Genomic DNA, 57532 nt, shown 5'->3' on the forward strand with positions numbered 1-57532 from the left:
CTGCCGCTGTTATCGGCCATAATGCGTCCCTGGCCGCGATAGCCGCGGGACTTCAGCCCCTTCTGCACGCTTTCCACCAGGCGTAAATCTTCCGGGCGGAACACGTCGCGATACCACTCAATCAGCGCTTTCTGATCGTCGGTCAGCTCTTCGTTGGTGAAATAGATGTCGTAATTCTGCAGAGTGGTCTCTTCATCCACCGGGAATTCATAGATCACGGTCATCATGCCCTTGATCGGCGTGACGTTGAACATGGTGCACGGCCATAGCCAGAAACCGTGGAACGCGGCTTCGGTACCTTCTTCGAATTTAAACGACTGCTCGGACGGCTTGGCGAAGCCATACTGCAGCGTCCATTTGCCGTGCATGGTGTGCCAGTAACGGTCAACCTGTACGGAATCCGAGAAGCCCGGGTGCGCCGGGCCGCAGTGGTAACATTCCAGATAGTTATCGACGATATTTTTCCAGTTCGCCGGGGTGAGAGTGGTAAAGCGCGCCGCCAGTTTCAGATCATGCACGTCCGGGCAGGCTTCCAGCACTTTGTCCTGCAGACCCGGCAGCTGTGATTCCACACTCTCGGCTTCCGGGTTCAAATTGATAAACACAAAGCCGGCATACTCTTCCAGGCGAACCGGCACCAGCTGCGCCTTTTCGCTATCGAAATTCGCCACGTTTTCGCAGTTGCGGGCATGGGCGAGATTGCCGTCAAGCTTGAAGGCCCAGGCGTGATAGGGGCAGGTAATCACGTTTTTGGCTTTACCTTCACCGCTCAGCAACTGGTGGCCGCGGTGCGGGCAAACGTTATAGAAAGCGCGCAGAATGTTGTCGCGACCGCGGACGATAACGATATTTTCGCCAATGATCTCCCGGGTGATGTAGTCGTTCGGCCGGGCGACCTCGCTGCCGTGGGCGACGCAAATCCAGCTATTGGCGAAGATGCGCTCTTTCTCGTGCTCAAACGCCTGGCTGTCGGTATAAAAACGGGCCGGAATGGTCCAGGCATCCTGCGGATTGGCGCAAAAATTAATCGGCAGCGTAAAGTCAGGGCTCAAATTGCTCATGTAAGGTCACCTTGTGATTATTGTCAGTAAGAGGTTTTACAGCGACTGGCCGTCGCCTTTGAGTACCGTGCCAACCGGTAGCGTCTCGGCTTTAATCATTGGCTCGGGCGTATGGGTTTCTATCTGATTGACCGGCACGTGGGCGTAGTCCTGTTTTAACCAGCGCACGAAGCCGCCAGTCTTAATCAGCAAAATGGCAAGGAACGGTAGGGCGGTCAGTACCACGGTGGTTTTCATGGTCTCAAGCGAAGCCCCGGTAAACAGAATCGATAGCGGGATGAGGGTGATCACCACGCACCAGAACAGGCGCATGCCGCGATCCGGATCTTCGCCTTCGCGCAGGTTGCGGGTGCTGGTTGCCGCCATGGTGTAGGCCACCGCATCCATGTGCGAGGCGAGGAAAACAATCATCACGAACAGATAGGCGGCGAGGAACAGTTTACCTGCCGGCAGCGACATCAGCACCTGCTGGACGGCGGTTTCGCCGCCGAGAGTCTGCATCACCTGCGGTACGTTAATCACGCCGTTAACGAACTGGTGCATGGCGTAGCTTTCCATCACCCCGAAGAAGAACCAGCAGCCGGCGGTGCTACCGAGGAGCAGTCCCCAAATGACCTCTTTGATTTTGCGCCCGCGGGAGACGCGAGTGACGAACATCGCCACGCCTGGGGTATAGGAGATCCACCACAGCCAGTAGAAGACGGTCCAGTTGCGGGTAAAGGCGCCGTCGCCGAGGGGGTCGGTAAACAGGCTCATCTGCAGGAAGTTTTGGGTGGTGAGGCCAATGGCGTTGATAACGTTATTGGTGATGAATTCGGTCGGGCCAACCAGTAATACCACCAACGGCAGCAGGAACGCGCCCCAGCCAACCATTTTGCTCAGGCGCTGCAGGCCGTTGTTGATGCCAATCCACGAACTCATGCAGAAAATGCCGCCGGAGAGCAGGATCACAAACGCCTGCACGGTGAAGTTATCCGGCAGTCCGGTCAGCGCTGACAGGCCGCGGGTGAAGGTGGCGGCAGTGACCACCAGCGAAATGGTTAACGCGCCGACGGTGGCGATCAGGAACATCAGATCAACCAGACGGCCCCAGAAGCCTTGCGGACTCACTCCGGTGATCGCTGAAATGATCCCGGAGAGGCTGAGGCCTTTATTTTTCCGCACGTGGAAGTGATAGGCCATGATCAGCGAGGCGAGAGTGTAGGTCGCCCAGGCGCTAACCCCCCAGTGGAAGAAAGAATAAGGGATGCTGTATTCCAGCGCTTTCGGCGATTGCGGCGCAATGTTCAGGCCCGGGGTCTGGTAGTAATAAGCCCATTCGGCAACGCCCCAGTACAGCGTGGAGGAGCCGAGCCCGGCGCAGATAAACATAAACAGCCATGAGAGGGTACTGTATTCGACTTTGCCTTCGCCGAGACGGATATTGCCGTATTTGCTGGTTGCCAGATAGAGCACCAGTCCCAGTGCCAGCAGCACCAGTACCTGTACCGTGGAACCCAGCAGCCGGGTCACGCCGTTAAAAATCGAATCAGCCGCCTGCGCGGTTTGGTGGGGGAAGAGACTTAATGTAGCGGCGATGAAAACAATGGCCGCCAGGCTGATGGCAATCAGCGGCACATCTTTTTTCTTTACGTTGCTCAACATGGGTGATCTCCTGGGCATGATTGCCCGTCGGTGGCTTTAGCCTGTCGTTGTTATCACGCTGTAGGGTCAGGGTTCGTAGCAAAAAGCTATTAACAATCGGATTATTTCTTCGTTACATGAATTAAACAATTGGCCGATTCGTGAAGCAATAAAACACGGAACGGAAATAATAAAAGGTGAATTGGCGCAGGTTCTTTCCTTTCAGGAATGAATAAAGTTCACCGCTGTGATGCGGTTCACTTGTCAATCGTGGGGGATTCTGCATAGCGAAAAGAGAGGGAAGTTGGCGGGCCAGGCGCGCGGGTTTTCCCGGGTAGCGGCTACGCCTTACCCGGGCTACGGTCCGTGCGGCCTGCCTTTAATTTATTCTCCATGGTTGCTGAAACTGCCGGTGCTGGCGGCCTCAACATCGCTGAGACGTTCCCGGCAGGCCGGGGCAGCCCGCATGGATGCGGGCTGAGGGCCGTGTTTTGCAAGGACGCTGCCTCGGCCCGACCCGAAGCCTGCAGGGATAAGTCGAAGGCACCACGCAGTGGCGATGTTGCTGGCCGGAGCCCGGGGGTACAGGGGGCGGCGGCGACTGGCCGCCCCCTGTGCGCTCCCTGCGCCAGAAGAGACATAACGCAGAAGACTAACCGGGAGCGCAATGTGCGCTGAAGCCACAGATAACATAAAAGCCCGGCCGGGCAATACCCTAAGATGGCACATTGCCAGCCATCTGATTCCTTGTCATGAATGTTGGTCCAGCCACGCCAGCGCCTGCTCGCCCGCCTCGTCCATCGGCAGATAGACCAGCAGGCGCGAACCGTTGCGCGGCGCCGAATACCAGTACATCTGCTGCAGACTGAATCGCCCGAGCTGCGGGTGGTTAAAATGTTTAATCTGGTTTTCCACACCGCGCACCTCGTAACGCTGATGCCACAGCGCTTCAAACTCCGACGAGGCGGCAAAAAAGCGCGCCAGCTTGTTTTCCCACGCCGGATCGCCACGGTGCTCGGCCATCGCGGCGCGGAAATAGGAGACGAAGGTCGGCAGCACATCGCGATTTTCGATCCGGCTGCGCCAGGTCTCATGGGTCAGATAGAGATAAATGCAGTTGCGATCTTCTTCCGGGAGGGTGGCGAAATCGATGCCCATCAGGCGGCAGAAGCTGTCGTTCCAGGCCACAATATCAAAGTTCGGTTTCTGAATGCTGGCCGGCTGCGGCATCAGGCTGTCCAGCATCCGGCGGGTGCCGGGGCTGATGCCTTCGCACACTGTCACCTGGGTGGCTTCCGGCGGGGTCAGCCCGGCCAGTACGAACAGGTGCCGGGTCTCCAGCGGACTGCACTGTAAAGCATTCGCCACCCCCACCAGCACCGCCTCCGACGGATTCACCTCCCGCCCCTGCTCCAGCCAGGTGTACCAGGTGACGCCGACGTCGGCGAGCATCGCCACCTCTTCCCGACGCAGGCCCGGCGTGCGCCGGCGGCCCACGCGGGGCAACCCCAGGCGCTGCGGATCGAGGCTTTCACGGCGGGCGCGCAAAAATGCCCCCAACTGTTTGCGTCGATCGTCCGGCACGGCGATCGTCAACTCCCGTTGCGGCATCGTGGTCATCACCCCTCCAGCATAGTAGTGCCAGTACCAGTATAGACAGGAACTGGTACCCGTTTAATTTATCGGTAATGCTACGTCGGTCTGCTGAATGACGCAATGGAGAATCCCATGAATACGTCTGCTGTTTCACCCGGCCGCGCCGGTCTGTTGCTGCTGCTGGGCGGCCAGATGCTGCCGCTTATTGATACCTCGATCACCAATGTGGCGCTGGACGCCATCACCCACACCCTGGCGGCCAGCGCCACGCAGCTGGAGCTTATCGTCGCGCTCTACGGCGTCGCCTTTGCCGTCTGCCTGGCGATGGGCAGTAAGCTTGGCGATAACTACGGCCGCCGGCGTCTGTTTATGTGGGGCGTCGCCCTCTTTGGCATCGCTTCCCTGCTGTGCGGGATGGCGAACAGCATCGGCGCCCTGCTGGCGGCCCGCACCCTGCAGGGCGCCGGGGCGGCGCTAATTGTGCCGCAGATCCTCGCCACTCTGCACGTGACCCTCAAAGGCCCCGCCCACGCCCGGGCCATCAGCCTGTATGGCGGCATCGGCGGCATCGCCTTTATCGTCGGTCAGATGGGCGGCGGCTGGCTGGTGTCGGCGGATATCGCCGGACTGGGCTGGCGCAACGCCTTTTTTATCAATGTGCCGATCTGCCTGCTGGTGTTGGCTCTGAGCCGCCGCTATGTGCCGGAAACCCGTCGCGAGACGCCGTCGCGTATTGACTGGCTGGGCACGCTGTACCTCGCGCTGATCCTCTGCTGCCTGCTGTTCCCGATGGCCCTCGGTCCGGAGCTGCACTGGCCGCTGTGGCTGCAGCTGATGCTGGTGGCGGTCCTGCCGCTCATGGTCGCCATGCGTCAGAGCGCCCTGCGCCAGCAGCAGCGCGGCGACCATCCCCTGCTGCCGCCGCGTCTGCTGCAGTTGACCAGCATCCGCTTCGGCATGGCCATCGCCCTGCTGTTTTTCAGCGCCTGGTCCGGCTTTATGTTCTGCATGGCGCTGACCATGCAGGAGGGGCTGGGGATGGCGCCGTGGCAGTCCGGCAATAGCTTTATCGCCCTCGGCGTGGCCTATTTTATTTCGGCGCTGTATGCCCCGCGGCTTATCGCCCGCCACAGCATGGGGCGGATCCTGTTGACCGGTCTGGCGGTGCAGATTGCCGGACTCCTGCTGCTGTGCGCCACCTTCTCCCGCTTCGGCATCGCCACCACCGCCCTGACGCTGGTCCCCGCCACGGCGCTGATCGGCTACGGCCAGGCGCTGATCGTCAACAGTTTTTACCGGATTGGCATGCGCGATATCAGCGCCAGCGACGCCGGGGCCGGGAGCGCCATCCTCAGCACCCTGCAGCAGGCGACCCTCGGTCTCGGACCGGCTATCCTTGGTTCGCTGTTCCTCACGCTGGCCCGTCGCGGCGGCGGAAACTATCCGCAGGCGCTGATTGATTTTCTGCTGGTCGAGGTGGCGATGATGCTGTTGCTGGGGGCCATCGCGCTGTGGCTGCGCCATCATCTCAACCGACAGCCGGCGACGGTAGCGTCGTAATACCGGCGGCGGTGATTTGCATAATCACTATCCAGCGGTCATCATACCCGCTGGATATTCAGGAGACGTTATGCAGGAATTAATATCGCAAATTGCCGCCTTAGGTATCGAAATAACCCCCACCCGCTCGCTGATGATTATCTTCGGCATTATCTTATTCACCGCCGTCGTCGTGCATCTGATATTGCACAAAGTGGTCCTGCGCGCGTTCGAAAAACGGGCATTGGCCAGCAGCCACCTGTGGCTGCAAATCATCACGCAGAATAAACTCTTTCACCGACTGGCATTTACCCTGCAGGGGATCATCGTCAACGTGCAGGCGGTGCTGTGGCTGCAAAAAGGCAGCGAGGCGGCGGAAATATTAACCACCGTGGCTCAGCTATGGGTGATGATATATGCCATGCTGTCCTTCTTCTCGCTGCTGGATGTGATTTTAAAGCTGGCGCAGAAATTTCCCGCCGCCTCACAGCTGCCGCTGAAGGGTATATTCCAGGGGATTAAGCTGGTGACGGCGATTATTATCGGCATCCTGATTATTTCGCTGCTGATAGGCCAGTCACCGGCAATCCTGATTAGCGGGCTCGGCGCGATGGCCGCGGTGCTGATGCTGGTGTTTAAAGATCCGATCCTCGGTCTGGTGGCCGGTATCCAGCTCTCTGCCAACGATATGCTCAAGCTTGGCGACTGGCTGGAGATGCCGAAGTACGGCGCCGACGGCGCGGTGATCGATATCGGCCTCACCACGGTCAAGGTGCGCAACTGGGACAATACCATCACCACCATTCCGACCTGGTCGCTGGTCTCCGACTCGTTTAAAAACTGGAGCGGCATGTCGGCCTCCGGCGGCCGCCGCATCAAACGCAGCCTTAACATCGACACCACCAGCATTCATTTTCTTGATGAACAGGAGCAGCAGCGCCTGATCCGGGCGAAATTACTCAAACCCTATATGGATTCGCGCCACGAGGAGATTAGCGCCTGGAACCAGCAGTATGCCGGGGAACAGTCGGTTCTCAATGAGCGGCGAATGACCAATGTCGGCACCTTCCGCGCCTATCTGCAGGAGTATTTACGCCATCATCCACGCATCCGCCAGGATATGACCCTGATGGTGCGCCAGCTGGCGCCGGATGCCAACGGGTTGCCCATCGAGATCTACTGCTTCACCAACACCGTGGTGTGGGCGGAATATGAGGGGATCCAGGCGGATATTTTCGACCATGTCTTCGCCGTGGTGGAAGAGTTTGGCTTACGCATTCATCAAACGCCCACCGGCAACGACATTCGCGCGCTGGCGGGCGCCTTCTCCCGCTGATCCTCAGGCACTGGCGCGGTCAATCACGCGCCAGTCCATCATCACCCGCTCGACGGCGGCGTCAGGATCGTCGATGCGTTTCATCAGCAAGGCCACCGCCGTGCGGCCGATCGCCCGGGAGGGCTGTTCGACGGTGGTCAGCTGCGGGGAGACCACTTCCGCCAGCTCGGTGCCGTCGAAGCCGATCACCGCGATATCCTCCGGCACCCGCAGTCCGGCCTGGGCGATCGCCCGCAACGCCCCGGCGGCGAGGGAGTCCGAAACGGCAAACACCGCATCGGGCTGCTCGTTTTGCGACAGCAGCTGCTCCATCGCCCGTTTACCAGCCGCCGCGCTAAGATCCTGCGCGTAGGTCACCTGCTGATACGCCAGACCATGCACGTGCAGCACGCTTTTATAGCCACGCTCGCGCAGGCGGGCATAGCGATAGCTCAGGTCGTGATTAATGAGCGCAATGCGGCGGCGGCCGCTGTCGGCCAGCCGGGACACCGCCCCCTGAGCCGCCTCGACGTCGTTAATCCCGACGCAGGAGATGCTGCCGGTGTCGGCATACTCCGCGCACTGCACCCAGGGCGCATCGCCAATCATGGTGGTCAGCTCCGGCAGGCTGGAGAGCGCGTTCATGGTAATAATGCCGTCGACCATTTTGCCGGAGAGCAGCTGCAGGCCCGAGGTCGAGCGAGCCAGGTCCGACCCGGAATTACACAGCAGAATGCGGTAGCCATTCTTCTCCGCCTCTTCTTCTATCCCTTTCACCACCTCGGCGCAAAAGGGGTTGGCAATATTGGAGACCATCACCAGGATCATATTGCTGCGGGCGGTTCGCAGCTGACGCGCCAGCAGGTTCGGCTGATAGTTGCTCTCTTTGATCGCCTGCAGCACGCGCTCACGGTTTTTGGCTTTTACCGTATCGCTGTTGTTCAGCACCCGCGACACCGTGGCCACCGAGACGCCGGCCAGACGAGCAATTTTCTGAATAGACATAAACCCTGCACTTCCTGCGGTAGAGGTGGATCCTGCAGGCTATCATAAATGACCTCTGGTCAGCCTGCCAGCCTGGCGCGAAAGCGCGGGAACGCGCGAGAAAACTATTAAAAATCAGGGCTTCTCTCCCACGCCGTTAACGCGCATCCTTTTGCCGTTCCACCCGGTTCGCGCTCTGGCGACAGCCCCCCTGGCGCCCTATTTCTTCGTTTATGATTAAGGATGATATCTCCATGAGGCTCTCCACCGCGGTTCTCGCCCTCAGCTGTGCCCTGGCAACAATCACCGGCTGCACCTCGTCAAAATCGTCACCGGAACGCCACGCTTACGCGTTTGTCGCCCACCGCTCCGATTTTGTCGGCGGTAATTTCACCGTCAACCGCCAGGAAAATTACCGTTTAAACCTGCCGACCTTCACGGCAATGTACGCCCGCGGCCAGCAGGATAAAGCCGCTGGCATGAGCGAAAGCGACGCCCGCCGCACCGCCGAGGCCATCAAACAGCAGGCGGCGCAGGGCACCCGCACCGAACACGCCTTTACCGGCAATGCCAGCGACAAATGGGATAATGCGATGGAAAATAAAGATGCCGTCCTGTTCGGCAACGAGCTCTCCGGTGCCTATCTCGACGGCTATCTTGGGGTGAAATAATCCTGCGCCCCGCCTGCGCTCAGCGTTCGACGCTGACCCAGCGCTGTTCCTGATGGCTTTTGACGATCGCCTCGATGATGTACATCACATCGGCGCCGTCGTCGAACGCGGCGAAGCGCCGGGCCCCGGCCTCCGGCATCCTTCCGGCACGTACCGCCTGATAAAATTGCCCCATCATATTCTTGAAGGCATCCGGCCAGCCCTCAATATGGCCGCCGGGGTAATGGGCGCTGGCGGCGGCCTCCGGCCGCAGCAGGCTCGGGTCGTCGCTGAGCAGGCGATCCGGCTGCTCGCGGTGGCCGATCCACAGCCGCTGGGGCACTTCCTGATCCCAGGCCAGAGAACAGAGGCTGCCATTAATCTCCACCGCCAGACGGTTTTTCCGCCCGGCGCTCACCTGGGAGACCATAAAGCTGCCCTTGCTGCCATCGTCAAAACGCAACAGCACCGAGCCAAAGTCCTCAGTATCGACAGGCCGGGTTTCATATGCCTGCGCCTCGTGAACGGCGCTGAAGGTCGCTTTGCCATCGACTGGCGCTTTACGCGTCGGCCAGACGATAGACAGATCCGCCATCACCTCGACAATCCGCCGACCGGTCATAAACTGCACGGTATCGCACCAGTGGGAGCCGATGTCGGCCACCGTCCGCGACGCGCCGCCCTGCGCCGAATCGACCCGCCAGTTGTAGTCGGTCTCCAGCAGCATCCAGTCCTGTAAATAGCTGCCGTGCGCGGCGAAGATTCTGCCAACATCGCCATGGCGGATCATCGCCGCCGCCTGCTGGACCATGGCGAACTGGCGATAGACGAAGCTGACGCCATGCACCACGCCGGCCCGGGCGGCAAGCGCCACCAGCTCCCGCGCCTCCTCCGCCGTCATACACAGCGGCTTTTCGGAGAAGACGTGCAGCCCGGCGGCGAGGATCTGCCGGTTAATCTGGGCATGCAGATGGTTCGGGGTACAGTTATGCACCACCTGCAGCCCCGGATGGGCCAGCAGCGCCTCCACGCTGTCGTAGGCATGGGCAATGTTCAGCGCCCGCGCCTTGCGCTGCGCCGCCTCAAGGCGGCTGTCGCATAGCGCCACGACCTCGACATCTCCCAGACGCCGCAGCGCCTCCAGATGTGCCGGACCAATAAACCCTGCCCCGATAATCGCGACCTGAATCATATTATTCCCTCCCGCCGGCGGCAAAGTCATCGAAGGCCCGTCCGGCAACGGGAATGATATGGCGGCGGATAAACTCGCTGCCCTCGCGCGCGCCGGTCTCGGCATCCTTCAGGCAGCACTCCCACTCCAGCACCGCCCAGCCGTCAAAATCATATTCGGTCAGCTTACTGAACACCCCTTTGAAGTCGATCTGCCCGTCGCCGGGAGAGCGGAAACGCCCGGCCCGCTGCTGCCAGGGCTGGTATCCGCCGTAGACGCCATTGCGCCCGTTGCGGCGAAATTCGGCGTCCTTGACGTGAAAGGCTTTAATACGCGAGTGATAGATATCGATATAGGTCAGATAGTCCATTTGCTGCAGATGCAGGTGGCTCGGGTCATAGAGCATATTGCAGCGCGGATGGTTATCCACCCGCGCGAGAAAACGCTCAAAGGTCACGCCATCGTGCAGATCTTCGCCGGGGTGGATCTCATAGCAGACATCGACGCCCTGTTCGTCGAAGTGGTCCAGCAGCGGGCGCCAGCGCCGGGCCAGCTCGGCAAAGGCCTCATCCAGAAGCGGCTGATTGTGCGGCGGCCACGGGTAAAAAAAGGGCCATGCCAGCGCCCCGGAAAAGGTCGCGTGCGCCTTCAGCCCCAGGCGGCCGGAGGCCACCGCCGCCTGCTGCACTTTCTCCACCGCCCAGCGCTGGCGCGCCTGCGGATCGCCATGCAGCGCCGCTGGGGCGAAGGCGTCAAACGCCGCGTCATACGCCGGATGCACCGCCACCAGCTGTCCTTCAAGGTGAGTGGACAGCTCGCTAATTACCAACCCATGCTCCGCCAGGATGCCGCGGACTTCGTCACAGTAGGTCTGGCTCGCCGCCGCTCGCTCGACATCAAAAATCGCCGGGTGGTTGCAGGGGATCTGCAATGCCCGGTATCCCAGGCCGGCGGCCCACTGCGCCACCCCCGCCAGGGTGTTAAACGGCGCCTGCGGGCCGATAAACTGCGCCAGAAAAATGCCCGGTCCCTTAATCGTTTTCATACCCCCTCCTGTAAAATTAGTGCGGCTCTTTCTCGTTGTACTGGAAAGAGAAAAGGAAAATCAGGGCGATAACCGCGGCGGCCACCGCCGGGATCCACCAGAAGGTCACCCAGGCCTGCGGCACGCTCTGGCCGGCCACCAGATGGTTATACAGCGTGCCGGAGATCTGCGAGCCCAGCAGCATGCCGATCCCGTAGGTGAACATCACAATCATGCTCTGCGCCTGGCCTTTGACCTTCTCGCCCGCCACGCGGTCGGTGTAGATAAAGCCGACGACAAAGAAAAAGTCATAGCATACGCCGTGCAGCAAAATGCCCATATAAAGCAGGAAACGCCCCTCTTCGCTGACCCCGAGGGCAAAAAAGGCGTAGCGGACAAACCACGCCACCATGCCGATGAGCAGCATGTATTTCACCCCGAGGCGGCGGAACAGCAACGGAATGATCAGCATAAAGACGATCTCCGACATCTGGCCAAACGACATCGCGGTGCTGACATCCTTGACGCCGGCATCCGCCAGATACGACGCGGTATAGGCGTAATAAGTGCCTAACGGCACGGAAATTAAGGTGGCGCAGAGGGAAAAAATCAGGAAGTGACGGGTTTTCAGCAGCGCGAAGGCGTCCGCACACAGCAGATCGCGAAACTGAACCGGCATGCCTTTGGCCGGCGCCGGGGTATGGGGCAGCGTCAGGCTGTAAATCGCCAGCGCGACCGAACAGAGTGCCGCCAGGGTGAAGATGCCGGTGGTATCAGAGATACCGGTCACCCCGATGCAGATCCCGGCGATAATCCAGCCGATGGTGCCGAACACGCGGACCACCGGGAAGGTTTTATCGACATTGGCCAGGCTGTGGAACGCAATATTGTTGGTCAGCGCCAGGGTCGGCATATAGCACAGCGTATAGCCGAACAGCAGGCCAATCAGCAGCGCGCCGTTCTGCGCCACCAGTGCCTGGGGGACAAACCACAGGATTGCCGCCCCGGCGAGATGCATCACCGCCATCACCTTCTGCGAGGCGAAAAAGCGATCCACCAGCATTCCCAGCACAAAGGGGGACAGGATGGAGGCGATCGGCCCGGCGGAGAACGCATCGCCGATCAGCAGTGACATCTCATAGCGGGTCATCACCAGCCCCAGGGTCACCGACCAGCTGCCCCAGATAAAGAACTGCATAAACATCATTAACGACAGCCGCGGCACCAGAAAACGGTGGCTCACGCGGGCACTTGCCTGACCTTCGGTTGTGGTGATCATGTTGCTTGCCCTCAAAAAGTAATCGATTACAAAATCGCTCAAGACAAAAGTAATCGATTACAAAAAGAAGATCGCCAGGCAAATTCCCCACCTGCGAAGAAGATCACAATAAAAAGGCAGGCAGCCCCGCCGGACGGCGGGGCGTCTCGCTTACGCCGGGCGGCGCAGCAGTTTGAAGGCGATAAACAGGAACAGGATCCACACCGGCAGCAGGATCGCCGACAGGCGCATCCCATCAATGGTGCACATCAGCACCAGGATCAGCCCAAGAAAAGCAATGCAGAAGTAGTTGCTGGCGGGCGCCAGCAGCGCTTTGAACTTCGATTCACGCCCTTTGCGGCGCTGGGCGGCGCGGAACTTCAGGTGCGCCATACAGATCATGATCCAGTTCAGGAGCAGCGTCGCCACCACCAGGGCCATCAGCAGCCCCAGCGCTTCATGCGGCAGCAGGTAGTTCAGCACCACCACCAGCGAAGTGATAATTCCGGAGAGCAGCAGAGAGTTCACCGGCACGCCGCGTTTGCTGACGCGGGCGAGGAACGTCGGCGCATTGCCCTGCACCGACAGGCCGAACAACATCCGGCTGTTGGAGTACACGCCGCTGTTATAGACCGACAGCGAGGCCACCAGAATGACGAAGTTCAGCGCGGACGCCACCATGTTGCTGTCGAGATGATGGAAAATCATCACAAACGGGCTGCTGTCGGATTTGATCTCCACCCACGGGTAGAGCGCCAGCAGCACCACCAGCGAACCGATATAGAACAGCAGGATACGATAAACCACTTGGTTCACCGCTTTCGGGATGCTCTTTTCCGGGTTTTGCGCTTCGGCGGCGGTGATGCCGATAAGCTCCAGCCCGCCGAAGGAGAACATAATCACCGCCAGCGACAGAATAAGACCGTGCCAGCCGGTGGCGAGGAAGCCGCCGTGTTTCCACAGGTTGTCGAACCCGGCTTTGCTGCCGCCGTGGCCGCCAAACAGCATCCACAGGCCAAAGGCGATCATGCCGATAATCGCCAGCACCTTAATCAGCGCGAACCAGAACTCCGCTTCGCCATACAGACGGACGTTGACGAGATTGACGGCGTTAATAATGAGGAAGAAGGCCGCCGCCCAGACCCAGGTCGGGACGTCGGGCAGCCAGTACTGCATATAGATCCCGGCGGCGGTCAGCTCTGCCATCCCTACCAGCACGAACATCACCCAGTAGTTCCAGCCGGACAGGAAGCCGGCGAACGGGCCCCAGTATTTGTAGGCAAAGTGGGCAAAGGAGCCGGATACTGGCTCTTCCACCACCATTTCGCCCAGCTGGCGCATGATCAGAAAAGCGACTATCCCGGCCACGGCGTAGCCCAGCAAGACCGCCGGTCCGGCCATCTGGATAGCGGGACCAATACCGAGAAACAGGCCGGTGCCAATCGCGCCGCCAAGGGCGATAAGTTGAATATGTCGGTTCTGTAAACCGCGATGAAGCGTCGGGCCGCTCTCTTCTACGGCATCCGACGACGTTGACGCGTCTTTCACGTCGTTCCCCTGTGTGTTTTTGCGAAGGGGCACCTTTTATCACTTAGGGGGAATTGTCGCAAGTTGCATGGGGCTATGGCGCGGACAGGGGCGGCCAGATTAACCACCGCTCGCATGGACCCAGGCCAGGCAAGGCGTCGCCGCCGCCCGGCACATACGCGGCTGTGCACCCGCTATCCTTGCCCGGTGGCGCTATGCTTACCGGGCCTGGGAGGTGGGCGCCTGTCGCCCGGCCAGGGCTGCCTCCACCGACAAAACTTAATAGCGCACCATCACCGACTTCAGCTCCGTGTAGTCATCAATAAACGCGCTGCCGAATTCGCGCCCGATACCCGAGCCCTTCATGCCGCCAAACGGTACCGCCGGGTCGAGGAAGGTATGCATATTGACCCACACGATGCCGGCGTCAATCGCCTCCGAGTAGCGTAGCGCCTGACGAATATTATCGGACCAGACGCTGGCCGCCAGGCCATATGGCGACGCATTGATCTGCGCCAGCGCCTCTTCTTCACTGCGATAGCCGATGAAGCTGCACACCGGACCGAAGGTCTCTTCGCGCATCAGGGTGCTCTCTTCGCTGCGGACTTTGACCGCGGTCGGCTGCAGGAAATAGCCCTCGCCGGGCAGCGCTTCACCGCCGCAAACAATGGTATCCCCCTCGTCGCGCGCGATCTGGATCAGTTTGAGCACTTTCTCGTATTGCTGACGGTTGGCCAGCGGCCCCATCAGCGTCTGTTCATCCAGCGGCGAGCCGGGCGCGAAGGCGCTGAGTCTTTCTTTCAGCAGCGCCAGCACTGCATCCAGTTTGCCCTGCGGCAGATAAAAGCGCTCCGCGGCGGCGCAAATCTGCCCCTGATTCAGGTAGCCGGCTTCAATAATGCCGTTGACCATCGCCTCCGGCGTCAGGTCATCCAGGAACAGCGCGGCGTTTTTGCCCCCCAGCTCAAGGGTCACCCGTTTACCGGAAGCGCTGGCCGACTGCTGGACTTTTTCACCGGTGGCCACCGAGCCGGTGAAGCTCACCTTGGCGCAGGCCGGATGCGTAATCAGCCGCTGGGCAATCTCGCCGCCGGCGCCGTTGACCACGTTAATCACCCCATCCGGGATACCCACCGCTTTTGCCAGCTCCGCCACGCGCAGCAGCGTCAGCGGGGTATATTCGCTCGGTTTGAGGACGATGGTGCAGCCGCAGACCAGGGCCGCCGCCAGCTTCCAGATGGCAATCATGATGGAGAAGTTCCACGGCACAATACCGACCACCACCCCCAGCGGCTGGCGGCGGGTAAACGCGGTATATTTCTCACCGTTCATGGAGGGGAGCGACACATCCAGCGTCTCGCCCGTCACCTTCCCCGCCCAGCCGGCGAAGTAGCGCAAAAACGCCACCGATTGATCCAGCTCCAACATCCGCGCCAGCATGATGGTCTTGCCGGAGCAGAGACTTTCCAGCTGCGCCAGCGCTTCGCGATGCTCAGCCAGGGCATCCGCCAGCTTCAACAGCAGCGTACCGCGCGCCAGCGTCGGCATCTCGCGCCACTGACTGAACGCCTGGCGGGCACTTTCCATGGCGCGATCCGCCTGATCCACATCCGCTGCCGTCACCTCAGCAATTGCCTGACCGGTGGCCGGGTTAATCACCGCGAACGGCGCGCCGTGGCCTGCCGCCCGCTCTCCGGCGATGAACTGCCCGTGCGGCTGGCGTAAAAAGGCGGTCACTTCCGCCAGTAAGGTTATCTCGCTCATCGTCAGCACCCGTTTTTTCAGCAAAGTTGGCCTATCACAGCACGGTTGCTCTGCGCCGCCCATCGTTCTAAAGAACGTCATTCTTTCGGACGATATTCAACGCCCACATGGCGTGCTGTGATGAGGACCTTGAGCCAGGCAAGACCACAGGGTAACGCGATGAACATTAAAATCGATGCGCTGAACTACTACGGCGCGACGAAGAAATACCACCTCCATTTTCCGGCGCTACGGGAAGATATTGAAGCCGATGTGGTGATTATCGGCGGCGGCTTCTCCGGCATTAATACCGCGCTGGAGCTGGCGGAACAGGGCATCACCAACGTGGTGGTACTGGAAGCACGCCATCTCGGCTACGGCGGTACCGGGCGCAACGGCGGCCAGGTGATGGCCGGTATCGGTCACGATATCGAAGCGGTAAAAAAGCACGTTGGCAAAGAGGGGCTGGAGACGCTGTTTAAAATTTCCAATCTCGGCGCGGGCATCATTCGCGAACGCATCCGCAAATACCATATCGACGCCGATTTCGTCCCCGGCTACGGCTATCTTGCCTATAACCAGCGGCAGCTCAAAACGCTGCGCCAGTGGGAGAAAGAGTTTAAGGCCGCCACCCCGGATGAAGATATCGAGCTGTATACCGGCAAAGAGGTGCAGCAGGTGGTTGGCTCCGAGGTTTACTGCGGCGCGCTGAAACATATGGGCGGCGGGCAGATCCACTCGTTGAATATGCTGCTCGGTTCGGCGCAGGCTGCCCATTCGCTGGGGGTGAAGATTTTTGAATCCTCGCCCGTGGTGGAGGTGAATTACGGCAAACAGGTGCGGGTACGCACCGCGATGGGCAGCGTGAAAGCCGCCAAACTACTGTGGGCCTGCGACAGCTTCCTCAATAATATGGAGCCGGAGATCTACAACAAGACGCTGGTGACCTACTCCTATCAGGTGTCAACGGAGCCCCTTTCCGATGAACTGATCGAGCGCATCAGCCCACTGCGCGGCGCCTTCAGCGATATTCGCCCGGTGATTAACTACTACCGCGTCACCCGGGAAAATCGCCTGCTGTTCGGCAGCGCGACTCGCTTCGTGGAATATACGCCGAATGATTTCGCCGCCTGGAATCGCACGCTGCTGGCGGAGGTCTTTCCCTATCTGAAGGATGTGAAGATCGATTTCGCCTGGGGCGGGCCGATGGCCTGTAGCGCCAACCTGTTCCCGCAGATCGGCACCCTACGCGATCACAACAACGTTTTTTACGTCCAGGGGTACTCCGGCTTCGGCGTCACCCCGTCACACATCGTGTGCAAAATCCTCGCCGAAGGGATCAATGGCGGTTCCGACCGCTATCGCCTGCTGAGCAGCATCCCCCACGCGACCATCCACGGCCGTGACAGCCTGCGCTTGCTATTAGTCACTGCCGGAAAATTGATGCATCAAACCGCCGGTTTCTGGAAAGGCCGGAGTTAACAAGGAGAACGCTATGCACGCTTTTAAACTTAAACACCCGGTACCTGACCTGCAGCCGATCGGCAGCGTCAGCCTGCTCGGCGCGACGCCGACCGCGGGAGACCCGCAGGTGGCCGGGGCGATGATCTACGGCGAGCCGCAGGACGCCTTTACCTGCGGACTGTTTTCGTCCACTGAGGGGAGCTTTACCATGACCTATCCGTTTACCGAGCACGCTACCGTGCTGGAAGGCGAAGTGGAGTTGACCGTCGCCGGCGGCGAGCCACAGCGCTTTACGCCGGGCGACAGCTGGTTTGTCAAACAGGGTACCGAAGTGGAGTGGAAAATCCTGACACCGCGCTTTGTGAAGCACTACCTGGCGAACGTCGAGACGCGCTAACAAACTGATAATGCCCGGTGGCGCTGCGCTTGCACGGGCCTGGAGGACGAATGCCGTCGGTAGGCCGGGTAAGGCGCAGCCGCCATCCGGCAGAAATACGCGCAACGTGGCAAGACGGATGGCCCCGGTTTTCGGGGTCATGTTGTTTATCCACCGCGACATTCATCGACTGCGTCACAGAATCATGCGCCGCCCTCCACCTTCCGGACGATATTCATTGAGCAGGATGCCCGCCTAAATTATGACTATCCGGGAGTGGCGCTGGCTATTCCCTGCCCTACCCCATTATTGTGCAGAGGTTGACTATGTTTAGTAACAGACTCGCCAGCCATCTTGAGCGCGGCGTCGTCGGCTTCCCGACCACCCTCGCCAGCTCCGTCGGGCTGATCATGGCCAGCCCGGTGATCCTGACGGTCACCAGCGGCTTCGGCATGGGCGGCGATACCTTCGCGCTGGCGGTGCTGCTGGCCTTTATTATGATGCAGGCGCAGGTCACCACCTTTGCCGAGGCGGCGACGCTCATTCCTACCACCGGTTCGGTGTACGACTATATCTCCTGCGGCATGGGCCGCTTCTTCGCCATCACCGGCGCGCTGTGTGCCTATCTGATCGTCCATATTTTCGCCGGGACGGCGGAGACGATCCTGGCGGGCATTATGGCGCTGGTGAACTTCGAATCGATCAACGCTCAGATGGCCGCCCACCAGAACACCTGGATGGTGGGTGTCGGCATGGTGGTGATTTTCGGCTTGCTCAACGCCATCGGCGTGGAAATCTTCGGCAAGGTCGAAGTGGTGCTGACCTTCGGCATGTGGACCACACTGACTATTTTCGGCCTGTGTGGCATTTTTATGGCGCCGGTGACTCATCTTTCCGGCTGGTTCGGCACGCCGCTGAACATCAGCGATATCAACGGTCTGTTCGGCTATATCGGCATGGCGATGTTTATGTTCGTCGGCTGCGAACTGGTGACGCCGATGGCGCCGGAGATCAAACAGGCCCACCGCACGATTCCGCGGGCGATGGCGCTGGGCCTGCTGGGGGTCGCCAGCTGCATGTTTATCTACGGCGCGGCGATCAACCGCCAGGTGGAGAATACCGTGCTCGACGCGGCCAACAACGTCCATCTGCTGGATACACCGATGGCGATCCCGGCCTTCGCCGAACGGGTGATGGGCCACGCCGGCCAGTACTGGCTGGGGGTCGGGCTGCTGCTGGCCGGCTGCGCCACCATCAATACGCTGATGGCCGCCGTGCCGCGCATTATCTACGGCATGGCGCTGGACGGCGCGCTGCCCCGCTTCCTGACCTGGCTGCATCCGCGCTTTAAAACGCCGGTGATCGCCATTGCCATCGGGGTGGCGATCCCCTGCCTGCACGCCTGGTATCTGAACGGCGATCTCGACCGCATCGTGCCGCTGATCCTCGCCGCGGTCTGCGCCTGGGGCGTCGCCTATCTGCTGGTGACCCTGTCGGTGGTGTTGCTACGTATCCGCCGCCCGGACCTGCCGCGCGCCTACCGCTCGCCGTGGTTCCCGCTGCCGCAGATTATCTCCAGCGTCGGGATCATCATCGCTATCGTCAATATCACGCCGCCGGGGATGGACAGCCGCCAGGTGCTGGTGCCGTTCGGCATTATGCTCGGTCTGACCGCCGCCTACGCCCTGTTCTGGACGGTGTGTGTGCAGCGCGTCAATCCGTTCAAGCCGCTGGTAGTGGAAGAGGTGGTTGAGCGCGCCATCAGCAACTACGAAAAACAGACCCGCGGGGAGATGACGCCAGATGTCCTCCGTCCCCTGGTTTGAGACGCCGTTAATGAACGCGGTGCAGCGCGATCTGGCGGGCTGGCCGTGCGAAAAGCTGAGCGAGCGCAGCGCATTGCTGCGGTTGAACGACGCCACCGCCATTACCTTCAGCGTGCGTCAGAAGCGGCTGTTTATGGCCAGCATTCACAGCTGCGAGTTTGTCGTCGAGGGGCCGGTGACCCGGCCCGCTCGCGGTAAAATTCGTGCCCATCAATCCGGCTGGTGGAAACGCCAGCCGATCCGCTTTATCGGCGGCAAAGGCAGCGAGGAACTCGCCGGCTATCTCAACGGTTTTCCCAGTCTCCAGCAAACCTTAAGTGAGCTGGACTACCGCCGCTTTTCGCTGACTTTCGGCGATAACCGCTGGCGCTGCTGCATTGAGCCGTGGGCCGCCAGCGAGGTGGTCTGCAAGATGCCGCCGCTGCGCCGTTATCTGAAGCTGGAAGCGCAGCAGCGGATGCTGCTGCTCAGCGTGCTGGCGATGGTTAATCAGGCGGTAAGCCAGTGGATGCATGAGTGAACCGAATGCCCGCGCGATCACGCGCCGATCAGGCTCTCAAGGGGGATGCCGAACTGCGCATGAAGTCGGCGAATCAGGCGCTGGCTCATTATCAAAAAAAGTTCAACGGCGCTTAGCGCGGCTTCGTAATCTTGTTCAGTGCGGATAGGCTTAACATTCATCATTTACGTCCTCTCAATCGTCTCAGCGTTTATCACGTCATATTCCTTATGCGTCCCGATAAACTTAACGAACATCCATCCCCGCAGATAAGCAACGGCTACGGTTAACCGGTCATCATTTCCCTTAATGTTGAATACCACCCGTTTATTTAAGGTTTTCACTGAGATTATCTTCATGTGCAGAGACCAGTCCCATTTCGGGACTAAGTAAAGAAAAAGTCCCGTACCGGGACTTTAGGGATCAACGTATCAGGAAAACGCCGTGCTGCCACGGCGCGCGCGGGATGCGAAAGTCAGATCACAGATGCAGCGTGCGCTGAGCGGCCGGCATCCAGGTTCGGGAAACCAGTTCGGTACGATTGACGACTTCGGTCTTGGCGAAAATGTTGCGCAGGTGCGTTTTTACCGTCGAGAGCGAGATATCCAGCTGGCGGGCAATCAGCTTATTGCTGGCACCTTCGCGCACCATGCCGACGATTTCCCGCTCTTTCGCCGTCAGGATGACGGGCAGGTCATCTTCTTCCTGCAGACAGTCGCGAATGGCCAGCTCCACCAGCGGCAGCACCGCCTGAGCCCGCTGGCGCTCTTCGCTGGAGAAAGGCACGTCACGCATCAGCGAGATACCGGCGATGATCCGCCGCTCGCGGCGAATAAAGATCTCGGTCATGTCGCGCACGTTATTCGGCAACATAAATTCATGATAGTAATGGCGGTTGCGGTCGCAGAGCCGCGGCGTCATCGCCGCCACGGTGGTGTTCTGGTGGCTAAAGTGCGACGGCAGAAGCGGATCCAGCGGCTGGAAGTTTTCCAGATATTGTTGATGCGTATTATCAGAAATATTATGCAATATATAGTTTTCGGGTTTTAAGCGATTATTTACTCGATAAAAAACCGCGGAAGTCAGTGGAATTAACTGGGATATAGTCTGTAAACAACGGGCTATTATCGCATCATTACGGCTGGCTTTTAACAAAGCAGACATGATAGGGCCTCCCCGTCGAGATGATGGTACGTGACACATGAATAACTACCGATGAATGAAGCATACATTTCACATTTAAGTAACACAATCATTAACATATTAACAATGTGATAGCCGTTACAAAATCTTAATCAATGCATTGTTATATATAGCATTTAAAAAATGCGCTTGCCATGCTTTACCGTGGATGCGTTAAAACATAAACAAAAAATATTAACACCCTAACTACATTCCATTGGCGATAAAAAAAAGCTATCCCATACACCTCTCTCTCTCATCCTTAAGAACGATGGATTTCTGTTTTTTTTCACTTATACCCTTAACAGGATGCCCATTAACTTTCGCCGCGGCGTAATCCTGTGATGACGCCTGGCCTGCTGTTGCCAAAATAATGTGAGCAGCCCCCTTTGAGCGGGCGCCATTAGCCGCCCGGCTATCGTTCTTCCGGGCGATAGCCGGGACCTGGCGCGCTTTTTAAGGTAATCGGAAATCCCATTACAGGAGAGTGCCGATGGCGAGAGTCGTGGTAATTACCGGCGGTGGAACCGGAATTGGCGCCGCCTGCGCGCGGCTGATGTGCGCCGCGGGCGACCGGGTGTTTATTACCGGGCGGCGCGAAGCGCCATTGCAGGCTGTCGCCGATGAGACCGGCGCCACGGCGCTGGTGGGCGATGCCGCCGACGGCGAGGTCTGGCGTCAGCGACTGCTGCCGGCCATCCTCGACCAGGCTGGCGGGATCGACGTGCTGATCTGCAGCGCCGGCGGGATGGGCAACAGCCCCGCTGCCGAGACCAGCGACAGCCAGTGGCGCGAGGCGCTGGACGGCAATCTCACCAGCGCGTTCGCCAGCGTTCGCGCCTGTCTGCCTTCGCTGATTGCCCGTCGCGGCAATGTGCTGTTTGTCGCCTCCATCGCCTCGCTGGCTGCCGGGCCGCAGGCCTGCGGCTACGTCACCGCTAAACACGCCTTAATCGGTCTGATGCGCTCCGTGGCTCGCGATTACGGCCCACAGGGGGTACGCGCCAATGCTATCTGTCCCGGCTGGGTTACGACGCCGATGGCGGATGAAGAGATGCTCCCGCTGATACAGGCGGAAGGGCTATCGCTGACGGAGGCTTATCAGCGGGTCTGTCGCGAGGTTCCGCTGCGCCGCCCCGCCAGCCCCGAGGAGATAGCCGAGGCCTGTCAGTTTCTCTGTTCGCCGCAGGCCGCCATCATCAGCGGCGCCACGCTGGTCGCCGATGGCGGCGCCAGTATCGTCGATGTTCCCACTCTGGCGTTTGCCTAACGCCCTACTCTGCTCAGGAGCCCACATGACTTCAGAAGCCGTATTTATCCAGGTCGGCGCGCTGGCCGATGGTTTTGCCCCGCACGGCAACCTGCTGGCTACCGCCAGCCTGCCCGCAGGCGAAACCTTTACCTTTTATGTCGCTGGCAGTAAGCCGCAGCAGTTGGTTATCGAAGATGACCAGACGCTCAGCTGGAACGGCAAGCGCGCCCCCTGGCGAGCAACCGCCCTGCGCCCCGATATTCTGTTCATCGACTTCCTTGACCCGGAGCACGATAACGCCAGCATCAGCGCGGTATGCAACCTGACGCAGCGCAATGCCACCCTGGTCTACGGCCAGCTGCCGGACGAAGCCGCCGCGCGGCTGGACGCCTTCAGCCGGGTGGAGCAAGGCCTGCCGCTAACCGCGGTAGAGGCACGGTTTGTTTTTGCCCGCCTGGATGAGCAGCCGGGGCCGCTGCCAGGCTTTACCACTGCGTTGGTCGGGATGCGTAATCAGTACACCTACAGTCCGACCGAGCGTTATGAGCATATTTATCTCAACGATAATTTTTACGCCTGGCAATGTCTGGATGGCGTGGAAAAGGGGCTGGCGGATGTCGATCGCTGCCACTATGTGCAGGTGGCGGAGGAGCTCTATCTGTTCGTCTGGCGGGAGAAAATCATTCCCACACTGGGGGTGATCCTGATCGATCTGCAGCAGATGCGCACCGACGGTAAGATCATGGGCTATCAGGGCAGCGATTTTGGCGCCTTGAGTAATTTCCCGGTCGGCGCGAGCGCGAAGATCCTCAACGTCACCCGCCATCAGGAATAAAGGGGCGTCGCCGGGCACGCTTTCAGGCACCACACCCGTCATTTCGCCGGGTGGCGGCTGACGCCTTACCCGGCCTACCGGGGCCTCTCACAGGAGCACACCGCGTAGGCCCGGTAAGCGCAGCACCACCGGGCGATGGCATTAGGCACGGAGCCGCTTTAGTGCCGGGTGGCGGCTACGCCTTACCCGGCCTACCGGGGCCTCTCACAGGAGCACACCGCGTAGGCCCGGTAAGCGCAGCGCCACCGGGCGATGGCATCAGGCACGGAGCCGCTTTATTGCCCTTCTCCCTCTCCCCGCCGGGGAGAGGGGTTGACTCAGGCGCTGGCGCTGTCCAGTCGCGCCACTTGCTCCGCGCTCAGGCTCAGCGCCGCCGCGCGGGCAAAACTCTCCACCTGAGCCACGCTGGTGGCGCTGGCGATCGGCGCGGTCACGCCTTCGCGGCCGATCAGCCACGCCAGCGCCACCTCTGCCGGTTTCACGCCCTGCTCGTCCGCGACCGCCACCAGGGTATCGATAATCCGCATCCCGCGTGGATTCAGATACTTACCAATCCCGCTTCCGCGCTGGCTCTGCGCCAGATCCGACGGCTGGCGGTACTTACCGGTTAAGAACCCAGAGGCCAGGCTGTAGTAGGTCACCACCCCGATATCGCGGCTGACGCAGAGATCGCACAGCGCGCCTTCAAACGCGGAGCGGTGGTAGAGGTTATATTCTGGCTGCAGCACCTGCCAGGCAGGCAAGCCGCCTTTACGCGCTACCTCCAGCGCCCCCGCCAGCTGCATCGCATCCAGGTTAGAGGCCCCCATCGCGCGGATTTTCCCGGCCTGCTGCAGGCTGTGGAAAGCCTCCAGCGTTTCCGCCACCGGGGTTTGCGGATCCGGCCAGTGGGAGAAATAGAGGTCAATATAGTCGGTATTAAGGCGGCGCAGGGAGTCGTCTACCGCCTGTTGGATCCAGGCTTTGCTGAGCCCTTTATGGCCGGGGAGGCCTAAATCGGAGCCGACTTTGGTGAAGATTTTGACCTTATCACGCATGCCGGGGCGCGCCTGCAGCCAGCGGCCGATGATGGTTTCGGATTCGCCGCCCTGGTTGCCTTCCGCCCAGCGGGAATAAACATCCGCCGTATCGATAGCGTCAAATCCGTGGTCAACAAAAGCATCAAGAAGAGCAAAACTGGTTTTTTCATCGATGGTCCAGCCAAAGACGTTGCCGCCAAAGACTAATGGGGCGATGGAAAATCCGGTTTTGCCCAAGGGACGTGTCATCATGCCGAGTACTCCTTAGCTTATATTCTGCTTCCCTCAGGTAACCGCAGGGGTCAGGAGAGGAGGTGATTGGATAATCAGAAAAGGAATCTTACGGCGGGCGCTCCACGCCCGCAGGTACACTCAGACATTATGTCCCGGAATAAACATCAAAGCTAAAATATTTGCCGGCTAATTTTTTATAGGTGCCGTCGGCAAGAATCTTCGCAATCGCGCCGTTAATTTCCTGACGCAGTGCCTCATCGTCTTTACGCAAGCCGATCGCCGCCCCGGCGCCAAACAGCGTATCGTCCTGCAGATGGCCGCCGACAAAGGCAAATTCCTTACCCTGCGGCTGCTGCAGGAAGCTGTAGTCGGCCATCATCCCGGAGAGCACCGCGCCGTCGATGCGCCCGGACTCCAGGTCACGCACCACGCTATCGGCCCCCTGGTAGGCCACAATGTTAATCCCCTGCGGCCGCCAGTGCTGGTTAACATAAGTTTCCTGCGCCGATCCCTGCTCCACGCCGATGGTTTTGCCCTTCAGCTGTTCCGGCGTATTGCCCTGCAGGGTATTTTTACGCGCCACGAGGAACACCGGCCCGTTATATAGCTTGTCGCTAAAGGCAATCTGCTCTTTGCGCTTCTCGGTCATGTACATCCCGGAAAGGATCGCGTCGAATTTACGCGCCTTCAGCGCCGGGATTATGCCGTCGAAATTGCTTTCCACCCACACGCATTTCGCCTGCAACTGCTGGCAAATGGCGTTGCCTAAATCGATATCAAACCCCGCCAGCTTGCCCTGCGGATCTTTCCATTCAAACGGCGCGAAAGTCGGGTCGACGCCGAAGCGGATCTCCTTTCCCCCTTCGGCCAGCGCCGACGTCGACGCCATTAATGCCAGCCATAGCAACAGTGATTTTTTCATTCGCGTTCTTCTCCTGAGATTAGCGACAGTGCTTTTCCACCAGGCGGGCGAACAGCGTCGCGCCGGTGGTGATAATGTCATCGTTAAAGTCGTAGCCGGGGTTGTGCACCATGCAACCGCCCTTCTCCCCTTTCTCACCGTTGCCGAGCAGGAAGTAGCTGCCCGGGCGTTCGCGCAGCATAAAGGCGAAATCCTCGCTGGCGTTCATCGGCGAGACCGACTCCAGAACCCCCTCGCGGCCAAACACCTCCAGCGCCAGCGCCCGGGCGAAATCGGTCTCTTCGGGACTGTTGGTCAATACCGGGTAGGAGTCGTACACCTCCACTACGCTGCTGGCGCCATAGCTTTTGGCGGTAAATTCAGCGAGCTCGTGAATACGCTTGATCAGCAGGTCGCGAATGTCCGGCTTCATCGCCCGCACGCTCAGCTCCATCACCACGCTCTCCGGAATGACGTTGGAGGCGATACCAGCCTGGAAGGTGCCGACGCTGACCACTGCCGTTTCCCCCGGCGGCACGTTGCGCGCCACGATGCTCTGCAGGGCCATCACCAGCGCCGCACCGGCGACGATCGGGTCGACGGTTCGCTCCGGATGGGCGCCGTGGCCGCCGTAGCCGGTAATCGTAATTTTGACGGTGTCCGCCGAGGCCATAAAGTTGCCGGCATAGAAGCCCAGCTTGCCCACCGGCAGCCCTGGCATGTTGTGCAGACCAAAGATGCGTTCGCAGGGGAACTGCTCGAACAGGCCGTCTTTAATCATTAAATCGGCGCCGCCGATAGCCTCTTCTGCTGGCTGGAAGATCAGATGCACCGTGCCGTTAAACTGGCAGGCCGGCGAGGCGATATATTTCGCCGCCGCCAGCAGAATGGTGGTGTGGCCGTCATGCCCGCAGGCGTGCATTTTTCCAGGTACCGTACTGGCCCAGGGCAAATCAGTAGTTTCATGGATCGGCAGCGCGTCCATATCGGCGCGCAGGCCAATAGTACGCGGCGAGTCGCCTTTGCTCAGGCTGCCGACGACGCCGGTTTTACCGAGGCCGCGGGTGACCTGATAGCCCCACTCCGTCAGCTTGCTGGCGACCAGTTCGCTGGTATTAAACTCTTCAAGACTTAATTCCGGATTGGCATGTAAATAATGACGGATAGAAATCATTTCCGCTTCCGTCGCTTTAATTTCTGGAATTACATAATCACTCATGCCGTTCTCCGGGAAATAAATTAAGAACTTAACACGGTATCGTGGTGGAAACTTTATGCAAGCAGCATTTCTAATAGCTGGAATGAACTCATCTTATTTAATAATCCGCACATTACAGAGTAATAAATAATCAAAATAGTGAAATTTAAAAATAAACGTTTATTTTATGGAGGATTTACCGTTATTTAACCTACCATTCCTGACCATATTCAGATTTAAATAAAATAAACGTGTATGAAATTACAGACGCTTTTCCTCGCCGCCATCGTCACGCTGGCGGGCTGCAGCGCGCAGGGCGATACCGCCAGTCAGCAGCGGGCCAGCATCCAGAAGATGCGCAGCGAAACCCTCAACAAGCTTTACGCCCTGCAGCCTGAGGCCCGCAGTGATATTCAGCATGCGAAGGGGTATGCGGTGTTTGCTAATAACAGCAGCAAGATCCTGCTGTTCGGATTTGGCAGCGGCTACGGCGTGGTGCGGAATAAGGCCACCGGGAAGGACACCTATATGAAAATGGCCCAGGGCGGCGCCGGCCTGGGGATGGGGATTAAGCAGCAGCGCACAGTGCTGGTTTTCCATGATAAAGCGGCCCTGGAGACCTTTATCCGCCAGGGATACATGGTTGGCGCCGATGCGAACGCCGCTGCAAAATATGATGACAAAGGCATCGCGCCGATCGCCGCCTCCACCAGCGGCGTGGCGTCAGATACCGCCTCCCTGCCCTCGAAGGTCAACGTCTACGACCTGACCGAAAAAGGGCTGGCCGCCCAGGCAATGATCAATGGTTATAAATACTGGCCGGATGATGCGCTGAACCCGTAGCTTTCATGTCCGCACGGTCATCGTGCGGACCGTATTTGCTCGCGGCCCAACGGCGCAAACTGCTAGCCTGGTCACACTCCCTCTCTTTTCTTTTTTACTTTGTTTCCTCAGTTAACTATGTTGTTGTCACTTTCTATGGCAAACGTAACCACGAGGTCACATCATGAATCCACGTCCCAGCCGGATCGCCTGGGGGATTAGCCTGGCAATGACAGGCATTCTCGCACTCTGCGCACCACTGGCGGTCAACGCCGCCGACAATGCCATCTCTGAGATAGCCGCCAAAGTGGTGCCCTATCAGACCACGCCCCGTGTCTTTGTCCTGACGGATATTGGTAACGAGCCCGACGATCAGATGTCGCTGACCCGCTTTTTACTCTACGCCAATGAAATGAACATTGAGGGGCTGGTGGCAACCACCTCAACCTGGCAGCGGGAGAAAGTCCATACCGATATGATTGACCTGGTGCTCGGCCATTACGGTGAGGTACAGCCTAATTTATTGAAACATGCGGCAGGCTTCCCGACGCAGAGTCAATTGGAAAAGGTTGTCGCCCCCGGGCTTGCGGGTTACGGTCTGGCCGCCACTGGCAAGGGGAAGAATACCGCTGGCTCCGACCTGTTGGTTCGCGCCATCGAAAAGAGCACTGATACCCATCACCCGCTCTATATCAATCTGTGGGGCGGTGCCAATACGCTGGCACAGGCATTACAAGATCTGAGCGCAAAACATCCAGCCAGCACGGTAGCCGCTCTCACCGGCAATCTGGTGGTTTATTCGATTTCCGATCAGGATGACGCAGGTTTCTGGATCCGTGCGCACTATCCGGCAATCACCTATATCGTCGATCCCTCCAGTCAGAATGGTGAAGACTACGCTCGCGCCACCTGGACCGGCATCAGCGGCGATAAATATTATCGCAACGCGCCAGGAGCGGATTTCACCACCGTCTCCCAGCACTGGCTGGATCAAAATATCCGCAGTAAGGGGCCGATGGGTAAAGGCTATCTGCAGTATTTGTTTATTATGGAAGGCGATACGCCCGCCTTCCTTGGGCTCATCCGCAACGGTCTTAATAGCGAGCGAAATCCCGGCTGGGGAGGCTGGGGCGGGCGTTACATTGTCCGCCAGCCCCAGCATGAAACACGTCCAGTCTGGAGCAGCGGCGGCGATTTTTATCCAGGCAACCCGAATGCTGCCGATACCGTGACCGGCGTCGACGGAAAGCAGTACACGTCCAATCAGGCAACAATCTGGCGCTGGCGCGAAGCTTTTCAGCATGATTTTGCTGCCCGTATGGACTGGACTATCAAAGATTATGCTTCAGCCAACCACAATCCACAGGTGGTGGTTAACGGCGACAGCGGGCAGGCAGCACTACTGCTGACGACCACCGTGGGGGAAACCCTGAAGCTGAGCGCCGAGGGCAGCAAAGATCCGGATGGTAACATGCTCCATTATCAATGGTTCCTCTATCCGGAAGCCGGCTCCGCCAGTTCGCAACCGGTGGCGGTAAGCGATGTTCAGGGCCGTCGCGGTGAGGATAATCTGCAGGCGCCGGCAGTGCTGGCCCTGAGTGAACAAAGGCAATCGCGCACCGAGGTCAAAGCGTTACGCCAGGGCACCGAACACCTCATCCTCGCGGTGACGGATAACGGCACGCCCGCACTGACCTCCTATCGCCGGGTGATCGTCACCGTCAACTAGTCCTGCTGGCGTCCACCACTTTTCCAGCCCGCACTCACACGGGCTGGATGATATGATGAGGCCTCGACTCATGGTCATTAAGGGCGGAATCGCGTGGACTACCGACAGCAGATCCTCAATATCTTGCACAGTGAAAACGAATCGCGGGCGGAGATGACCCGGCGTCTGGGCGTCACCAAAGCGTACATCACTAAACTGACCGCCCGACTGCTGGAAGAGGGCTTAATCGAAGAGCGGGATGTGAAGGATACGTCGTTTGGTCGCCCACAGCAGTGCCTGGCCGTCAAAGAGGGCTATGCCTGGAGCATCAATATTATGTTGCGCCGGGGGAGCTTTCAGGCAACGCTGAACGACTATCGGACGCTGAACGCCCCGCTGGCCAGCGAGCAGTTCAGCCTGCCGGACATCATGACGCCCGACGAACTGACCCAGTTTATTGCCAAAGGTGTCCAGGCGCTATGTCTGCAGGCCTCTCTGGCAGTTGAGCGTATTAACGTGGTGAGCATTGCGCTGCAGGGCGGAATTGAGCATACCACTGGCGTAGTGCGCTACTGCCCCCTCTTCCCCGATGAAAATATTACGCTGATGGCGCACATTGAGCAGCGTCTCGGCCTTCCCACCCGCATTTATAATATCGCCCACTGCACGACCTATCTGCTGGCTAAACGCTGGCCGGGCCGCTCCTGGATCGCGTTTATGCCGGGTTTTGGTAGTCTCGGTTTTGGCTATTGCACTCACGGTGTACCGGGACTGGGCGAGAACGGGTTTTACCCGGAAATTGTCCACTTGCCTTATGAGGGTGGTCTGGAGCAGGCGTTTAATGTGAACCCGGCGAATAAGGTGGCCGGCATTCAGAAAACCGCTAACGCCCTGTACTTCGCCATCTGCTGCACTGCGCCGATCCACAACATACGGCTGGTTATCGCCACTGGCGAACTCTTTGAAGATTATGGCGACGAGATTTTGCCATTGACGCAGCAGATGCTGGCCGCCAGTCCAAACCGTCATATTCGCGAGATTACCTTACACCACGACAAAACCGGACATAACTATGGCTGGCAAGGGCTGGTCCAGCTCAGCTCCGATGCCATCACCGCGCAGCTGGCGTAAAAAAACCGGATCAGGTGTTCCCTGACCCGGCGTCGCAGAAAAGCGCATCGAGCAGCGCGTTTAGTGGCCGAGGGCGCCGCTCACCAGAATCGAGGTGATGATCCCGGTCGCCGCGGCGATCAGCACATAGTTACCGTCGATATAGGACCAGTGATGGCCTTCCGGCGGGCGCGGCAGGCCGCGGTCGCTCCAGTCGCGGACGCGATATTCATCGCCACGGAACGACGCCGGAGCCGGGTGGCCTTTACGGAAATCGTTACCGCGCCAGGCGAAATGATCCTGCTCATGACGCCCCTGATCGCGATTGTCATGACCGTCGCGATCCGGGCCACGCTGGTCATGGTCGCCCTGATGATGCGCGTCAGGTCCGCCCTGCGGCGCATGCCCATCATGGTCCTGGCCGTTCTGCCAGACCGTTGGCTGCCCCGGGCGATGGCCGTCGTTCGGGCCATCGGCAAAGGCCGGGACGCTCAGCACACACGATAAAATTACTGCCAGAGAAATCATCTTTTTCATAGTACACCTCCTGATTGAGGTCTTTTGTACCGGGAAAATGTGAAGAAAGAGTGAGTATCTGGTTAACCAGGATGATTCCTGGTATCGTCGGCTATCGGGAAAAGGTGGTGCTGATGGCGGGGCAATAAAAAAGGCCGCTCTCGCGACCTCTATTCAGACGGGTAAAAGGACTTATTCAGTCACTTTATTTTTTAACTCTTCGGCGCCGGTTTTGGTTTTATCCCAGCCCTTTTCTGCACCAGATTTGGTGGCGTTCCAGCCTTTTTCACTGGCCTCTTTGGTCTTATCCCACCCCTTCTCGGTGCCTTCTTTGGTCTTGTTCCAGGTTTTCTGCGCGCCTTCGCTCACCTGGCTGCCGACGCTGTCCTGCTTGCCTTCGGCGGCGTGTTTCGCCTTCAACTGCTGCTCTTCGCCCTCATGCTGGGCCTGGTGCAGCTTCTCTTTGGCGGTGTTGGCGTTGGCATTCGCCGCCGCGACGGTATCATCTGTTGCATGTGTTGTCGCAGCAAAAACCGGAGCTGCAACCAGAATAGCCGATAACGCAATCATTGCTTTTTTCATAATATCCTCTCTCACGTGTCGTGTTATGAGTCGCATTCAGGATGGCACAACGAACCGGGGATGACATTAGGAATTAGCCTGAAAAACGTCTTCGACCTCCAGCCATGGCAGAAAATGCTGCCGCCGCGCGCGCCCTGTCGGCGTTGGCATAATTTCCAACATGTTTGTTACATTTTATGAAATTTGCCCTTGATATACTTGCCGTTGATGTTCATTCGAGAATACTTCTCAGAATCATTATATTTATAAATTGGCAAACGGAACTCCTTTTATGGCAAGAAAATCAGTAAGATCGCTGTTGCTTACTGCGCTGATCGCGACTCCCCTCTTCAGCTATGCGACCCAATATCCCCTGACGGTCACCGACCTTGACGGCCGGCAGGTCACCCTGTCCAAAGAGCCGCAGCGTATTATTTTGCAGGATGGCCGCGACATTATGACCCTCGCCCTGCTGGACCGGGACAATCCGTTTAAACGGCTGGTGGCATGGAATAATCTGGCGAAAAAGCAGGACGTTGCCACCTGGCAGATGCTGAAAACGACGTGGCCGCAATCGGCCACGATCCTTGACATGGGCTTCAGCGACAAAGGGAATGTCGATCTTGAAAGCGTCATCGCCCGTCAGCCGGATCTGATGATCGCCCAGCTACGCGCCAGGCCAGCGCTGATGGAGAGTGGCGTCATCGACAAGCTCAGCGCCCTGCACGTTCCGGTGCTGTTTGTCGACTATGAGATCGACCCGGCGAAAGATACCGCCCCCAGCATCGACCTGCTGGGCAAAGTCCTTAACCGCGAGAGCCAGGCCAAAGCCTTTACCGATTACTATCGTCAGCAGCTGCAGACGATTCGCCAGAAAACCGCGGCCATCACGCCGAAGGCCAACGTCTTCGTGGAAGCGCTGGCCGGCAACAGCGACGCCTGCTGCTTTACCCACGGCCACAGCGGCTGGGGCGGGCTGGTGGAGGCGGTCGGGGCGAACAATATCGGTTCGCAGCTGCTGCCTGGCGCCTCCGGGTTCGTCTCGCTGGAGAAAATCATCAGCATGAAGCCCGACGCCTGGATCATGACCGGCTCGAAGCGCGGCAACAGCCAGGTGCTGCCCCTGGGCTATGAGGTTAAGCCGGAGGCGGTGAAGGCCCAGGCGCAGACGCTGCTGGCGCGACCTGGGGTCAGCCAGATCCCGGCGGTACAGGAAAAGCGGGCCTATGGCATCTATCACCACTTCTATAACCACCCGTGGAATATTGTCGGCATAGAATACCTGGCGAAAGATATCTACCCGCAGGCCTTCGGCGATCTCAACCCGGATGAGACTTACCATTATATCGTGCGCCATTTCACCGACCTGCCGGACCAGCCGTTCGTCTTCTCCTGGCAGCAGAGCGAGTAATCCGGCATGCGTTTAACCTCCGACTCCGTGCTCGACGGGCTGCCCGCCGGGACCTCTGGCGTGATAGATGATTATCGCCGTATCCTGCGTCGCCGCCTGCTGCTGATGCTCCTGCTGGCGCTGTTGATTGTCGCGTCGCTGCTGCTCGATTTTATGCTCGGCCCCTCCGGTCTGCCGCTGCAGAGCCTGTGGCAGACGTTAACCGATCCGGCCAGCGCCGATCCGGGCACGCGCGCCATCGTCTGGGATATCCGTCTGCCCTATGCGGTGATGGCGATTATCGTCGGTCTGGCGCTGGGACTGGCCGGCGCCGAAATGCAGACCATCCTCAATAACCCGCTGGCCAGCCCGTTTACCCTGGGCGTCTCCTCGGCTGCGGCGTTTGGCGCCGCGCTGGCGATTGTGCTGGGTATTGGCCTGCCCGGTATTCCCGGCCAGTGGTTTATCTCGGCCAACGCCTTTATCTTCGCCCTGCTGGCGGCCCTGCTGCTGGACGGCATCACCCGCTGGACCCAGGTGGCCACCTCCGGCGTCATCCTGTTCGGCATCGCGCTGGTCTTTACCTTTAACGCCCTGGTCTCGATGCTGCAGTTCATCGCCAACGAAGACACGCTGCAGGGGCTGGTGTTCTGGACCATGGGCAGCATCGACCGCGCCTCCTGGAGCAAAGTCGCCATCCTGCTGGTCGCCCTGGCGCTGGTGATGCCCCTGTCGCTGCGCAGCGCGTGGAAGCTGACCGCCCTGCGGCTGGGCGAGGATCGGGCCATCAGCTTTGGCATTAACGTTCGCCGTCTGCGCCTGACCACGCTGCTGCGGATCAGCATTCTGTCGGCGCTTTCGGTGGCTTTTGTCGGGCCAATCGGCTTTATCGGCCTGGTGGCGCCGCATATTGCGCGGATGCTCTTCGGCGAAGACCATCGCTTTTATCTGCCCGCCAGCGCACTGATCGGCGCCCTGGTGCTCTCCCTGGCCTCCATCGCCTCGAAGAACCTGATCCCGGGGGCCATTATTCCGGTGGGGATCGTCACTTCCCTGGTCGGGGTCCCGTTCTTTTTGAGCATTATTTTACGTCATCGGGGGCAGGTATGAGCGACCAGACGTTATCCGGGCTGTCGCTGTCTCACTTCAGCGCCGGCTACCCCAGACGCAAGGTGATCGAGAACCTGACGGTTCCCCATCTGCCGCGCGGGAAAATCACCGCGCTGCTGGGGCCAAACGGCAGCGGTAAATCAACGTTAATGCGGGCGATGGCAGGGCTAGGACCCTGCCGCGGCGAGCTGCGGCTGGAGGGAGAAAATCTGCTGACGCAGCCGTTCTCACGTCGCGCAGAGCAGGTGGTCTATCTTCCGCAGACGCTGCCCGCTGGCGTGCATCTGCATGTGCTGGAGTCGATTATCGTTGCCCAGCGCGCCGCCGGAGGACGCCACAGTCCGCAGCACCAGGAGGAGGTGATGGCGCTGCTGCGACAGCTGGGGATTGCCCACCTGGCGATGAGCTACCTCGATCAGCTTTCCGGCGGGCAAAAGCAGTTGGTGGGTCTCGCCCAGTCGCTGATCCGCCAGCCGCGCCTGCTGCTGCTCGACGAACCGCTCAGCGCCCTTGACCTCAACTACCAGTTTCACGTGATGGATCTGGTGCGCCGGGAGACCCGACGGCGCAACATCGTGACCCTGGTGGTGGTGCACGATATCAATATTGCCCTGCGTCACGCCGACCACGTGCTGATGCTCAAGGCGGGCCAATTGCTCGGCGACGGCACCCCGGCCGCGGTCATCACCCCCGAGACTCTGGCGGCGGTCTATGGGGTCCGCGGGCGTATTGAACCCTGTTCGCAGGGGGTGCGGCAGGTGATTATTGACGGCCTGGTGGACAGCGAGGCCTGACTGCGGCGCGGGGCGTCACGTCCGCCCCGCGCCCGCTGGCTTAGTGATCGAGATAGATATAGTTTTCCCAGCTCTTCATGCGGATCAGGATCTTCCGGATCAGCGACAGCTCTTTCAGGTGATCCGAGTAGACCGCCGCCTCAAGGGTGGCCCCCTGCGGCAGAGCGTATTCGGCAAATCGCGGATCGGTCACCTTCAGCACCACCAGCGCCCGGCCATGGGTATTGAGCGCGTCTGTGGTCAGCAATTTGCCCTGCCCCTGAAACTGACTCTCGCCAATCGCCGGCAGCACGTCGGCCACTTCTCCGCGAAAGACGGTGCCCGGGATGGCCGGAAACATCAGCTCCGCGGGCTCGCCTTTGTGCAGACGCTGCAGGGCGTTCTGGCGAAATGCCGCGACGTACTCCCGCGAGGCGGCGCCCTCCACCGGCACAAAGGTCATCAGCGGGATCATCCCCAGGGCAGTGGACATGGTGCCCGGCCGTAAGCCGACGGTACTGACATAGCCATCCTCCGGGGCACGGACGACGGTGTTCTCCAGCTGAAACTGCGCCTTTTGCAGCTGCGCCAGCAGGGAGGCCACGGTGGTATTTTTGCCCTTCACCACCGAGTCCAGCGCGTTGCGCGCCTGCACCACCTTTGCCTGAGCCGCGCTGACGCTGGCTTCATCGGCCTTCCACGTCTGCAGACGGGTATCAACCATTTGATCGGAGAAGGCGCCCTGGGCATGACCCTCCCGATAGCGGGCATATTCCCGCCGCGACTGGTCGCGCTGGGCCACCGCTCTGCTCAGCTCGGCCTGCGCCTGGCTTAACGCCGCGTTTAAGGAGAGCGCATCCTGACTGGCCGCTTTTATCTGCGCCTGCAGATCGTCTACTTTTGCCTGGAACGGCGTCGGGTCGAGGGTAAACAGCACATCGCCCTTATGCAGCATCTGGTTAGGCTTCACCGGTACGCTCTGCACCCGGCCGCGCACCTGCGACACAATCGGCACGGTACGAAACACCTGGTTACCAACGTCGGTATAGGGGAAGTTGTAGTTCATCCCGAAGATCACCGCGCCAATCAGGGCGATACCGCCGAGCACCGCCGTCGGTACGGTCCACTTATTGAGCGGGATGCGGAAGACTTTAAACACCACGATGCACAGCGCGGCGTAGGTCAGTAACATTAACGTTTCCATTAGTTTGCCTCCTCCGCTTTCAGCGCAGCCACCTCGCGCTGGACCTGTTCCAGTTGCTGGACCACCGTTTCCAGACGCTGATGCAGCGCCTGCTGATCGTCGGCAATGTGGCGCATTCCCCACCCGCGATCTTCGCGCCACAGCGTTGCCCAGATCCATAACAAAGGCCACAGGGCGTGCAAGGTAAATAAGCTGACCCAGCCGGCATAATGAATCGCATCCTGATGAGGATGGCGCCGCTCTTTGGCAATTTCGTAAGGAATATCGTGAATAACAATCACGCCATAAAACAGTATTAAGGCCACGGCGATCAGAATGGCCAGCGCAACATAATCCAGGGTCATAAAATAACTCCAGAGTGAAAGGTTAACTTAATAAAACAGCCAGATTCAGACGTAACGGGGCCGGGGAAAAAGCGCGCTTAGCGCTTTCCCTGGCGGTGATAGCAACGTGATGGCGTCAATCTGCCGAATCGGGTTCAGAATTTCTCAGGAATATGACGGTCGATGGAGATCAGCTTGCCTTTTTTCACCGTGATATATCCCCCCTCGCGCAGCGCGGCCAGCACCTGGTACACATAGCTGCGCGAGAGATTGGTTCGTTTAATAATAAATGCCGACAGGCTTTCATGCTGACCACCATCAATTTCGCTGCGATATAAATAGCGCGACAGCATCGATTTAATGGTCTGAAAACTGGTCTGGCTGCCGCGTTCATAGTGGGCATCAAGGGCAAATATGCCCATATAGGCCAGGATCGTGGTCAGCTCTTGCATATAGCCCGGCGACGAATGAAAGAATATTCGCTCAAAATCGCTGGCGGTTATTTTCGCCAGCTGGCACTCGCCCAGGCACTGATAATAGAGCGCGACCGACGGACAATAATGTTCCAGTAATCCTAACGGCATATGCGCGATAACAATGCCGATCAGGTTCTGCTCATCGCCAAAGGCCAGCGTCATTTGCCCCTGCAGCAAAAAATAGAGATAGCCCGACTGCGGAATAAAGCCCTGATCTTTGCTCAGGCTCAGGGGTTCACTGCAGGCGATCACCGCCGGCAGATGCGTGGTCAGCGTCAGCTTCTGGTACCGATCGTAAATATCGCCAAAACTGGGGTTCATCGCGCTGCGCACTCCTTTACCTTTGGCCACCGCGGTGGGGCTAACCGCGACCTGTTGAACTATACCTAAGCGGGTGGGGAAGGAAAAGTCCAGATCTGGAGTGGCGAAATATTCCGCCTTGGTCACATTTTTTACCCTCGCCTCCCTGTTTCGTGACCCGATCGTTCCGCTTACCGGTGGGCTATGCTTTAATTAGCTAAACCGGTTTAATAGAGTTTAGCTAAGAGGAGTTTGTCGAATGAATGGAAAAATCTGGGTACTCGGCGATGCGGTCGTCGATCTCCTGCCCGATGGAGAGGGCCGCCTGCTGCAATGCCCTGGCGGTGCGCCAGCCAACGTCGCGGTCGGCGTGGCGCGGCTCGGCGGCGACAGCGGCTTTATTGGCCGCGTCGGCGACGATCCCTTCGGCCGCTTTATGCGTCACACCCTGGCGCAGGAGAAGGTCGATGTGAATTATATGCGCCTCGACGCCGCGCAGCGCACCTCCACGGTGGTGGTCGATCTCGATCAGCACGGGGAGCGCACCTTTACCTTTATGGTCCGTCCGAGCGCCGATCTGTTTCTTCAGCCCGAGGATCTCCCGCCGTTTGCCGCCGGCCAGTGGCTGCACGTCTGCTCCATCGCCCTCAGCGCGGAGCCAAGCCGCAGCACGGCATTCGCGGCAATGGAGGCGATAAAACGCGCCGGGGGCTATGTCAGCTTCGACCCCAATATCCGCAGCGACCTGTGGCAGGATCCGCAGGACCTGCGTGACTGTCTCGACCGGGCGCTGGCCCTCGCCGACGCCATAAAACTCTCGGAAGAGGAGCTGGCCTTTGTCAGCGGCAGTGACGACATCGTCAGCGGCATCGCCCGCCTCAATGCCCGCTTCCAGCCGACGCTGCTGCTGGTGACCCAGGGCAAAGCGGGGGTCCAGGCCGCCCTGCGCGGGCAGGTTAGCCACTTCCCCGCTCGCCCGGTGGTGGCCGTTGATACCACCGGCGCCGGCGATGCCTTTGTCGCCGGGCTGCTCGCCGGCCTCGCCGCCCACGGTATCCCTGACAACCTCGCCGCGCTGGCTCCCGACCTTACGCTGGCGCAAACCTGCGGCGCGCTGGCCACCACCGCCAAAGGCGCCATGACCGCCCTGCCGTTCAGGGACGATCTTCAGCGCTCGCTGTGATCCCGTTGGGCCGGCTAACGGCCCACTTTGCTGGCGACATCACAATTCTTAAACCGGTTTAGCAATTTTTATTTTCACCGCGTTACTGACATGTTTACCATATTAACTAAACCGGTTTAGCAAAAGTTAGCACACTCACTGATTTTCACCTTTGGATGTCAACAGCATGTATAAAAAACGGAAGTTAGCCATTCTTATTGCTTTGCTAACCGGCACCGCCGCCGCCCATGGGCAGACAGACCTGAACAGCATTGAAGCGCGTCTCGCCGCCCTGGAAAAACGCCTGCAGGACGCCGAAACCCGCGCCAGCACTGCCGAAAGCCGTGCCGCCTCGGCGGAGCAGAAAGTTCAGCAGTTAACCCAGCAGCAGCAGCAAACCCAGGTCACCACCCAGCAGGTGGCCAAGCGCACCACTCAGCTGGAAGAAAAAGCCGAACGGCCTGGCGGCTTTGAGTTCCACGGCTATGCCCGTTCCGGCGTGATCATGAACGACTCGGCCGCCAGCACCAAATCCGGCGCTTATATGACCCCCGCCGGGGAGACCGGTGGCGCCATTGGTCGTCTGGGTAACCAGGCCGACACCTATGTGGAAATGAACCTCGAACATAAGCAGACCCTGGACAACGGGGCAACCACCCGTTTCAAAGTGATGGTGGCCGACGGGCAGACCACCTATAACGACTGGACGGCAAGCAGCAGCGACCTGAACGTGCGCCAGGCGTTTGTCGAGCTGGGCAACCTGCCGACCTTCGAAGGACCGTTCAAAGGCTCGACCCTGTGGGCCGGGAAACGCTTTGACCGCGACAACTTCGACATCCACTGGATTGACTCGGATGTGGTGTTCCTCGCCGGGACCGGCGGCGGGATCTACGACGTGAAATGGAACGACAGCCTGCGCAGCAACTTCTCGTTATACGGCCGCAACTTTGGCGATATCGCTGACAGCAGCAACAGCGTGCAGAACTATATCGTCAGCATGAATAACTTTGTCGGCCCGGTGCAGATGATGGTCAGCGGGATGCGGGCGAAAGATAATGACGAACGCCAGGACACGAACGGCAATCTGGTGAAAGGCGATGCCGCTAACACCGGGGTCCATGCTCTGCTGGGCCTGCACAATGAGAGCTTCTATGGCCTGCGCGACGGGACCAGCAAAACGGCCCTGCTGTATGGCCACGGGCTGGGCGCCGAGGTTAAAGGCATCGGCTCCGACGGTGCGCTGCGCCCGGGGGCCAATACCTGGCGCTTCGCCAGCTACGGCACGACGCCGCTGAGCGATCGCTGGTTTATTGCCCCGGCCGTGCTGGCGCAGAGCAGTAAAGATCGTTATGTCGATGGCGACAGCTATCAGTGGGCCACTCTCAACCTGCGTCTGATTCAGGAAGTGACGCAGAACTTCGCCCTCGCCTGGGAGGGCAGCTATCAGTACATGGATCTGCAGCCTGAAGGCTACAACGATCGCCACGCGGTGAACGGCAGCTTCTACAAGCTGACCTTCGCCCCAACCTTCAAGGTGGGCAGCATCGGCGACTTCTTCTCGCGTCCGGAGATCCGCTTCTATACATCGTGGATGGACTGGAGCAAAAAACTGGATAACTACGCCAACGATGATGCATTAGGCAGCAACGGGTTCAAATCGGGCGGCGAATGGTCGTTCGGTATGCAAATGGAGACCTGGTTCTGACGGTAACCCGGACGACAGGGTAAGTAACACATAAATATAAGGTTCGCGGTGCCTGCCACGGCCGGCACCGCCCACGCCATATCATCATGCATTCAGAGGGTACTATGGATTTTGATCAGATTTCCCGCTCACTGCTTCCCCTGCTGGGCGGCAAGGAAAATATCGCCAGCGCCGCGCACTGCGCCACCCGCCTGCGGCTGGTGCTGGTCGACGACGCGCTCGCCGACCAACAGGCCATTGGCAAAATCGACGGGGTGAAAGGCTGCTTTCGCAATGCTGGACAGATGCAGATCATCTTCGGTACCGGGGTGGTCAATAAAGTCTATGCCGCCTTTATCCAGGCCGCAGGCATCAGCGAATCAAGCAAATCCGAAGCCGCCGACCTGGCCGCGAAAAAGCTGAACCCGTTCCAGCGCATCGCCCGCCTGCTGTCCAACATTTTCGTACCGATCATTCCCGCCATCGTCGCCTCCGGCCTGCTGATGGGCCTGCTGGGGATGGTGAAAACCTACGGCTGGGTCGACCCGAGCAACGCTATCTATATCATGCTGGATATGTGCAGCTCGGCGGCGTTTATCATTCTGCCGATCCTGATCGGCTTTACCGCCGCCCGCGAATTTGGCGGTAACCCTTATCTGGGCGCGACCCTCGGCGGGATCCTGACCCACCCGGCGCTGACCAACGCCTGGGGCGTCGCCGCCGGCTTCCACACCATGAATTTCTTCGGTATCGAAGTGGCGATGATCGGCTACCAGGGCACCGTCTTCCCGGTGCTGCTGGCGGTGTGGTTTATGAGCATTGTCGAAAAACAGCTGCGCCGCGTTATCCCTGACGCGCTGGACCTGATCCTCACCCCGTTCCTGACGGTAATTATCTCCGGCTTTATCGCCCTGCTGCTGATCGGCCCGGCCGGTCGTGCGCTCGGCGACGGCATTTCGTTTATCCTCAGCACGCTTATCAGCCACGCCGGCTGGCTGGCGGGACTGCTGTTCGGCGGCCTCTACTCGGTGATCGTCATCACCGGTATCCATCACAGCTTCCACGCCATCGAGGCGGGTCTGCTGGGCAACCCATCGATTGGCGTCAACTTCCTGCTGCCGATCTGGGCGATGGCCAACGTCGCTCAGGGCGGCGCCTGCTTTGCGGTGTGGTTTAAAACCAAAGATGCCAAAATCAAAGCCATCTCCCTGCCATCGGCGTTTTCGGCGATGCTGGGGATCACGGAAGCGGCAATCTTCGGGATTAACCTGCGCTTCGTGAAGCCGTTCATCGCCGCGCTGGTGGGCGGTGCTGCCGGCGGCGCCTGGGTGGTGTCGATGCACGTCTACATGACCGCGGTGGGCCTGACGGCGATCCCGGGGATGGCCATCGTGCAGGCCAGTTCGCTGCTGAACTACATTATCGGTATGGCGATCGCCTTCGCCGTGGCCTTCATGCTTTCTCTGACGCTGAAATACAAAACGGACGCTGAATAATGTCATTACCGTCACGCCTGCCTGCGATCCTGCAGGCCGTTATGCAGGGCCAGCCGCAGGCGCTGGCCGACAGCCATTATCCGCAATGGCATCTGGCGCCGGTTAGCGGACTGCTGAACGATCCCAACGGCTTTTGCCAGGTCGCCGGGCGTTACCACCTGTTTTATCAGTGGAACCCGCTCGCCTGCGACCATACCTATAAGTGCTGGGGACACTGGAGCTCTGCCGATCTGCTGCACTGGCGGCATGAACCTATCGCTCTGATGCCGGACGAAGAGTATGACCGCAACGGCTGCTACTCCGGCAGCGCGGTCGAGTTCGAGGGCACCCTGACTCTGTGCTACACCGGCAACGTGAAATTCCCCGACGGCGGGCGCACCGCCTGGCAGTGCCTGGCGACAGAGAATGCCGATGGCACCTTCCGCAAGCTGGGGCCAGTGCTGCCGCTCCCTGACGGTTACACCGGCCATGTGCGCGACCCCAAGGTGTGGCAGCAGGACGGGCGCTGGTACATGGTCCTCGGGGCGCAGGATTTGCAACAGCACGGTAAAGTGCTGCTGTTTACCGCCAGCGATCTGCGGGAGTGGCGCCTGGTGGGCGAGATCGCCGGACATGGCGTTAACGGTCTGGCGAACGGCGGCTATATGTGGGAGTGCCCGGATCTCTTTCCGCTGGCGGATACCCACCTGCTGATCTGCTGCCCGCAGGGGCTGGCCCGCGAAGCGCAGCGCTTTCTCAATACCTATCCGGCGGTGTGGATGGCAGGCCGCTTCGACGCCGAACGCGGCACCTTCGACCACGGCCCGCTGCACGAACTGGACAGCGGGTTTGAGTTCTACGCGCCGCAGACCATGCTGGCCGAGGATGGCCGCCGCCTGCTGGTCGGTTGGATGGGCGTCCCGGACGGGGAAGAGATGCATCAACCCACCCGCGCACAGGGATGGATCCACCAGATGACCTGCGTGCGCGAGCTGGAGTGGCAGGCGGGCACCCTGTATCAGCGCCCGCTGCGCGAGCTGGCCGCTCTGCGCGAGGAAGCCCAGGGCTGGCGCGGGCAGACCCTGCCCCTCGCCCCGATGGAGCTGGCCTTTGACATCGCCCCCAACAGTACGCTGGGGCTGGACTTTGCCGGCGCCCTGCAGCTCACCGTCAACCGCGACGGCCTGCGTCTGTCGCGCCGCGGGCTGCAGACCGCCGAGATGCATCACCGCTACTGGCGCGGCGAAGCGCGGCGCCTGCGGATCTTTATCGACCGCTCCAGCGTGGAAATTTTCATCAACGATGGCGAAGGGGTGATGAGCAGCCGCTTCTTCCCGGGCTATCCGGGGCAGTTAATCTTCAGCGGTGCGACGCCGGTGGCATTCTGCCGCTGGCTGCTGCGGCCATGCATGGTAGTATAAGCGTTTTGCTTTCAGGCTCCTGAGTGGTGATGAAAACCAAACGCGTAACTATCAAAGATATCGCCGAACTGGCGGGCGTCTCCAAAGCGACCGCCAGTCTGGTGCTCAACGGCCGTGGCAAAGAGCTGCGCGTGGCGCAGGAGACGCGCGAGCGCGTGCTGACGATCGCCCGCGAGCAGCACTATCAGCCCAGCATTCATGCGCGCTCGCTGCGCGATAACCGCAGCCATACCATTGGCCTGGTGGTACCGGAGATCACCAACTACGGGTTTGCCGTTTTCTCCCATGAGCTTGAGACGCTCTGCCGGGAAGCCGGCGTGCAGCTGCTTATCTCCTGCACCGACGAAAACCCCGGCCAGGAGAGCGTGGTGGTCAATAATATGATTGCCCGCCAGGTCGACGGTCTGATCGTCGCCTCGTGCATGCACAGCGATGCCGACTACCTGAAGCTCAGCGAACAGCTGCCGGTGGTGCTGTTTGACCGCTCCCCCAGCGACAGCGCCCTGCCGCTGGTGATGACCGACTCGGTGACCCCAACCGCCGAGCTGATCTCCCGCATTGCGCCTCAGCATGCGGACGAGTTCTGGTTTCTGGGCGGACAGCCGCGGCTGTCGCCGTCGCGCGACCGACTGGCGGGGTTCACGCAAGGCCTGACCCAGGCGGGGGTCACGCTGCGCCCTGAGTGGGTGATCAACGGCAACTATCACCCCAGCTCCGGCTATGAGATGTTCGCGGCGCTCTGCGCGCGGCTGGGACGTCCGCCGAAGGCCTTGTTTACCGCGGCCTGCGGACTGCTCGAAGGGGTACTGCGCTACATGAGCCAGCATCATCTGCTGGACTCCAATATTCATCTCGCCAGCTTCGACGATCACTACCTGTATGATTCGCTTTCTCTGCGCATTGATACCGTGCAGCAGGATAATCGCCAGCTGGCCTGGCACTGCTACGATCTGCTCAGCCAGCTGATCGACGGCCAGGCGCCGGAGCCGCTCCAGCGCTACCTGCCCGCCACCCTGCAGTTTCGCCATCCCTGACGACGCCATCGGCAATCAGCGTTTTCGCCGGGCGCGCGCCGCCTGCCTCACCGCCAGCAGCGCGCCGGCAAACAGCATGCCCAGGCCGATCGTCACCGGCCAGCGGTAAGCCATCAGTAACGAGGGCAATCCGCCGTCCGGCGCCAGCACCACCAGATTCCAGCCCGTCAGTCCCGCCTCGCCGTTCAGCGCGCGGGTTAACATCCGCTGGTGCGGGGCGAAAGGCTGGATAGTCTGGTAGTGGCTGCCGAACAGCGGCGGCTGCATCTCCCTGGGGAACTGCGCCTGCACCTGGGCCAGTACGCTGGCCGGCAGCGCATGCGACGCCGCCAGCAGATGCCCGTCGCCATTCACCAGCAGCAGTTGATAATGCCGCTGCCGGGCGAGGGTATGGAGTTCGGCGCGCATCGCCGCCAACGGCCAGGCGGCTTCCCGCTGCGGCGCCGGCGTGTTCATTCGCCGCTCAAGGCGTTGCGCCACCCACTGCGCATCTTCCTCCAGTTGGCGGGTCTGCATCTCACGGTAAACCTCTCTGGCCGGCAAATTCACGCCCCGACCGAGCGCCAGGATCGCCAGTCCGGCGATCAGCGTGACGATAATGCCCCTGCTTGCCGGTCGCCAGAGCGGCGAGGATTTGACGACGGATGGTGTATTCATACGACTCCAGAAACCGGAGGCCACGCATGGGCCCCCTGACGAATAGACAACGGAAGTGGCAAAACTGTACAGGATGAGCCGCGTGGGCAAAACAGACAGGCCGCGCCTGGCGGGGCGTATTTTGTTTATTTCTGGACAGGACGGGCGGCAACGACATCCTTCGCCGCTGCCGCCCGTTGATAAGATTAGTGTTTTTTCCGGTTGCGACGCATGTCGATGGTCACCGCCGCGACGATAATGATGCCCTTAATAATATCCTGCACGTAGGCATCGACGCCGACAAAGGTAAAACCGCTTTTGATCAGACCAAGGATCATCGCGCCAATCAGGGTGCCGGTAATGCGCCCCACCCCGCCCATTAAGCTGCTGCCGCCGATCACCGCGGCGGCAATCGCGTCCAGCTCGTAGGACATCCCCATGCTCGACTGGCCGCTGCTGACGCGCGCCGCCAGCACCACCCCCGCCAGCCCGGAGAGCGCCCCGGCGATGGTGTAGACAATCACCAGGTACTTATTCACGTTGATGCCGGACACTTTGGCCGAGGTCATGTTGCCGCCGATGGCATACACATATTTGCCATAACGGGTATGCTTCAGCGCAATGTGAAACACGGCGGCGATCACGAAGAAGATAATCACCGGCATCGCCCCCTGGCCTATCGCCGTAAAGCTGTCGGAGAGGAAGCTGATCGGGTTGCCCTGGGTGTAATACTGCGCCAGACCGCGCGCCGAAACCATCATCCCGAGGGTGGCAATAAACGGCGGAATACCGGTCCGCGTCACCAGAAAACCGTTGGTCAGCCCGCACAGCAGGCCGACGCCGATCCCCGCGCAAATGGGGATCACCGCCGGCAGGTTGACCAGCGCCGGGAACATCGGCGACAGGCTGTCGGAAGTTTGCGCCAGGCTCGCCGCCACCACCGCCGCAAGGGCGATAACCGAGCCGGAGGAGAGGTCAATCCCGGTGGTAATGATCACCTGGGTGACGCCGACGGCGATGATGCCGATGATCGCCACCTGCAGCACAATCAGCACCAGGCGGTTGGTATTGAGCAGGAACGACTGGTCGCGAACATACCAGCCGGCAATTTCAAAAGTCAGGGCAATCACCAGCATCACCACAAAGATGCCGGTATCTTTCGGCATTTTATGCCGCAAATTAGCGAAGAAGGAGGAACCCTCGCTGGCCGGAGCCGCCGTTAATTTCATATTACTCATTCTCTGTGCCTCAATGGGATGCCAACGACAAAATGGTTTCCTGGTCGGCTTCGTCTTTTTCCAGGATGCCGGTGATACGGCCTTCATGCATCACCATAACCCGATCACTCATGCCAAGGATTTCCGGCAGCTCAGAGGAGACCATAATGACCGCCACCCCCCGATTCGCCAGTTCACTGATCAGATGATAAATCTCCGCCTTCGCCCCGACGTCGATACCGCGGGTCGGCTCATCGAGAATTAAGATTTTCGGTTGCGCTAACAGCCAGCGCGCAATCAGGACTTTTTGCTGATTCCCCCCGCTGAGGTTATTAATAATTTGATCCATCGTCGGCGTTTTAATATTGAGCCGGCGAATTTGCTCCATGCAGTCTTCGGCCATTTTCACGTGCTGGACAAAACCGCTCTTGCCGATATATTCCGGCATTTTGACGATACTCATATTTTCCAGCACCGACAGCACCAGAAACAGGCCCGACTTTTTGCGGTCTTCGGTTAATAGCGCCATCCCCTTTTCAATCGCCACGGAGGGGGAATCAATGGTCACCGGCGCCCCGTCGATCAGCACTTCGCCGCTGTCGAAGCGCTCCATACCGAACAGGCTTTCCATCACCTCGCTGCGCCCGGCGCCCACCAGCCCGGCCACACCAAGGATTTCACCGCGGCGTACAGTAAAGCTGACGTCATGGAACACGCCCTGGCGCGTCAGGTTGCGCACCGTCAGCACCTCTTCGCCGATGGTGTTATTAAATTTCGGGAACAGCTGGGTTAATTCGCGGCCCACCATCTGGGTGATCAGCGACTGGCGGGTAAATTCGGTGGTGTTTTTGCTGCCCACCCAGGTGCCATCGCGAAAGACGCTGATCTCATCGGTGATGGCAAAGATCTCATCCATTTTATGGCTGATATAGATGATCGCTTTGCCCTGAGCGCGCAGGTCACGGATGATGGTGAACAGGTGAGCCACCTCGCCTTCGGTCAGCGCCGAGGTGGGCTCATCCATGATCACGATATCCGCATTCCACGAGACCGCTTTGGCAATCTCCACCATCTGCTGGGCGGCGATGCTCAGGTCACCCACCAGCCGGTCGGCGGTTAAGCGGATATTAAGCTTGTCCAGCAGCGCCTGGGTCTGGCGGGTCAGCTGGCCGTGGTCGACAAAGCCGTACTTCATCGGCTCGCGCCCCAGCCAGATATTCTCCGCCACCGTCATATGCGGCACCAGATTGAGCTCCTGGTGGATCATCGAGATCCCCGAGCGCAGCGCATCCATGGTGTCGGTAAACTCCACCGGCTCCCCTTTCACGCGAATCGATCCTTTATCGGGACGATAGATACCGATCAGGCACTTCATCAGCGTGGATTTGCCGGCGCCGTTCTCGCCCATCAGGGCATGCACCGTTCCCGGACGCACGCGCAATGAGACATTATCGAGCGCCTTCACGCCGGGGAAGAACTTACTGATACCTTCGGCTTCAAGTGCAAAAGCGTTCATACATCCACCTCCGTACCACGGGTTGGCCAGGACTATTTCTGATTACGGTTAGTAAATTCAGCCATGTTCTCTTTGGTGATCAGCTGATACGGCACGTCGATGATTTTTTCCACTTTCTCGCCGTTCGCCAGCTTGATGGCCGCGTCGACTGCGCCTTCCCCCTGGCCTTTCGCATCCTGGAAGATGGTGGCGATCATTTTGCCGCTCTTCAGCATCTGCAGCGCATCCGGGGTGCCATCCACACCAGCGATGAGAATATGGTTCGGGTTTTTGCCCAGTGCCTGCAGGGCGCCGATCGCCATTTCATCGTTGTTGGAGGCGATGGCCTGGATATCCTCACCGCTGGTCATCCAGTTGCTGACCACGTCCACCGCGTCATTGCGGGTAAATTTCGCGGTCTGCTTCTGGACGATTTTGATGTTCGGGTATTTCGCCACCACCTCTTCCACCCCTTTGGTGCGGTCACGGGTAGATTCATTCGCCAGGTCGCCGAGCAGGATCGCCACATTACCCTTACCGTTCATCGCTTTCGCCAGCGCTTCCATCTGCAGACGGCCAGCAAGGATGGAGTCCGACCCCACATAGGCCATCTTGTCGGTCAGCTCCGCCTGCGGGCGACGGTTCACAAACACCAGCGGGATCCCGGCTTTGGTGGCCTGATCCATGATCGGTTTCACCGCATTGGTATCCACCGGGTTGACGATAATGGCGTCCACCCCCTGGCCGATAAAGTTTTGCACCTGCTGCAGCTGCTGGGAGACATCCCCTTTCGCGTCCTCGATCTGCGATTTAACCCCATCTTTTTTCATCTCTTTTTGCATCGAGGTCCGCAGGATCGTCAGGAAGTTATCGTCAAACAGCGCCATGGAGACGCCAATAGAGACGTCTTTTGCCATAACCACCGCAGGCAGCATGCAGGCTAACAAAGAGGCAACAATCGTTTTCTTAATATTCATAGTTGATCCTTGATTTTGTAGGTACGCCGGTGAATGAAACAAAATGAAAAATTAATTTCAGTTACGTTGCGGCAAATGTCTGCTGCGATGTCGACGGCACTGCGGATCCTCTCGCACTCCCTCGTGATCTAAATCACAAATAACGGCTGTTTTATCATCACTTTTTTGAAACGTCAGTCCATTTACACCGCACTCTGGATTTCAGACCATTTATTTCATTAACAAGACATTTGAAACTTTTATAAGTAAATAACTGAAATGAAAATTTTAAAACCATGCAGTAACAGAATTTTGACAGACATCTAACATTGCCGCATAAATGAGCGAAAAATGAGAGGCAGACAACGCTTTGAAGCGATCGCTTCCCCGCCAGGCTGGTATTTACCCGCCAGGGATAGTCATGCGGTCAGGAGGGGATACGCCGACCGACTCAGTCGACGTTTTCGGCGCTGTAGAGGATAAAGTCGACTTTACCGTCGGCATAGGTTTGCGGCTGGTAGCCGGACTCCAGATGGCGCAGCATCAGGTCGATCGCCAGCTGGGCGTGCTGGCGGGTGTTCTGATCGAGCGTTAACGCCAGACTCCCCTTCGCCAGCTGCTGCCGGGTGGTGTTGTAACGCTCATGGGTGATCCAGCAGACGTCGCCTTCGCGGCGGTGGCGGGCCAGCGCCTCGGCAATCTGGGTATTGCCAAGCCCGGTGTTATAGATCCCAACAATATTCCGGCTGCGGCACAGGGCTTGCTCCACGAGGCGAGTGATCTGCTCCCGCCGCTCCTCACCCGCCAGCACGTCGCTGAGCTGCAGGTGGGGAAAGCGCTGGCTCAGCACCTCGCGAAACCCCTGAATGCGCAGGCGATGCGCGCTGTAATCTTGCCGGCCGCTGACCATCAGCACCTCGCCGGGCCGCGGCGTCATTCTCCCCAGCATTAACCCCGCCGTGCGGCCAGCCTGCAGCTGATTGATCCCCACGTGGCAGAGTCGGTCGGCGCCGGGCAGGTCCGTCGCCAGGGTGATCGCCGGGACGCCCGCCTCCCGGCAGCGGCGCAGCGCGTCGTGCACCGCGGGATGGTCATTGCCGAAGACGATGATCCCCTGACGCTGCTGGCAGCTGCGCACAATGCGCCGGGCCAGCGTCGTCGGCTGCGACTCCGGGACAAAGGTGCGGTGCAGGGTCAAACGGCGATAGCCGAGGCTATCCGCCACGGCGGCAAAATCCTGCGCCAGCTGGGGAAAGAAGAACGAGTCATTGCTGCTGAGAAAGACCTCAACCTGCCAGGGAAAGCGGTGCTCCTCCGGCAGGATCCGCTTCAGCCCCGCCTCGCGCGCCGCCTGCAGCACTTTGCGGGTGGTCTGCGGCGATACGCCGCCGCGTTCGTTCAGCACCCGGTCAACGGTGGCCACGCCGACGCCAATCTGTCTGGCCAGCATCGCCAGTGAAATGTTTTTCATCGCCCCTCTCTTCATGATGGAAATCCATCAAAACGGCAGTGTCAGTGAGTTTAGCAAACCGATTATGGTGGCAACGTCCCCTCGCCATTCTGGAGAAAAAAATGATCTGCAAACGTTTTGCCCTGGTAGGCAGTGGTTTTATCGGTCAGGTTCATGCCGCCAGTCTTGCCCGTCATGAAGGAAGTGCGCTGACGATGGTGGCCGACGCCGCCCCGGAGCGCGCCCAGGCGCTGGCCGCCCGCTATGGCGCCCGGGCGGTGACAGTGAGCGAGGCGATCCATAGCGACGCCATCGACGCGGTGCTGATCGCCAGTTCAACCCCGTCACATGCCGAACTGCTGGAAGCCGCCGCCCGGGCGGGCAAGGCGGTCTATTGCGAAAAACCGATCGACCTCTCCCTGGCGCGCGCCCGCGAGGTGGTGGAGCGGGTGCTCCCCCTGAATGTGCCGGTGACTGTCGGCTTTAACCGGCGCTTCGACAGCAGCCATCAGCAGCTCCGCCGCCAGCTGGAGCAAGGGCTGATCGGCCGGGTCGAGCTGGTGCAGATGGTCTGCCGCGCCTCCAGCATGCCGCCGCTCGATTATCTGCGCAGCTCCGGCGGCCAGATGCGCGATCAGGCGATCCACTTCTTCGATCTCCTGCGCTTTCTCACTGGCGATGAAGTGCGCACCGTGGCGGCGATGGGCGCGGCGCTGGCCCTGCCGGACATCGCCGAATTTGGCGATGTCGACACCTCTATCCTGATGATGCAGATGCGCGGCGGCGCGCTGGCGCAGCTGGACAACACCCGCCGCACCGGCCACGGGTACGATGAACGGATCACGCTGCTGGGCGCCGAAGGCGCGCTGGAGTCCGGCAGCCAGTCGCCGGCGGGCCCTACCCTGTGGCGCGGCAATCAGCGCATTGAGCCGGGCCTGTGGCCGGACTGGTTCAGCCGGGTACAAGGATCTTATTATCAGCATCTTGACGCCTTTATTCGCACCCTGAATGGTGAAACCGTGGCCGACCTGCCCGGCTTGCTGGACGGCCTGCAGGCGCAGGCCATTGCCGAAGCGGCGATTCAGTCCCTGCAGCGCGGCCAGTTTGTCGCCGTCGACGACTGTTGCTGAGCGGGTGTAAGGCAACCGCAATCAGGCGCTGTACCAGCCTTTATGCCGGGCGGCGGCGACGCCTTGCCCGGCCTACAGAACACAGGCATTAATACACTGTAGTATCAAACGGTTGCATAGATATCCCAGGCCCGTGCAAGCGCAGCGCCGCCGGGCAAGGACAGCGGGCGCGGAGCCGCTTTTATGCCGGGCGGCGGCGACGCCTTGCCCGGCCTACATAACACAGGCATTAATACACTGTAATATCAAACGGTTGCATAGATATCGTAGGCCCGTGCAAGCGCAGCGCCGCCGGGCAACAGACATCCGGCATCGTACGCGTCCTGGCGCCGGACAATGGCAGATACGCTCGCGCTGTCTGCAAACCAAAGCCCGGCCAACCCTTAGCGTTCTTCGTTAAACACCGCGCCCACCTGGCGCCGCACCTCATCCATCACCTGCAGATTCTGCAGCACCCGACTGAGCGGCCGCAGCGGCGAGTCCTGCAACCCCTGCCCGATGCACCAGGCAAAATGCTCCGCCTGCCAGAACAGCTGGTCGTAGCGATTGCGCGGCTCTTCCCAGCGCAGCGCCTGTCCACCCTGGCTGGCGGCGAGCGTGAAGCCGCCGGGGGCATAGAACTGGCCGTCGAGCGTCAGGGTCGCCTGGCGTCCGGCCACCACCGCCCCGCCCGGCGTGTTGCTGAATAACGTGGTGTTTAACAAGCCCTGCATCCCGTTCTGCCAGCCGAACAGCATCGACGTCTGACCGTTAAGCCCCTCCGCCGTGGCGCTGCCGCGGGCGACAATCTCCTGCGGCATGCCGCCCACCATCAGCGCAAACGAGGTTAAATAGCTGCCGAGGTCCATCATCGGCCCGCCGGCAAGGTCGGCATTGAAGATACGGTGGTCGGGGGTGAAATACTCGCCGTGATCGGCCAGCAGGGTATGCAGGTCGCCGAGCGCCCCATCCTCCAGCAACTGGCGGATCACATCATATTTCGGCGCGTAATCGCACCACATCGCCTCCAGCGCGACTCTCCCCTGCCGGGTGGCTTCGGCCTGCAGCTCACGCCCTTCGCCGAGGTTGAGCGCGAAGGGCTTCTCAATCAGCACGTGTTTACCCGCCTTCAGCCCCTGCATGCCGTCGGGAAAGTGATGGTTGTGCGGCGTTGCAATATACACCGCATCAATATCCGGGCGTGCCAGCATCTCCTCCACCTGGCCGTAAGCCTGGGGGATCCCCCATTCCGCGGCCACCCGGTCGGCCTTCGCCTGGCTGCGGGAGGCCACCGCCACCACCTGCTGCCGGCTGTAGGTTTTCAATGCATGAACAAAGCGCTCGGCGATCCAGCCAGGACCGATAATGCCCCAGCGCAGGATGGGAATGCTCTGCGCCGCCGGCCGGCGCGGGATCGGTAAGTGTGAGGGAAACATAGCGGCTCCTTAGTCTTTAACCACGTTCACCCAGCGACGGCTGGCCATCGAGGCTTCAATCGCCGACAGCACGCGCTGATTCTGCAAACCAAATTCGAAGTTGGGATAGCAGTCGTCCTCCCCGCAAATCCCCTGCACCAGGTCATGCACTTCGATCACCTTGACGTCAAAATAGCCCAGCCCGCCGCCGCCAAAATCGAAGCCGAAGAAGCCGGCATAGGCCGGGATCTGGCTCCCGGCATACAGCGTCTTAAAGCCGCGGTCGTGTTTGTCATCGTTGAAGCGATACACCTGCAGCTCGTTAAAGCGCTCCCCGTCCATATACAGCGTGCCTTCGGTGCCGGAGACCTCCCAGAACACGCCGAAGATCCGCCCGGCGGCAATGCGCGAGGCCTCAATCACTCCCGCCGCGCCGCTGTCGAAACTGACCAGGCACTGAACCTGATCGTCATTTTCCACTTCCCGCCACTCGGCATCGGCCGCGACCCGGCTGGCATACCCGGCATCGCTCTGCGGCACCGGACGCTGGCGCAGGCAGGTTTGCGCGCTGGCGGTCACTTCGCGGATCCCGCCCAGCAAAAACTGGGCGACCGACAGGGTATGGGCGCCGAGGTCGCCAAGCGCCCCGCTGCCGCCGAGGGTTTTCGAGCAGCGCCAGGACCAGGGCAGGTTCGGGTCGTTATAAAACCCCTGATCAAAGGTGCCGCGAAAGCGCACCGGTTCGCCAATATCGCCCCGGGCGATAATCTGCTTTGCCAGCAGCGCCGCCGGCGTTTTGATGTTGTTAAAGGCCACCATGGTCTTCACCCCCGCGCGCCGTGCCGCCTGCGCCATCTCCTGCGCCTGCTGCTCGTTGACCGCCAGCGGCTTCTCGCAATAGACATGTTTACCCGCCGCGATCGCCGCCATCGCCATTGTGTAGTGAAGATGGTTCGGCGAGGTGATATCCACCACATCAACCTGCGGATCGTTTACCAGCTCGCGCCAGTCGCCGTAGGCCTTTTCCGCCCCCAGTTTCGCCGCATGGCGTTTGGCCATCGCCTGATCCTGATCCGCCAGCGCGTAGAGATGCGGGCGCTTCGGCAGATCGGGATAAAACATCGCCGCGCGACGGTAAGCGTCGGCGTGTGCCTGACCCATAAAACCCGAGCCGATAAGACCGATATTTAACCGCGCGCTCATGATGCATGCTCCTCTGACGGTGAAAGGGAAGATAAATGGTGTGCCAGCCAGGCAAAGGCGCGGCTGGCGGTGGCCAACGGCGGCGCCATCGCCGGGTCCTGCTCGGCTTCGATAATCAGCCAGCCGCGGTAGTCACTGCGCCGGACGAAGTCGAGGATCGGCGCATAGTCGATGCAGCCGTCGCCTGGGATGGTAAACAGCCCGGCGCGCACCGCCTCGTTAAAGCTCAGGTTTTCACGATACAGACGCCCCAGCACCTGCGGACGCACGTCTTTCAGATGCAGATGGCGGATACGGTGGCCATATTTTTGCAGCACGCGCGGGATCTCGACCCCGGCGACAAAGGCGTGCCCGGTATCAAACGCCAGCCCGACGTTGTCATGGGTATGGGACAGAAACCGCTCCAGCTCGTCATCGTGCTCCACCAGCATCATCAGATGATGGTGATAGGCCAGCTGGAGGCCATAGTCGCGCAGCAGCAGGTCAGCAAAGGTATTTAGCTTGTGGCAATACGCCGCCAGGCTGACGCGGCTTAACGGCGGCGAGAGTGAAATAGGCTCATCAAGCGGGGTTTCACCCGGCAGTTGCCCGCACTCGCCGTAAACCATCACCCTCGCGCCGAGCTGCCGGAGGAGCTGCGCGTGCTCCCGCACCGTCTCCAGCTCCGCTTCCACGCTGCGGTCGGCCAGCAAGCCGCTGTACCAGCCGGACGCCAGGCGCAGGTCAGCCGCCGCCAGCAGCGGGCCCAGCGTCTCTGCCTGGCGGGGAAATTTCCGTCCTAATTCAATGCCCTGATAGCCCGCCTCCCGCGCCTCGCGCAGGCAGGTATCCAGGGGGATATCGCCGCCTAAATCCTCCAGCACATCGTTGGTCCAGCACAGGGGGCTCACGCCCCACTGCAGATGCTCTGTCGCCATCTTGTTCTCCTTTTCACCCTGTGGTCTTGTCTGGCGTCACTATAAGCAGGCGACGACCGACGATGAAAACGGAGAAATGATGGAAATCCATCATTGCGCTGGCGATATATCCGCTATTTCAGGTAACCCTGAAAAATAAATGGAAATAATGCTTGCCGCCAGCTTATTTTGCGGATAAAAATTACTGGCTTAATAACCCGACTCAGAGGTTATCCCTTTCATTCGAAATATGATGATAGCAATATGAAAAAAACTCAACACCGCACCGGTGCGGGCTTTAGCCGCGCGCCCAGGCCTGGCCTGCTGTTATTTGCGTAAGTGACAAATAGCCACTTTTAAAACATCAATTACTTAACATTCTCTCTGCAATAATATGACAAGCAGCGGGAAGGCTCTGTGATAAATAAGCTCAGGGTAATGATGCTTTACCAATAAATACCCCATCTCCTTCCTGCTAGTTATTTATCAGGAATGACTGCGGTTATATTTATTCTGACGCCACCGGGAGAATGCACCAATGTGTATCAACCTTTATGACAATGCGCGCCGCTATCGCGATGAGAAACAATAAGATGAATAAGACCTGGCTTTTCACCACCCTCACCCTGGCGCTGGCCGCCGCCGCGCCGGCCCACGCCATTAGCGCGAAATACCGGGAACAGCTTGAACGTTCCGGTTGCACGCAGATGACCGACGGGACCACCTGCGATATTCATAAAACCAAAGCCGAGAATGCCGCCGCCGTGCAGCACGCCAGTAGCGGCTTCGGCCCCTGGGTAGGCACCTGGTATGTTTATACGGAGTATGGCAATAAAATTGATGAGATTGTCGTCACCGCTAAAACGGTGAAAACCCATGGTCATCTGGTCGAGGAGGCGAAAGCCAGCCAGGGTAAACTGACTTTCCGGGTGAAAGACTCGTCCTTTACGCTGAACGACGCCTTTAACGGCGTCTGGGCAAACGGCAGCCAGCGCGGCACGTTGCAAAAAGTCCTGTAATAACATCGCCCTGCCGACAGGATGGGGATAATGCTGGAAGGACCTCCCGGCGCAGGCCGGGAGGGAGTGCAACGGATTACTTCTGCGGACGCATGGCCGGGAAGAGGATCACGTCGCGGATGGTATGGCTGTTGGTAAACAGCATCACCATGCGGTCGATACCGATACCCAGACCCGCAGTCGGCGGCAGGCCGTACTCGAGGGCAGTCACGTAATCTTCGTCGTAGAACATCGCTTCGTCATCGCCCGCCGCTTTGGCGTTCACCTGATCCTGGAAGCGCTGCGCCTGATCTTCGGCATCGTTCAGCTCGCTGAAACCGTTACCGATTTCGCGGCCACCGATGAAGAATTCGAAGCGGTCAGTGATTTCCGGGTTCACGTCGTTGCGGCGCGCCAGCGGGGAAACTTCCGCCGGGTATTCGGTGATGAAGGTTGGCTGAATCAGATGCGCCTCCGCCACTTCGTCAAAGATTTCGGTGACGATACGTCCCAGACCCCAGCTTTTCTCTACCTGAATACCGAGAGATTCCGCCAGCGCTTTCGCCGCGTCGAAGTTATCCAGATCCGCCATGTTGGTTTCCGGACGGTGTTTCTTGATCGCTTCGCGCATGGTCAGTTTTTCAAACGGCTTGCCGAAATCAAACACCTGGTCGCCATATGGCACTTCGGTTTTGCCCAGCACCGTCTGCGCCAGGGTGCGGAACAACGACTCGGTCAGTTCGATCAGGTCTTTGTAGTCCGCATACGCCATATACAGTTCCATCATGGTGAACTCTGGGTTATGGCGTACCGAGATCCCTTCGTTACGGAAGTTACGGTTGATTTCAAACACGCGTTCAAAACCGCCAACCACCAGACGTTTCAGATACAGTTCCGGCGCGATGCGCAGGTACATATCCAGATCCAGCGCGTTGTGATGGGTGATGAACGGACGGGCGGACGCACCGCCAGGGATCACCTGCATCATCGGCGTTTCGACTTCCATAAAACCGCGAGCCACCATGAACTGGCGCATGGTCGCGAGGATCTGCGAGCGAATACGGAACGTATGACGCGACTCTTCGTTGGCGATCAGATCCAGATAGCGCTGGCGATAGCGAACTTCCTGATCCTGCAGGCCGTGGAATTTATCCGGCAACGGGCGCAGGGCTTTGGTCAGCAGACGCAGTTCGGTGCAGTGGATGGAAAGTTCGCCGGTTTGCGTTTTGAACAGCTTGCCGCGGGCGGCGATGATGTCGCCGAGGTCCCATTTTTTAAACTGTTCGTTGTAGACGCCTTCCGGCAGGTCATCGCGCGCCACGTACAGCTGAATGCGGCCGCCGACGTCCTGGAGGGTGACGAAGGAGGCTTTGCCCATCACGCGGCGGGTCATCATCCGGCCAGCCACTGCAACTTCAACGTTCAGGGAAGCGAGTTCATCGTTATCCTTCGCATCGAATTCAGCATGCAATTGGTCAGAGGTATGATCGCGACGGAAGTCGTTGGGGAAGGCTACGCCCTGCTCACGCAGTGCAGCCAGTTTTTCGCGACGAGTTTTCAGTTCATTATTAAGGTCAATGGCCTCATCGGCACCTTGTGCTTGTTGTTCAGACATATGGATTCCTCATAACCTTGCTTTCAAACTAGCTTCGATATATTGAACCAGGTCACCCTTCCGCGCGGCCTGTCTCTGGAAAGACACCAGAGCACAATCTTAACGATCCTGGATTCACTCCAAGCTGATCTCACTCAGCTATGGCTTCAGTAACGGTATTTTTTATCGTTGGCCTCCGCGCATGCCAGAATATCCTCCTCCTGTTCACTAAGCTGTGCAAGGAGCGACTTCGCGCTCCGCTGTTGATGTAATGCCCCCGGTCGCGCTGCGCTTACCGGGGCTACGAATCGCGGCCCGGATAAGGCGTTTACGCCACGAGCCGTGACGCGCGTCAGGCGCCGCCGCCGGAAACTTCACCGGCAGCCGCACGGCGTTTGCCGACGCTACAGGCCGCGGCAAAGGCGATAACGACCATCACCGCCACGCAGCCGAGGGTCCATTCACCCATCTGCGAGAAGAAATGCTGATAGGCAGCAATCGCCGTATCGCTGATTTGCGATTCGGTGGTTTGCTGCGCCACCACCCCGGCCAGCCAGTTGGCCACCGCGCCGGTGGCCAGCATATAGATCCCGGTCAACACCCCGGTGACGCCGGGCATGTTCAGACGGGTGATTTGCGCCATCGCCACCGGGTCGATAAACAGTTCGGCAAAGCCCATCATCGCCAGCCCGGCAACCATCATGCCCATCGAGGCCTGGCCGTCAGCCGCGCCGTGGCGGGCATTGAGCGCCAGCAGCATAAAGCCGCCGCCCATCAGCAGCAGGCCGAAAGCGAATTTCAGCCAGACGCGCAGCACCGAACGCACGCTGCCTTCCGGGCGCATCAGCCACGCCAGCACCACGCCGGCCGCCATCACCGCCACCGCGTTGACCGACTGGAACAGCGCGGTCGGCACGTCCCAGTTCAGCAGGCGACGATTGACGAAGTGGTCGATAAACAGGCTAATCGAGCTCCCGCCCTGCTGCGCCAGCACCCAGAACAGCGTCCCGGCGAGCATCAGCAGGACGATCTGCCACAGCGCGCGACGATGCTCCGGGGCTTTGATCATGATCCGCGCCACCATCTGGGCGGCGAACAGGCAGACGATCGCCAGCAGATAGCCGGACCAGTTGTTTTGCAGCAGCAGCGTGAAGAACACCGGCGCCAGGCACAGCATCACCAGCAACCAGCCCCAGGTCGGCAGCACGAATTTCACC

Annotated in this window: 50 protein-coding genes and 2 pseudogenes (2 of these 52 cut by a window edge); 22 read left to right on the forward strand and 30 right to left on the reverse strand. The window is 59.6% G+C overall.

Features of this window, described 5'->3' with window-relative positions; genetic code table 11:
- The 3 genes from yeaW to CWM61_RS15470 form a co-directional block, all read right to left on the reverse strand.
- Positions 1-1061, reverse strand: the 5' portion of a protein-coding gene (yeaW, locus tag CWM61_RS15455) for a carnitine monooxygenase, oxygenase subunit YeaW (protein WP_100631501.1). Its footprint begins 64 nt before the window's first position; the window shows 1061 of its 1125 coding nt (coding positions 1-1061); it begins with the start codon at positions 1059-1061; the stop codon falls past the left edge of the window.
- Between the two features lie 36 nt (positions 1062-1097).
- Positions 1098-2705, reverse strand: coding sequence for a BCCT family transporter (locus CWM61_RS15460; RefSeq protein WP_061155128.1), 1608 nt, complete (start codon positions 2703-2705; stop codon positions 1098-1100).
- A 729-nt stretch (positions 2706-3434) separates the two neighbouring features.
- Complete coding sequence (locus CWM61_RS15470) at positions 3435-4304, reverse strand: helix-turn-helix transcriptional regulator (RefSeq protein ID WP_063106180.1); 870 nt, start codon at positions 4302-4304, stop codon at positions 3435-3437.
- Positions 4305-4412: 108 nt separating this feature from the next.
- Here CWM61_RS15470 and CWM61_RS15475 point away from each other — a divergent pair, with 108 nt between their 5' ends.
- Positions 4413-5840 (forward strand): MFS transporter, encoded by a 1428-nt coding sequence (locus CWM61_RS15475; protein WP_100631503.1) that lies wholly within the window; start codon positions 4413-4415, stop codon positions 5838-5840.
- 70 nt (positions 5841-5910) lie between these two features.
- Positions 5911-7155: a mechanosensitive ion channel family protein gene (locus tag CWM61_RS15480; protein ID WP_004202471.1), complete on the forward strand. Its 1245-nt coding sequence runs from the start codon at positions 5911-5913 to the stop codon at positions 7153-7155.
- 3 nt (positions 7156-7158) lie between these two features.
- Here CWM61_RS15480 and CWM61_RS15485 read toward each other — a convergent pair whose 3' ends face one another.
- The gene (locus CWM61_RS15485) at positions 7159-8139 is read right to left on the reverse strand and encodes a LacI family DNA-binding transcriptional regulator (protein ID WP_100631504.1); all 981 of its coding nucleotides are present in this window, start codon (positions 8137-8139) and stop codon (positions 7159-7161) included.
- A 233-nt stretch (positions 8140-8372) separates the two neighbouring features.
- On the opposite strand from CWM61_RS15485, the gene CWM61_RS15490 reads away from it, so the two are divergent.
- The gene (locus CWM61_RS15490; RefSeq protein WP_004183289.1) at positions 8373-8789 is read left to right on the forward strand and encodes an Exc2 family lipoprotein; all 417 of its coding nucleotides are present in this window, start codon (positions 8373-8375) and stop codon (positions 8787-8789) included.
- Between the two features lie 19 nt (positions 8790-8808).
- Here the strand turns inward: CWM61_RS15490 and CWM61_RS15495 are convergent, their stop codons facing one another.
- The 5 genes from CWM61_RS15495 to CWM61_RS15515 all read right to left on the reverse strand — a co-directional run bounded on the left by CWM61_RS15495 (position 8809) and on the right by CWM61_RS15515 (position 15512).
- Positions 8809-9960, reverse strand: coding sequence for a Gfo/Idh/MocA family protein (locus tag CWM61_RS15495; protein WP_100631505.1), 1152 nt, complete (start codon positions 9958-9960; stop codon positions 8809-8811).
- A gap of 1 nt (position 9961) precedes the next feature.
- Positions 9962-10984 (reverse strand): sugar phosphate isomerase/epimerase family protein, encoded by a 1023-nt coding sequence (locus tag CWM61_RS15500; RefSeq protein ID WP_100631506.1) that lies wholly within the window; start codon positions 10982-10984, stop codon positions 9962-9964.
- A 16-nt stretch (positions 10985-11000) separates the two neighbouring features.
- On the reverse strand, positions 11001-12206 hold the full coding sequence (locus tag CWM61_RS15505; RefSeq protein WP_165784268.1) for an MFS transporter: 1206 nt from the start codon (positions 12204-12206) through the stop codon (positions 11001-11003).
- Between the two features lie 186 nt (positions 12207-12392).
- On the reverse strand, positions 12393-13769 hold the full coding sequence (pheP, locus tag CWM61_RS15510; protein WP_074386642.1) for a phenylalanine transporter: 1377 nt from the start codon (positions 13767-13769) through the stop codon (positions 12393-12395).
- 258 nt (positions 13770-14027) lie between these two features.
- Positions 14028-15512, reverse strand: coding sequence for an aldehyde dehydrogenase family protein (locus CWM61_RS15515; RefSeq protein ID WP_074386643.1), 1485 nt, complete (start codon positions 15510-15512; stop codon positions 14028-14030).
- 159 nt (positions 15513-15671) lie between these two features.
- Here CWM61_RS15515 and CWM61_RS15520 point away from each other — a divergent pair, with 159 nt between their 5' ends.
- The 4 genes from CWM61_RS15520 to CWM61_RS15535 all read left to right on the forward strand — a co-directional run bounded on the left by CWM61_RS15520 (position 15672) and on the right by CWM61_RS15535 (position 19677).
- Positions 15672-16973 carry an NAD(P)/FAD-dependent oxidoreductase gene (locus CWM61_RS15520; RefSeq protein WP_100631508.1) on the forward strand — a complete coding sequence of 434 codons (1302 nt, stop codon included), beginning with the start codon at positions 15672-15674 and terminating at the stop codon, positions 16971-16973.
- 13 nt (positions 16974-16986) lie between these two features.
- On the forward strand, positions 16987-17352 hold the full coding sequence (locus tag CWM61_RS15525) for a cupin domain-containing protein (protein ID WP_061155438.1): 366 nt from the start codon (positions 16987-16989) through the stop codon (positions 17350-17352).
- Positions 17353-17657: 305 nt separating this feature from the next.
- Positions 17658-19157, forward strand: coding sequence for an APC family permease (locus tag CWM61_RS15530; protein ID WP_100631509.1), 1500 nt, complete (start codon positions 17658-17660; stop codon positions 19155-19157).
- The gene (locus CWM61_RS15535) at positions 19135-19677 is read left to right on the forward strand and encodes a DUF3156 family protein (protein ID WP_100631510.1); all 543 of its coding nucleotides are present in this window, start codon (positions 19135-19137) and stop codon (positions 19675-19677) included. Before CWM61_RS15530 ends, CWM61_RS15535 begins: the two co-directional genes overlap by 23 nt.
- Before the next feature lie 66 nt (positions 19678-19743).
- Here CWM61_RS15535 and CWM61_RS29885 read toward each other — a convergent pair.
- The 3 genes and pseudogenes from CWM61_RS29885 to CWM61_RS15550 form a co-directional block, all read right to left on the reverse strand.
- A pseudogene (locus CWM61_RS29885) lies at positions 19744-19841 on the reverse strand (transcriptional regulator); the annotation flags it as partial.
- Positions 19842-20015, reverse strand: coding sequence for a type II toxin-antitoxin system HigB family toxin (locus CWM61_RS15545; RefSeq protein WP_165784267.1), 174 nt, complete (start codon positions 20013-20015; stop codon positions 19842-19844). It lies immediately after the preceding pseudogene.
- Between the two features lie 121 nt (positions 20016-20136).
- The gene (locus tag CWM61_RS15550; RefSeq protein ID WP_074386648.1) at positions 20137-20820 is read right to left on the reverse strand and encodes a response regulator transcription factor; all 684 of its coding nucleotides are present in this window, start codon (positions 20818-20820) and stop codon (positions 20137-20139) included.
- A gap of 511 nt (positions 20821-21331) precedes the next feature.
- Here CWM61_RS15550 and CWM61_RS15555 point away from each other — a divergent pair.
- Positions 21332-22108, forward strand: a complete 777-nt coding sequence (locus tag CWM61_RS15555) for an SDR family NAD(P)-dependent oxidoreductase (RefSeq protein ID WP_100631511.1) — start codon at positions 21332-21334, stop codon at positions 22106-22108.
- Between the two features lie 25 nt (positions 22109-22133).
- Positions 22134-22925, forward strand: coding sequence for a MoaF C-terminal domain-containing protein (locus CWM61_RS15560; protein ID WP_100631512.1), 792 nt, complete (start codon positions 22134-22136; stop codon positions 22923-22925).
- A 317-nt stretch (positions 22926-23242) separates the two neighbouring features.
- Here the strand turns inward: CWM61_RS15560 and CWM61_RS15565 are convergent, their stop codons facing one another.
- The 3 genes from CWM61_RS15565 to CWM61_RS15575 form a co-directional block, all read right to left on the reverse strand.
- Positions 23243-24196 (reverse strand): aldo/keto reductase, encoded by a 954-nt coding sequence (locus CWM61_RS15565; protein WP_100631513.1) that lies wholly within the window; start codon positions 24194-24196, stop codon positions 23243-23245.
- A 127-nt stretch (positions 24197-24323) separates the two neighbouring features.
- Positions 24324-25100: an ABC transporter substrate-binding protein gene (locus CWM61_RS15570; protein WP_074386652.1), complete on the reverse strand. Its 777-nt coding sequence runs from the start codon at positions 25098-25100 to the stop codon at positions 24324-24326.
- A 19-nt stretch (positions 25101-25119) separates the two neighbouring features.
- Positions 25120-26298, reverse strand: coding sequence for a M20 aminoacylase family protein (locus CWM61_RS15575; protein ID WP_100631514.1), 1179 nt, complete (start codon positions 26296-26298; stop codon positions 25120-25122).
- 540 nt (positions 26299-26838) lie between these two features.
- Between CWM61_RS15575 and CWM61_RS29890 the strand changes: the two genes are divergently transcribed.
- The 3 genes from CWM61_RS29890 to CWM61_RS15590 all read left to right on the forward strand — a co-directional run bounded on the left by CWM61_RS29890 (position 26839) and on the right by CWM61_RS15590 (position 29938).
- Positions 26839-27120, forward strand: a complete 282-nt coding sequence (locus CWM61_RS29890) for a YSC84-related protein (RefSeq protein WP_229588915.1) — start codon at positions 26839-26841, stop codon at positions 27118-27120.
- A gap of 163 nt (positions 27121-27283) precedes the next feature.
- Positions 27284-28828 (forward strand): DUF1593 domain-containing protein, encoded by a 1545-nt coding sequence (locus CWM61_RS15585; RefSeq protein WP_227521383.1) that lies wholly within the window; start codon positions 27284-27286, stop codon positions 28826-28828.
- A 93-nt stretch (positions 28829-28921) separates the two neighbouring features.
- Entirely contained in the window at positions 28922-29938 is a 1017-nt protein-coding gene (locus tag CWM61_RS15590; protein ID WP_100631515.1) for an ROK family transcriptional regulator, read from the forward strand.
- 60 nt (positions 29939-29998) lie between these two features.
- Here the strand turns inward: CWM61_RS15590 and CWM61_RS15595 are convergent, their stop codons facing one another.
- Both CWM61_RS15595 and CWM61_RS15600 read right to left on the reverse strand, forming a co-directional pair.
- Complete coding sequence (locus CWM61_RS15595) at positions 29999-30454, reverse strand: RcnB family protein (RefSeq protein WP_061155450.1); 456 nt, start codon at positions 30452-30454, stop codon at positions 29999-30001.
- Positions 30455-30625: 171 nt separating this feature from the next.
- Positions 30626-31015: a hypothetical protein gene (locus CWM61_RS15600; protein WP_061155451.1), complete on the reverse strand. Its 390-nt coding sequence runs from the start codon at positions 31013-31015 to the stop codon at positions 30626-30628.
- A 271-nt stretch (positions 31016-31286) separates the two neighbouring features.
- On the opposite strand from CWM61_RS15600, the gene CWM61_RS15610 reads away from it, so the two are divergent.
- The 3 genes from CWM61_RS15610 to CWM61_RS15620 are packed head-to-tail and all read left to right on the forward strand — an operon-like array spanning position 31287 to position 34288.
- Complete coding sequence (locus CWM61_RS15610) at positions 31287-32405, forward strand: ABC transporter substrate-binding protein (protein WP_100631516.1); 1119 nt, start codon at positions 31287-31289, stop codon at positions 32403-32405.
- A gap of 60 nt (positions 32406-32465) precedes the next feature.
- A complete protein-coding gene (locus CWM61_RS15615; protein WP_165784186.1) occupies positions 32466-33494 on the forward strand; it encodes a FecCD family ABC transporter permease in 1029 nt (342 codons plus the stop codon).
- Positions 33491-34288: an ABC transporter ATP-binding protein gene (locus tag CWM61_RS15620; protein WP_074386657.1), complete on the forward strand. Its 798-nt coding sequence runs from the start codon at positions 33491-33493 to the stop codon at positions 34286-34288. The genes CWM61_RS15615 and CWM61_RS15620 overlap by 4 nt, the downstream gene beginning before the upstream one ends.
- A 40-nt stretch (positions 34289-34328) precedes the next feature.
- Here CWM61_RS15620 and CWM61_RS15625 read toward each other — a convergent pair whose 3' ends face one another.
- The 3 genes from CWM61_RS15625 to CWM61_RS15635 form a co-directional block, all read right to left on the reverse strand.
- Positions 34329-35471 (reverse strand): HlyD family secretion protein, encoded by a 1143-nt coding sequence (locus CWM61_RS15625; protein ID WP_002892697.1) that lies wholly within the window; start codon positions 35469-35471, stop codon positions 34329-34331.
- The gene (locus CWM61_RS15630; protein ID WP_008805501.1) at positions 35471-35815 is read right to left on the reverse strand and encodes a DUF3302 domain-containing protein; all 345 of its coding nucleotides are present in this window, start codon (positions 35813-35815) and stop codon (positions 35471-35473) included. Before CWM61_RS15630 ends, CWM61_RS15625 begins: the two co-directional genes overlap by 1 nt.
- A 134-nt stretch (positions 35816-35949) precedes the next feature.
- Positions 35950-36591, reverse strand: coding sequence for a helix-turn-helix domain-containing protein (locus tag CWM61_RS15635; RefSeq protein ID WP_165785273.1), 642 nt, complete (start codon positions 36589-36591; stop codon positions 35950-35952).
- A 238-nt stretch (positions 36592-36829) separates the two neighbouring features.
- On the opposite strand from CWM61_RS15635, the gene CWM61_RS15640 reads away from it, so the two are divergent.
- From CWM61_RS15640 to CWM61_RS15660, 5 genes are all read left to right on the forward strand, one after another.
- The gene (locus CWM61_RS15640; RefSeq protein ID WP_100631519.1) at positions 36830-37753 is read left to right on the forward strand and encodes an aminoimidazole riboside kinase; all 924 of its coding nucleotides are present in this window, start codon (positions 36830-36832) and stop codon (positions 37751-37753) included.
- A 166-nt stretch (positions 37754-37919) separates the two neighbouring features.
- A complete protein-coding gene (locus CWM61_RS15645; RefSeq protein ID WP_074386691.1) occupies positions 37920-39437 on the forward strand; it encodes a carbohydrate porin in 1518 nt (505 codons plus the stop codon).
- Positions 39438-39541: 104 nt separating this feature from the next.
- Positions 39542-40912 (forward strand): sucrose-specific PTS transporter subunit IIBC, encoded by a 1371-nt coding sequence (locus CWM61_RS15650; RefSeq protein WP_061155459.1) that lies wholly within the window; start codon positions 39542-39544, stop codon positions 40910-40912.
- On the forward strand, positions 40912-42312 hold the full coding sequence (locus CWM61_RS15655; RefSeq protein ID WP_100631520.1) for a sucrose-6-phosphate hydrolase: 1401 nt from the start codon (positions 40912-40914) through the stop codon (positions 42310-42312). Before CWM61_RS15650 ends, CWM61_RS15655 begins: the two co-directional genes overlap by 1 nt.
- 23 nt (positions 42313-42335) lie before the next feature.
- Positions 42336-43346 (forward strand): LacI family DNA-binding transcriptional regulator, encoded by a 1011-nt coding sequence (locus tag CWM61_RS15660; protein WP_165785275.1) that lies wholly within the window; start codon positions 42336-42338, stop codon positions 43344-43346.
- A gap of 47 nt (positions 43347-43393) precedes the next feature.
- Here CWM61_RS15660 and CWM61_RS15665 read toward each other — a convergent pair.
- The 5 genes and pseudogenes from CWM61_RS15665 to CWM61_RS15685 all read right to left on the reverse strand — a co-directional run bounded on the left by CWM61_RS15665 (position 43394) and on the right by CWM61_RS15685 (position 49121).
- Positions 43394-44003: pseudogene (locus tag CWM61_RS15665) on the reverse strand (hypothetical protein).
- 185 nt (positions 44004-44188) lie between these two features.
- Complete coding sequence (locus tag CWM61_RS15670) at positions 44189-45211, reverse strand: ABC transporter permease (RefSeq protein ID WP_004152946.1); 1023 nt, start codon at positions 45209-45211, stop codon at positions 44189-44191.
- 19 nt (positions 45212-45230) lie between these two features.
- On the reverse strand, positions 45231-46715 hold the full coding sequence (locus tag CWM61_RS15675) for a sugar ABC transporter ATP-binding protein (protein ID WP_004202401.1): 1485 nt from the start codon (positions 46713-46715) through the stop codon (positions 45231-45233).
- Positions 46716-46747: 32 nt separating this feature from the next.
- The gene (locus tag CWM61_RS15680; protein ID WP_002892597.1) at positions 46748-47671 is read right to left on the reverse strand and encodes a sugar ABC transporter substrate-binding protein; all 924 of its coding nucleotides are present in this window, start codon (positions 47669-47671) and stop codon (positions 46748-46750) included.
- A gap of 430 nt (positions 47672-48101) precedes the next feature.
- Positions 48102-49121, reverse strand: a complete 1020-nt coding sequence (locus CWM61_RS15685) for a LacI family DNA-binding transcriptional regulator (protein WP_040187963.1) — start codon at positions 49119-49121, stop codon at positions 48102-48104.
- A 101-nt stretch (positions 49122-49222) separates the two neighbouring features.
- Here CWM61_RS15685 and CWM61_RS15690 point away from each other — a divergent pair, with 101 nt between their 5' ends.
- The gene (locus CWM61_RS15690) at positions 49223-50230 is read left to right on the forward strand and encodes a Gfo/Idh/MocA family oxidoreductase (protein ID WP_074386663.1); all 1008 of its coding nucleotides are present in this window, start codon (positions 49223-49225) and stop codon (positions 50228-50230) included.
- A gap of 383 nt (positions 50231-50613) precedes the next feature.
- Here the strand turns inward: CWM61_RS15690 and CWM61_RS15700 are convergent, their stop codons facing one another.
- From CWM61_RS15700 to iolE, 3 genes are read right to left on the reverse strand one after another with little or no spacing between them, the layout of a single operon-like run.
- Positions 50614-51645: a Gfo/Idh/MocA family protein gene (locus tag CWM61_RS15700; protein WP_100631523.1), complete on the reverse strand. Its 1032-nt coding sequence runs from the start codon at positions 51643-51645 to the stop codon at positions 50614-50616.
- Positions 51646-51654: 9 nt separating this feature from the next.
- Positions 51655-52827, reverse strand: coding sequence for a Gfo/Idh/MocA family protein (locus CWM61_RS15705; protein ID WP_100631524.1), 1173 nt, complete (start codon positions 52825-52827; stop codon positions 51655-51657).
- Positions 52824-53744 carry a myo-inosose-2 dehydratase gene (iolE, locus tag CWM61_RS15710; protein WP_100631525.1) on the reverse strand — a complete coding sequence of 307 codons (921 nt, stop codon included), beginning with the start codon at positions 53742-53744 and terminating at the stop codon, positions 52824-52826. Before iolE ends, CWM61_RS15705 begins: the two co-directional genes overlap by 4 nt.
- Positions 53745-54316: 572 nt before the next feature.
- Between iolE and CWM61_RS15715 the strand changes: the two genes are divergently transcribed.
- Entirely contained in the window at positions 54317-54742 is a 426-nt protein-coding gene (locus tag CWM61_RS15715; protein ID WP_100631526.1) for a hypothetical protein, read from the forward strand.
- 76 nt (positions 54743-54818) lie between these two features.
- On the opposite strand, the gene lysS is transcribed toward CWM61_RS15715, so the two are convergent.
- A complete protein-coding gene (gene lysS, locus CWM61_RS15720) occupies positions 54819-56336 on the reverse strand; it encodes a lysine--tRNA ligase (RefSeq protein WP_004202393.1) in 1518 nt (505 codons plus the stop codon).
- A gap of 331 nt (positions 56337-56667) precedes the next feature.
- A protein-coding gene (gene dtpD, locus CWM61_RS15725) for a dipeptide permease DtpD (RefSeq protein WP_074386668.1) crosses the window boundary here: on the reverse strand, positions 56668-57532 show its 3' portion. It continues 611 nt past the right edge of the window; 865 of the gene's 1476 nt are visible here — the last part of the coding sequence; its start codon lies beyond the right edge, outside the window — the gene reads right to left on this strand; it ends in the stop codon at positions 56668-56670.

Origin of the sequence: Klebsiella sp. K-Nf6 (assembly GCF_002806655.1) — a bacterium.
GTDB classification, from domain to species: domain Bacteria; phylum Pseudomonadota; class Gammaproteobacteria; order Enterobacterales; family Enterobacteriaceae; genus Klebsiella; species Klebsiella variicola.

What these genes read in the sequence shown, in the direction of transcription:
- CWM61_RS15535 (WP_100631510.1), top strand. Translation starts at nt 19,135, where the DNA reads ATGTCCTCCGTCCCCTGGTTTGAGACGCCGTTAATGAACGCGGTGCAG.
- CWM61_RS15655 (WP_100631520.1), top strand. Translation starts at nt 40,912, where the DNA reads ATGTCATTACCGTCACGCCTGCCTGCGATCCTGCAGGCCGTTATGCAG.
- CWM61_RS15645 (WP_074386691.1), top strand. Translation starts at nt 37,920, where the DNA reads ATGTATAAAAAACGGAAGTTAGCCATTCTTATTGCTTTGCTAACCGGC.
- CWM61_RS15620 (WP_074386657.1), top strand. Translation starts at nt 33,491, where the DNA reads ATGAGCGACCAGACGTTATCCGGGCTGTCGCTGTCTCACTTCAGCGCC.
- CWM61_RS15610 (WP_100631516.1), top strand. Translation starts at nt 31,287, where the DNA reads ATGGCAAGAAAATCAGTAAGATCGCTGTTGCTTACTGCGCTGATCGCG.
- CWM61_RS15495 (WP_100631505.1), bottom strand. Translation starts at nt 9,960, where the DNA reads ATGATTCAGGTCGCGATTATCGGGGCAGGGTTTATTGGTCCGGCACAT.
- CWM61_RS15685 (WP_040187963.1), bottom strand. Translation starts at nt 49,121, where the DNA reads ATGAAAAACATTTCACTGGCGATGCTGGCCAGACAGATTGGCGTCGGC.
- CWM61_RS15595 (WP_061155450.1), bottom strand. Translation starts at nt 30,454, where the DNA reads ATGAAAAAGATGATTTCTCTGGCAGTAATTTTATCGTGTGTGCTGAGC.
- iolE (WP_100631525.1), bottom strand. Translation starts at nt 53,744, where the DNA reads ATGGCGACAGAGCATCTGCAGTGGGGCGTGAGCCCCCTGTGCTGGACC.
- CWM61_RS15635 (WP_165785273.1), bottom strand. Translation starts at nt 36,591, where the DNA reads ATGAACCCCAGTTTTGGCGATATTTACGATCGGTACCAGAAGCTGACG.
- CWM61_RS15630 (WP_008805501.1), bottom strand. Translation starts at nt 35,815, where the DNA reads ATGACCCTGGATTATGTTGCGCTGGCCATTCTGATCGCCGTGGCCTTA.
- CWM61_RS15565 (WP_100631513.1), bottom strand. Translation starts at nt 24,196, where the DNA reads ATGATGACACGTCCCTTGGGCAAAACCGGATTTTCCATCGCCCCATTA.
- CWM61_RS15515 (WP_074386643.1), bottom strand. Translation starts at nt 15,512, where the DNA reads ATGAGCGAGATAACCTTACTGGCGGAAGTGACCGCCTTTTTACGCCAG.
- CWM61_RS15650 (WP_061155459.1), top strand. Translation starts at nt 39,542, where the DNA reads ATGGATTTTGATCAGATTTCCCGCTCACTGCTTCCCCTGCTGGGCGGC.
- CWM61_RS15700 (WP_100631523.1), bottom strand. Translation starts at nt 51,645, where the DNA reads ATGTTTCCCTCACACTTACCGATCCCGCGCCGGCCGGCGGCGCAGAGC.
- CWM61_RS15500 (WP_100631506.1), bottom strand. Translation starts at nt 10,984, where the DNA reads ATGAAAACGATTAAGGGACCGGGCATTTTTCTGGCGCAGTTTATCGGC.
- CWM61_RS15675 (WP_004202401.1), bottom strand. Translation starts at nt 46,715, where the DNA reads ATGAACGCTTTTGCACTTGAAGCCGAAGGTATCAGTAAGTTCTTCCCC.
- CWM61_RS15475 (WP_100631503.1), top strand. Translation starts at nt 4,413, where the DNA reads ATGAATACGTCTGCTGTTTCACCCGGCCGCGCCGGTCTGTTGCTGCTG.
- CWM61_RS15520 (WP_100631508.1), top strand. Translation starts at nt 15,672, where the DNA reads ATGAACATTAAAATCGATGCGCTGAACTACTACGGCGCGACGAAGAAA.
- CWM61_RS15560 (WP_100631512.1), top strand. Translation starts at nt 22,134, where the DNA reads ATGACTTCAGAAGCCGTATTTATCCAGGTCGGCGCGCTGGCCGATGGT.
- CWM61_RS15575 (WP_100631514.1), bottom strand. Translation starts at nt 26,298, where the DNA reads ATGAGTGATTATGTAATTCCAGAAATTAAAGCGACGGAAGCGGAAATG.
- CWM61_RS15490 (WP_004183289.1), top strand. Translation starts at nt 8,373, where the DNA reads ATGAGGCTCTCCACCGCGGTTCTCGCCCTCAGCTGTGCCCTGGCAACA.
- CWM61_RS15460 (WP_061155128.1), bottom strand. Translation starts at nt 2,705, where the DNA reads ATGTTGAGCAACGTAAAGAAAAAAGATGTGCCGCTGATTGCCATCAGC.
- CWM61_RS15680 (WP_002892597.1), bottom strand. Translation starts at nt 47,671, where the DNA reads ATGAATATTAAGAAAACGATTGTTGCCTCTTTGTTAGCCTGCATGCTG.
- CWM61_RS15705 (WP_100631524.1), bottom strand. Translation starts at nt 52,827, where the DNA reads ATGAGCGCGCGGTTAAATATCGGTCTTATCGGCTCGGGTTTTATGGGT.
- CWM61_RS15640 (WP_100631519.1), top strand. Translation starts at nt 36,830, where the DNA reads ATGAATGGAAAAATCTGGGTACTCGGCGATGCGGTCGTCGATCTCCTG.
- CWM61_RS15485 (WP_100631504.1), bottom strand. Translation starts at nt 8,139, where the DNA reads ATGTCTATTCAGAAAATTGCTCGTCTGGCCGGCGTCTCGGTGGCCACG.
- CWM61_RS15530 (WP_100631509.1), top strand. Translation starts at nt 17,658, where the DNA reads ATGTTTAGTAACAGACTCGCCAGCCATCTTGAGCGCGGCGTCGTCGGC.
- CWM61_RS15585 (WP_227521383.1), top strand. Translation starts at nt 27,284, where the DNA reads ATGAATCCACGTCCCAGCCGGATCGCCTGGGGGATTAGCCTGGCAATG.
- CWM61_RS15470 (WP_063106180.1), bottom strand. Translation starts at nt 4,304, where the DNA reads ATGACCACGATGCCGCAACGGGAGTTGACGATCGCCGTGCCGGACGAT.
- CWM61_RS15600 (WP_061155451.1), bottom strand. Translation starts at nt 31,015, where the DNA reads ATGAAAAAAGCAATGATTGCGTTATCGGCTATTCTGGTTGCAGCTCCG.
- CWM61_RS15670 (WP_004152946.1), bottom strand. Translation starts at nt 45,211, where the DNA reads ATGAAATTAACGGCGGCTCCGGCCAGCGAGGGTTCCTCCTTCTTCGCT.
- CWM61_RS15690 (WP_074386663.1), top strand. Translation starts at nt 49,223, where the DNA reads ATGATCTGCAAACGTTTTGCCCTGGTAGGCAGTGGTTTTATCGGTCAG.
- CWM61_RS15480 (WP_004202471.1), top strand. Translation starts at nt 5,911, where the DNA reads ATGCAGGAATTAATATCGCAAATTGCCGCCTTAGGTATCGAAATAACC.
- CWM61_RS15545 (WP_165784267.1), bottom strand. Translation starts at nt 20,015, where the DNA reads ATGAAGATAATCTCAGTGAAAACCTTAAATAAACGGGTGGTATTCAAC.
- CWM61_RS15715 (WP_100631526.1), top strand. Translation starts at nt 54,317, where the DNA reads ATGAATAAGACCTGGCTTTTCACCACCCTCACCCTGGCGCTGGCCGCC.
- CWM61_RS15570 (WP_074386652.1), bottom strand. Translation starts at nt 25,100, where the DNA reads ATGAAAAAATCACTGTTGCTATGGCTGGCATTAATGGCGTCGACGTCG.
- CWM61_RS15550 (WP_074386648.1), bottom strand. Translation starts at nt 20,820, where the DNA reads ATGTCTGCTTTGTTAAAAGCCAGCCGTAATGATGCGATAATAGCCCGT.
- lysS (WP_004202393.1), bottom strand. Translation starts at nt 56,336, where the DNA reads ATGTCTGAACAACAAGCACAAGGTGCCGATGAGGCCATTGACCTTAAT.
- CWM61_RS29890 (WP_229588915.1), top strand. Translation starts at nt 26,839, where the DNA reads ATGGGGATTAAGCAGCAGCGCACAGTGCTGGTTTTCCATGATAAAGCG.
- CWM61_RS15625 (WP_002892697.1), bottom strand. Translation starts at nt 35,471, where the DNA reads ATGGAAACGTTAATGTTACTGACCTACGCCGCGCTGTGCATCGTGGTG.
- CWM61_RS15525 (WP_061155438.1), top strand. Translation starts at nt 16,987, where the DNA reads ATGCACGCTTTTAAACTTAAACACCCGGTACCTGACCTGCAGCCGATC.
- CWM61_RS15555 (WP_100631511.1), top strand. Translation starts at nt 21,332, where the DNA reads ATGGCGAGAGTCGTGGTAATTACCGGCGGTGGAACCGGAATTGGCGCC.